Raw genomic sequence first — 57,671 nt, forward strand, 5'->3', positions numbered from 1 at the left:
CCCGGCAGGTTGGTCAGAATCGCAGGGTCAGGCCAGTGACCGGGCCGGACGTAAAGTCCGAAATACTGCTGGTGTAGCGGCCGCCCGCGCTGTCGGCCAAGGGAAAGCGGTGTACCGTCAGCTTCTGCATGCGGTAGCCGAACAGGCCAGAGACGCTGGAGAGCCTGGGGCTGATGCCTGCCAGGTTGTAGGTCAGCCCTACCTCGCTGACAAAGTAGCGGGTACTGAGCGAGCCAGGCAGGCTGCTGGTGCGGGTCTTCAGCGCGCCTATGGCGGCGCCACCGTAGAGGGCCAGGTGGGTGTCCAGCGGCGCTGCGCCGCTGACAGACAGGGTGGGGCCGTCTATGTTTACCGCATCCCACAGCAGGCGCTTGTAACCCACGCCGACATTGAACTGGGGGGCAAAGAAGTAGCCCAGGTTGATGTCCTGTTCCCGGCGGGAGGCATAAAGGGTGCTCAGGTTGTCATTGAAGCGGAACTCTCGCTCCATGGCAGCCGAGCCATTCAGTATCCAGTTGCCATAACGGAGCGACAGTGTCGGTATCGGGACGATCTCTGCATCGGAGCGCATCTTGGCGACCACCTGCCGTTGTGGCTGGCTGCCATTGCCCGGCAGGTAGCTGGCGTAGGGGAAGCTGTTGGCCTCCCACTCATTGGACCAGACCCGGATGCCGGTGCTGATGGACCATGTGGCTTCCTCGGCCTGGGCTGGCAGGGCCAGCAGCAGGATGGCGAGGGCGGGCAGCGAGCAGCTGAGTGGGGTAGGACGTTGCATGTAGAACCTGATGGATACCGATGGGGAGGGACTGTCGCCTTGCGTTGGTGCGCAGGCGATGCTGAGCCTGGGTGCCTGGTCGGCCTGTAAGCGCGGTGGCAGGCCATGGTCCGCCAAGGTGCGGATGGCGTTAAGATGATGGTAACCGAACCGTCTGGATGGAATAAATAGTGCAACCGATCCCGCTGCGCGACATGTTGGCGCGCAACACCCTGTTTGCCGACTTGCATGACGAGGAATTGGATGCACTGGTAGCGCGCATGTCGCTGATGGAGGTCAGGGCGCGGGAGGCCGTGTTCCTGCAAGGCGATGCCGGGGATCGCTTCTATGCCGTGCTGCGTGGCGTGCTCAAGGTGGTGGCCAGCAACGAGGAGGGGCAGGAGACCGTCTTGTCGCTGCTGGATGCCGGTACGACATTTGGCGAAATTGCCCTGCTGGACGGACAGCGCCGCAGCGCCACGGTGATATGCAGCAGCCGTGCCGAGCTGGCCTATATAGACCGGCAGGGTTTTCTGGCCTTTCTGGCGCAGCACCCCGCAGTGCGCGATAAGCTGATGATAGCCCTGTGCCAGCGTATCCGTACCTTGACTGAGCGGGTGGAGCACCTGTCTGTGCTTGACGTGCCTGCGCGTTTGTCGCGTACCTTGCTGTTTTTGGCCTCTGCCCATGGCACCGAACTGCAGGGCAGGCATTATTTGCAACTGCGGGTGTCACAGGGCGAGTTGGGTGGCATGGTAGGCGCCACTCGGGAGAGCGTGAATAAATTGCTGCGCAGCTGGGATGAGGCAGGCCTGATCGCGGTGGTGGACGGGCGCATACAGATACTCAAGCCTGATGACTTGCAGCGACTGGGCCTGACCGGGGCCTAGCGGCAGGCGAAGCAGCATGTAGGGAGGAATAGGCATGAAAAGGTGGGGAATGCGCCGCGCACCAATAGCGGTGGCTGCTGGCCTATGGGCGGTGGCGGGCGTAGGGCATGCGATGACATGCAGCATCGTGATCGATCCCATCTCCAGTGATCGCTACCACAACCAGGCACCCTGCGGTGGCAAGGACAGATTGCGCCTGGAGCAGGGCGAGCTGGTGATTGCACAGCATGGCTTTGTGTCACTGAGCATGGCGGCCCCTGCGGGCAGCAAGCCAGCCAGGTTACGCTGCGATGGCTGGCATGACCGGCCCTTGGTCTTGCGCCTGCAGGCCGGATCGGGTTGGCAGTCGCGGCTGGCAGCGGCGGGGTGCGAGTGGCGCGGCGAACAGTTGCAGTGTGGCAAGGAGGCGGCACAGGTATGCGTGGTGGAGTCCATCGTACCTTTGCGGCAACGTGCCAATGTGGCCGCTACCGTACAACTAAGGTCGGTAGCTGCCAGCATGCCCGCTGACAAGGAGGTACTTGCCGCCTGGGTGCAGGGCCAGGTGGCCGTATTGGATCTGTGCCGGCAAAAACAGGGCCTGCATTGGCCTTTGAGCCTGGACCTTCGTTATCAGGCCAAGCAGGGTTTTGCCGCCACTGCGGAGAATGATGCCGCGCTGGCGAACTGCGTGCTGCAGCGCTTGGCCCTGCAGCAGCCTGCCTTGGCGGGCGAGGCGGAATACGCCATACAATGGCGCGTCGAAGCGCCGTGACGGCGGCAATGCGCCGGGCGCTATACCTGGCGTTGCCTCTGAGCCGGCCGCGCTGGTGGCTGGCCGCGCTATGGCTGGCGGTCCTGGCGGCCGGGGCCAGCCTCGTGCTGGAGTGGCGGTGGCTGGATACGGTTTTCTATGACCGGGTATTGGCCGCCAATCAGCGGCAGGCATCGCCCCTGACGCAGCGGGTGGTGTTTGATGCCGATATCCCACTCTCGGTATCCCGCGAGCAGTCGCTGACCCTGCAGGCGTTGGCGGTGGAGCGGCTGGTTGCCATGGGCGCACGCTCGGTGGTACTGGATGCTCAGATCGCCCTGCGCAATCGTCGCGCCCAGGATTTTGTTGCCTGTCTGCCGACAGGAGAACCGCCCCGATTGTGCACACTGCTGGGGGAGCAGGCCTGCCAGACGCTGGCCGGCCGCAAGCGCACAGCGCCGCTGGATATGGATGCTGCAGCGCGGCGGGCATTGATACTGCCCACCCCACTGTCTGACCGCCAGCCGCCGCCCCATGCCTGGCTGTTGGGTGCTGCCGACGGTGTACGCATGGTGCAACCCACCTTGCCACTGGGGGCCGATGGCCTGATACGCCATATGGGTACGGATGCAGGTAGCCTGCTGGGGGCCTTTGCCATACCGCCCCCTGACACAATTGGCCTGCTGGCCCTGCGTTTTGGTGATGCCGGTAGGGTTGCTCCGCTGCCACTGAGCCAACTGGTCGCTTGCGAGACTAGATCCTGGCAAGCGCTGTCACCCCAGGTGCAGGGGCGCCATGTGGTGCTGCAACTGACCGATGAGCACGGGGTGGAAGACGTACATATGGTGCCCACTGGCCCCGGGGGCAGTGTGGCATTGCGCTCGGGTGGCCGCTTGATTGAGGATGGTCTGGCCACCCTGCTGCAGGGCGATGGCCCCAGGCTGCTGCCCTGGCCATGGTTGCTGCTGCTGGGCCTGCTGACACTGGCGGGCTGGATAGCGGCCTGCTGCTATCTGCGTGCCCGCTGGCTGGGCCTGCTGGCGTTGGTGCTGGGTGGGGCAGCCTGGTTCTTGGCGCCGCTGGCCTACCCCTATGCACTGCTGCCCTGGACAGCCTTGCTGATAGCCCTGCTGGTAGCGACCGGTGTCTGCCATGCCGGGCATCTCTACCTGCGCACGCGCCAGAACAGTGTGCTGGCGCGCTTCCTGCCACCGCAGGTGCGCCATCTGCTGCTGGCGGATACGCCCCTGGCCAAGCAGGGGCAGCAGGTGGAGGCCGTGGTGCTGATGAGTGATCTGGCGGATTACGCCAGCCTGACCCGCCAGCTACCCTCGGCCTTGGCCGTATTCGATTTCATCAACGACTACCTGACCCAGGTAACCGCAGGTATGCAGCTTGAGCATGGCGCCTGGCTGGAGTCCTATATGGGCGATATGGTGTGCTACTACTGGCCAGACTTGGCAGATGGCGAGGCTAGTTGCGATGGCGTGCAGCCGCTACAAGCCGCAGTGATGCTGCTGCGCCGGCAGCAGGCATGGTTGAAAGCCCTGCCGCAACGACTGCCGCCGGATATGCCGCTGGTGCAGCGCGAGCAGTTGGCGGCCCGGCTGTTCGCCGGGGTGGCACTGACACAGGGCAAGGTCTGCATGGGTGAGATCGGGCCGGAGGGGGGCATACGCAAGTTTGGCATCATCGGCGATCCGCTCAACCTGGTGGCACGGCTGGAGGCGCTGACCCGGCATTTCTCGGCCAGATTGATAGTGACGACAGAGATGCTGCCAGCCGCCAGCCATCTGGGCCTGCAGCCGCGCCTGTTGGCCCAGGTGCAACTGAAGGGGCGGCAGGGAAGCCTGGCGGCGTGGGCCCTGCATCTGCAGGACGAAGCGGTGGATCTGGCTGCGGTAGCGGCCTGGGACGTCTGGCGCCGGGATTTCGAGGCCGGTGGCGAACCTGCTCCGCCACCGCCGTTCGAGCAGGATGCCGCCACCCTGCGCCGTTGGCGCCAGGCCGGCTGGTGGGACACCGACCAGGCCTGCTACCTGCTGGAGCAGAAGTAGCGGCAGGCGATCCTGCGGCAGGCGACCCTGCGGCAGGCAGAGAGGGGAGTGGGGTCGTGTTAAAATCCGCAAGGAGAAAATCACCCATTCCCTGTGGGATGTTGCCTGGGGTGTCTATTTGCCTATCTTGTCCCGCTGCCTAGCCTACCTTCTGTTTGCTGCTGCCATGACCTTGGCAAACCTACCGGTCGCTGCCGAGCTTAAGCCGCCACGGCGGCTGGCCCTGGTCATTGGCAATGCCGACTATGTCCACGCCGGCAGCCTGCGCAATCCGCGCCATGATGCGGTGGATATCTGCGAGGCCTTGCGTCAGCAGGGCTTTGCCCCGGTGTGCCTGGAGAATCTGCCGACGGCAGCCGTACTGCAGGCCAGCATACGCGACTATGCCGCCAGCCTGGGGCCGGCTGATGTGGGGGTGTTCTACTACGCTGGCCACGCGGTCCAGATCCATGGCGATAACTACCTGATACCGACCGAGGCCACGTTGCGCTCGCTGGCGGCGCTGGAGAACGAAACCGTCAATCTGCGGGTGTTGATGCAGGCACTGGGCGAGGCACGCAACAGCCTGAACCTGGTGGTGCTGGACGCTTGCCGGGACAACCCGTGGGCAGGGCAATTGACCCGCCAGGGCCTGGCCCGCATGGATTTCGTGCCGGCAGGCACCATGGTGCTGTATGCCACGGGCGCCAATGAGGCCGCCTTTGACGGCAGCGGGCGTAACGGTACGCTCACCCGGCATTTTCTTCAGCACATTGCCACGCCCCGGCTGGGCATAGAGGACATGCTGAAGCGGGTAAGCCAGGGTGTGCAGGGTGAAACCCTGTTGGCTTTGGGGCGCAAACAAGTGCCCTATGTCTATACCTCGTTTACCGGCGAGTTCTGCTTTGCCGGCTGCGCCCCCAAATCGGATCTGGTCGAGCTGCAGCGTCAGCACAGCGACAAGCAGGCGCTGGAAAACCGGCTGGATGCAGAAGTGCTGGCACGTGAAGCGGAGGGCCGTCGGCTGCGTGCTGAACTCGGCCGGCTGGCGGGTAGCGATAGCAGCGACGAGGCGGTATTCAAGCGCAGCCAGCAACTGCAGACACGGCATGAGGCCAACGAGCAGGCGGCAGCCCGCGTGAGGGCGGAGGCGTCGGCGACCCGGGCGATACGGCAGCAGCTGGCGTCGCAGATTGCCGAGCTGCAACGGCAGGCCAGCCAGGCGGATGAAGCCAAGCGCAGCACTCGCTACCTGCCGCCGCCACCACTGTAGTGCTGCGCTATCCCACCGGTCTGTGAGCTGGCTCACAGCGGTCTGGTGGCACGATCCCCATACTGCATGCCATGGATCCAGGCCGGGCAAGGTGCCCCGCCACGATCCGGGTTTGCCCGTGGTCACCCTGGCTAGTCCGGTGTCACCGTCGGTGGGCCTGTTCTGCAGGACTACGCATGCATACTACCTTGCCCCCCAACCTCACCGTGGCTGCGCTGCTGCCTGCCCAGCAGGCACAGTGCGGCGTGCAACCGGCGCAGCAGTTGCATACTCTGCAATGCCTGAGGGGCCTGGCGGCACTGATGGTGCTGGTGTTTCACTGTGCCCTGCTGCTGGCGCCCTTTGCCGGCGCGCCCTTGCTGGGCGGCCTGCTGGCGATAGGCAGCCTGGGGGTGGAGCTGTTCTTTGTGCTCAGCGGTTTCATCATCATGTGGGTACACGCCGACGATATCGGCAGGCCTGAGCGCGCCAGCGCCTACCTGCTCAAACGGCTGTTGCGCATCTACCCGCCATACTGGGTGGTCTTGCTGCTGACGCTGGCCGCGGGTTGGTACCTGGGCACTAGCCGGGGGTGGCTGCGGCCGTTGATGGATATTGTGATACTGCACACGGCCACAGCCGAACCCATGCTGGTTGGCATAGGCTGGACCCTGCGGTTTGAGCTGGCCTTCTACCTGGTGTTTGGCATCCTGATATTGAATCGCAGGCTGGGACTGTTCCTGATGGTGTCCTGGTTGCTGGGTATCGTCTTGCTTGCCTGCAAGCTGGTCAGCATACCCTGGTCGGTGGCGTATCTGTTCTCCAACTATTCCTTGCTGTTCTTCTTTGGCATGTCGAGCGCCTTGTGGGCACGGCATGGCGCGGCGACGCCAGCGGGGCGCTGGCTGATGGAGTACTCCGTGCCGCTGGCCGCCACACTGTGCTTCTGGTTGGTGGTCGCTTTCCAGCAGTCGGGCAAGCCCATTGCCGAGGATAGTCTGGGTATCACGCTTCTAGGGCTGGCCTTTGCTGTGCTGATGCAGGCCAGCTTGTCGCCCTACTGGGAGGCCCGCAGCCGCGCCATGACCTGGCTGGAAAAACTGGGGGATGCTTCCTATTCGATCTATCTCACCCATATGGGTCTGCTGTTGCTGGCGGGATTACCGGCTTTCCGCTGGCTGCTAGACCAGGGTATGCCACAGCAGCAAGGGCCGTGGCTGTTGGTGCTGCTGCTGGCCTGCCTGCTGTGCATAGGCTTTGGCGTGCTGTTCCATCGCTGGCTGGAGCGGCCGCTGCTGCGGTGGGGTAGGCGGTGCTGGGGTGGGTTGGATCAAGGGAAAACCGCTACCTGAGATGCAGGCAAGGTGGGTGTCCTGCTTGCCTGCCAGCCGGAACGCCTGCGGCCATGCGGCGCAGCGAAAGTCCATACAGCTCCCTACCCAAAGGGGCTGGCTTGGCTATAGTTGCCTTGAGCTGTGCCGTTCGTAGGCGCAGCCACGGAGGCGACTTGAACCCCCAGCAGAGATTACCCCGCCAGACGCTGCATCGATACGTGCTCAGCATGATGTTGCTGATCGCGTTGCTGATCGGTGGCCTGGCATGGCTGCTGTGGCGTACGGCTGTGCGCCAGAACGAGGTTGCGGTGGCGGCAGAGCAGGCCCTGGTCATGGCGCTGCTGGATGCCTCCAGGCAGCAGTTGCCGGCCAGTCTGTCGGACTATGCCTTGTGGGACGACATGTATGGCAAGGTGGGCATGCCGGCGCAGCCTGACCTGGCCTGGTTCGACGACAGCACGACCGAGACCATACACACCAAGCTCAAGATAGACCTGATGCTCTTGGCCGAGGGCGACAGCCGCGTATTGCGCCTGATGCTGCGCGGTGAGCTGAGGGATGGCGCCGAGTTCGAACTGGATCGCCTGCCAGCCTGGCGGGCCTTGCTGAGTGACGCCCGGGCGGCTGCCGCCGGCAAGGAAATCAGCCGTGACCTGCGCTGGGGCGACCACGCTTATTGGGTGACAGCCTTGCGGGTGCAGCCGCAGGACAGCACGAAATACGCCAAGCTGCGCTCGGATCGGGTATTGGTCTTTGCCCGCAAGCTGGATGTGGCGCGGGTGGCGGATGTGCTGTCACAGCAACGGCTGGATGGACTGACCGTGAGCAGCGCGCCCTTGGCGGGCGCGGCCCATGTGGCACTGACGCAGGTTGATGGCGTACAGGGGCGCTATGTGGTTTGGTGGCCTAAGCAGAGCGGCAGTGCGTTTATCCATGCCCTGCTGGTGCCCGCCGGTTTGCTGGTGATGTTGATATTGTTGCTGGGGTGGGGGTTGTTGCGTGACGCACGGCTGCGGCAGCGTGCCTTGAACCTGGCGATGGCCAGTCAGGCGCAATTGCGGGCCGCCAATGTCGCCCTGGTTGCGCTGACCTATGCCCACCACCATGGCTCGGACGCCACGGATGCCGACTACTGGCAGCGCTTTGCCATTATTCTGGGCAAGGCCATCCGGGCACAGCGGGTCAGTCTGCTGCGTCATGATGCGCAGGTGGACACGGCACTCGCCGATATCGATGTCGCCAGCCAGTCTGCCTGGTCGGGGCAGGCAGGGCCGCAGCGGACAAACAACCCGAGGCAGCTCGCGCAGGAATACCTGATGCTGGAAGAGACACCGCAGGCACGCGCCCGCGCGGCGGTGATACGTGATGGTCGCCTGGTGGGCGAGGTGCTGGTGGAGCGCGAGGCGGGCACAGCATGGTTGCAGGATGAGGGTAATTTCCTGGTGGCGGCCGCCGCATTGGTGGCCTTGTCTCTGGAGACCTCCAGCCGGCGCGATGTGGAACAGCATCTGCACAAGCAGGTGTATTTCGATCCGCTGACCGGGCTGTCGAGCGCTTTGCGCCTGAGCGAGGAATTGCTGCTGCGGCGACAGGACTGGAGCGGCGTGGTGGTGGTGGCTGTGCTGCGGCTGGAGGAACTGGAAGACATCAACCTGCTGTATGGTCGCGAGGCGGGCGATACGGTACTGGTTGCCATGGCGGCGCGCTTGAGTGCGGTGCTGCAGCCTGGTGAACTGGCGGCCCGTAGCGGTGGCAAGCGTTTCGATCTGCTGCTCTACGCGGGCCAGGCTGCTGCTGGCCATGCCCGCCTCAATAGCCTGATGGTGCAATTGACCGAGCCCGTTATGGTAGGGGCGCAGCATTTCCGGCCGCAGTGCCGGGTGGGCGCGGTGCTGTGCGAGGCTGAGGAGCTGGGCGCAGCACGGTTGCAGGAAGCCTGCCTGGCACTGGATCAGGCCCAACATGGCGGACGCGACAGGCTGGTCTGGTATGACCAGACGCTGCGCGCACTGGCGGAGCGGCGGCTGGCCTTGCTGCAGGCGCTGCGCCGGGCGCTGGTGCAAGGGGGCTTGAGCCTGGCCTACCAGCCTTTTGTCGATGCCGCCAGCCGCCAGCCGGTGGGCGCCGAGGTGTTGCTGCGCTGGCACGATAGCGAGTTCGGCGTGGTGTCGCCCGCCGAGTTCGTGCCGCTGGCGGAAGAGGGCGGGCTGATACTGGACCTGGGTGATTGGGTGATGGAGACCGCTATGGCACAGCTGCAGCAGTGGCAAAGCCAGCTGCCTATCCCGCTACGGCTGGCGATCAATCTCTCACCCCGGCAGTTGGAGGACGAAAAGCTGGTCATCCGGCTGTTTGCCGCCATGGCGCGGCATCAGGTGAGTTGCTCCGCAGTGGAGTTCGAGGTGACCGAAGGGCTGGCGCTGGAGACTTCGACCGCCATCACGGCCAATCTGCAGGCGTTTCAGGCGGCGGACATCGATATCGCCATTGACGACTTTGGTACGGGCTACGCCACATTCAGCTTCCTGCGGCGCTACAAGGTGCAGAAGATCAAGCTGGACAAGCTGTTCATCGATGGCCTGCATGACCACAGCACCCGCCTGCTGGTGCGAAGCATGATCACCATGGCCAGCGGCCTGGGGGCGCGGGTAACGGCCGAGGGTGTAGAGCAGGATGCCCAGTGGCGCATGCTGCAGGATATGGGTTGCGACTATATACAGGGCTATTTCTTTGCCCGCCCCATGCCCGCTGCGGATTTTGCCGCCTGGGTGGCGCATCAACTGGACCAATGAACCGGCCGCCTTCGCCTGGCCAACATACGCCACCGCTGTGAACCCCGGACAGACCGCTTCGAGCGCCAGCGAGGTTCCCCGCCGGCGGGCGGGGTGTAGGGGTGGGAATCAATCAGGGAGAGCCGCTGTTTGAGTTGCTGCCATGGTTAGCACCCGGGTTACCCGGGTGCCTGTACTGCACTTAAACGCACGCCACCGCTGTGAACCCCGGACAGACCGCTTCGAGCGCCAGCGAGGTTCCCCGCCGGAGGGCGGGGTGTAGGGGGGGAATCAATCAGTGAGAGCCGCTGTTTGAGTTGCTGCCATGGTTAGCACCCAGGTTACCCGGGTGCCTGTACTGCACTTAAACACACGTCACCGCTGTGCCCCGGACAGACCGCTTCGAGCGCCAGCGAGGTTCCCCGCCGGCGGGCGGGGCGTAGGGGTGGGAATCTATCAAGGGGGAGCCGCTGTTTGAGTTGCTGCCATGGTTAGCACCCGGGTTACCCGGGTGCCTGTACTGCGCTTAAGTACACACTATCGCCTATCCAATCACGCTAGGCTCTAACAACCACAGGTCGCCAGGAAGCTGCTGGCCGGCCCTACGGCCAGGATGTCAGGGCCGAAGTCCGGGCCGTAGACATAGACGATGCCGTTGGCCAGGCCCAGGTAGTAGCCCTTGGCGTAGGCGCGGGCGGTGTAAATATCGATTTGCTGGCTGGTTGCTGCCGGGCTGAAATACTGCGGGTAGGTGCGCTCGGCCCAGTTCATCAACCGCTCGGCCTCGGAAGGCGTGGGCTTGGTGCCGCCCACTGCGGCGACTTCCAGGCCTGGACCCCAGTCGCCAAAGGCGTTGTACATGCCGGGCCGTACCTGCAACAGTGCCTTACCAATGGCGGGCGGGGTGTAGTTGAAGGCATTGCTGGGGACTGTGGCAGGGCTGCCGGGCAATGAGGCCGCCACGCCGCTGAGGGCGATGTTGTCCACGTACCAGCCCGTGCCCTTGCTGGCCTGCGGATAGAAGCTGCCCACCGAGAAGGCATAGCGGAAGCGCAGCTGTGCAGTACGGCCAGCATATTGGGCCAGTGAGATATCGCGCACCGTGAAGCTGCTCTCGGCCTTGCCGTTGCCGGCCTGTTGATACAGGCTGGTCCAGCTGGCGCCGTCGTCCAGCGAGAGCTCGACCTTGGCGTGCTGGTCGCTGGTTGCCAGGCCCAGGCGGCTGGCAAAGCTGAGGCTGGCGCCGCGCTCTATATAGAACGGCTGCGTCAGCGTCATGGTCTGGTCGGTGGCCTTGATATGGGCCAGGTGAAACGATGCCGCGCCGCCGGCGACCAGATCGCCCTGCACCACGTTGTAGCCGGCCGAGGTGGACAGGCTGAAGTTGCCGCTGCCGGATTCGGCGCCATCGTTCAGGCTGTAGGGGGTGAGCGAGATGGGCCGCCACTGGTAGGCGGTGGCGCCGGGTACGGCCTCGAACTGGTAGGGCGTGGCCTGCCCGACGACGGGTGAGGTGCTGCCCGTGGGTACCGGCGTGATGTCACCCGTGCCGGCCACATCGGGGTCGTAGACGGTGACGGCATAGTTGAAGGTGCGCGTTGCACCACCCACCTTTACATTGTCTATGGTCACGTTGTAGGTGGTATCGGCCGTGGGCTTGGGCAGGTTGACGCCATCGCGGGTGCCGGCAGGGAACCAAACCAGGGTGTTGTCGCCGTAGCCGTTGGCCAGGGCTTCCAGCTTGACCGGCCCCATGGCGCTACCGTTCTGGGTCATGGTCACGGTGGCGGCCGAGAAATCGGCTTTGGGATACGAGAACGACCAGCGCGGGTACACCGTGGTGTAGGGTACGTGTCCTTTGGGCGGCCAGGCCACGAAGTCGTCGCGCACGGCAGGGCGGGCGCCCCACATATTGCCGTCGAACACCCACAGCGTATTGCTGCTGGTGCCGGCTATGCTGCCATCCACATCGCCGGTGCCCATGAACTGGGTTTGTGGATACAGTATCCAGCGGCGGTGGCCTACGGCCGCATTGTTGCCGCCGCCATCGCTGATATAGCCGTTGGCAATGGCGCCGGGGCCGAAGTTGCCCAGGGCGATATTGCCATTGCCGGCTGCATCGGCCCCCCCGCTGGTGTAGCACAGCCAGCTGGTGGGGGGCGAATGACTCAGCGACTTGTTGGCTGCCATCATCAGTGCAGCCTGTTGCGCCTTGGCGTTGAAGCTGGGGTCGAAGGAGACCGCCGCCGGTATGCCGCTCATGGCGCGGAACCAGTTGATACGGCGCAGTATGGCAGCCTTGAAATCGGCCGTGGTATCGCCGGCATTGCAGGCCGCCAGATTGCCGTTCCAGCCGCTGGCCACACCGTTGGACGAGGCAAATACCGTACGGTAGAACAGTCGCGACATCGCCCGGCTGCCGGGGTCGACGCTATAGCCGGTAGCCGCCTGTACCGACTGGGTACGCACGGTATGCTCCATCTCGGCGATGGAGGCAGGAAAGCGCGGAGCGGGGTAATCGGCTGGCGCGGGCTGGACGGCGATCGTAGCGGCATTCGCCGTGCTGAGTAACAGTACGGTGGCAAGCATCAAGGTGGTTCCTGCAATGACAATTGCATGAAATGTATCACCTTGGCTGCTGGCGATACAGTCCGTTTTCGCGTCAGGCTGTGGCGGCGTGACGGGTGGTCGGCGCCAAGCCTTGCTGTAGGCCGGGGCCGGCGAATGTGGGCGGGATGGTGATAAATAACAAAGCGCTGATGTTGCCATCAGCGCTTTGTTGATACCAGTCTCGTCCGGTGCGGGCTGGGTGCGGGCCTAGGCGACTCGCATCCCAATCTTAAGGACTAGCGGCCAGCCTGTTTTGCCTTGACCAAGAGCCTGGCGCGGTGCAGCGCCGGTTCGGTGTAGCCGTTGGGTTGCTTGCAGCCGTCAAACACCAGCTCGCAGGCTGCCTGGTAGGCAATGCTGCCGGCAAAATCCGGCGCCATGGGGTGGTAGAGCGGGTCTGCGGCGTTCTGGCCATCGACCACTGCGGCCATACGCTCCATCGCCTCGCGTACCTGTGCTTCGCTGACGATGCCATGGCGCAGCCAGTTGGCGACATGCTGGCTGGAGATACGCAGGGTGGCACGGTCTTCCATCAGGCCTACGTTATGGATGTCCGGCACCTTGGAACAGCCAACGCCCTGGTCTACCCAGCGCACCACATAGCCCAGTATGCCCTGGCAGTTGTTCTCCAGTTCGCTGCGGATTTCGTCGGCTTGCCAGTCGGTGCTGGGCGCCAGCGGCAGGGTGAGGATATCGTCCACCGAGGCGCGTGGCCGCAGCTTGAGCTCGGCCTGGCGCTGCGCCACATTGATCTTGTGGTAGTGCAGGGCATGCAGGGTGGCGCCTGTGGGCGAAGGCACCCAGGCACAGTTGGCGCCGGCATTGGGGTGTCCCAGCTTGGCAGCCAGCATCTCGGCCATCAGGTCGGGCTTGGGCCACATGCCCTTGCCGATCTGGGCCTTGCCTTGCAGGCCGCAGAGCAGGCCGACATCCACATTGCTGTTCTCGTAGGCGCCTATCCACTTGGTGGCCTTCATGGCTTCCTTGCGCACCATGACACCGGCTTCCATGGCGGTGTGGATTTCATCGCCGGTACGGTCCATGAAGCCAGTGTTGATGAAGATAATGCGCTCGCGGGCAGCGCGTATGCATTCCTTCAGATTGACCGAAGTGCGCCGCTCCTCGTCCATCACGCCTATCTTCAGCGCCAGTGGCTTGAGGCCCAGGGCGGTTTCGACCCGGCTGAACAACTCAACGGCGAAGGCTACTTCGTCGGGGCCGTGCATCTTGGGTTTGACGATATACATGGAACCGGTGCGCGAGTTGCGCAGGCTGCCACGGCCCTCGATATCGTGCTTGGCGATCAGGGCCGTGATGGCGGCGTCCATGATGCCTTCGAACACTTCCTCGCCCTGGTGCAGGATGGCCGGATTGGTCATCAGGTGGCCGACGTTGCGCAGCAACATCAGCGAACGGCCGTGGAGCTTCAGCTCACCACCCTGCGCTGCGGTATAGCTGCGATCGCCGTTCATGCGGCGGGTCACCGGCTTGCCACCCTTGTCGAAGGTGTCTTCCAGCGTACCCAGCATCAGGCCCAGCCAGTTGCGGTAGACCTCGACCTTGTCCTCGGCATCGACAGCTGCGACCGAGTCTTCGCAATCCTGGATAGTGGTGACGGCAGCTTCGAGGCACAGGTCCTTCACATGGGCGGCATCGGTCGCGCCTATGGGGTGGCTTGCGTCGATCTGGATTTCAACGTGCAGGCCGTTGTGCTTGAGCAGCACGCTGGCCGGTGCGGCGGCATCGCCGGTATAGGCCACGAACAGCGAGGGCTGGGCCAGGCCGGTGATCTCACCCCCCTTGAGGGCGACCGCCAGCTTGCCATCCTGTACGCTATACAGCGTGGCATCGTGATGTGAGCCCAGCGCCAGCGGGAAGATCTCATCCAGGAAATTGCGGGCAAAGGCGATCACCTTGGCGCCACGGACGGGGTTGTAGCCCTTGCCCTTCTCGGCGCCGTCGGCTTCGGCAATCACATCGGTGCCATACAAGGCGTCATACAGCGAACCCCAGCGTGCATTGGCGGCATTGAGGGCGTAGCGGGCATTCTTGACCGGCACCACCAGTTGCGGGCCGGCCAGGGTGGCGATCTCTTCGTCTACCCCGCTGGTGCTGATGGCAAAGTCCGGGCCTTCCGGCTGCAGATAGCCGATTTCGGTCAAAAAGCCCTTGTAGCTGGCAAAGTCGGCCTTGGGGTTGGCGCGGTGCCATGCATCGATCTGGGCCTGCAAGGTATCGCGGCGGGCCAACAGGGCGCGATTCCTGGGGGTGAGGTCGGCAACGATCTGCTCGAAGGACGACCAGAAGGCATCCGGTGCAATACCGGTGCCGGGGATGATCTCGTTGTTGACGAGTTCGTGCAGCTCGCGGGCGATGGCGAGGCTGCCGTGCTGGATACGTTCGGTCATGCTGGAGAGTCCTTCCCTGTGGCTTGGAAGCGGTCCTATCGAAGGTTCGATCGTGATGGCTTCACCGGGATGATGCAGTTGTATGGTTTCTATGCATTCCGCCATCCTGGCCTTATCCGCTGGATCGATAGCATCATAGAACCAGTTGAGCGACATGGACGCCGGAATACGTGCCTCTACGGTATCGTCGAGGATGTCTCCGCCCAGCCAGAGCACGCATGGCGTGCCATCGCTGTGTGCAAGCAAGTTGTCCAGGCTCTTGCGGGTGACGATAAAGAAAACCATGGCGTGGTTGCACTGCCTGATTATTGATGGAGATCGTCGATGGCGATTGCCGATGGAAACACGCCGCCCGAACTCGGTGAGCTGGGGCGGCGTTGAACGTGGGGCAATCCACTGGCAAGTGTGAGCAAGGCTCCCCTCCTGCGAGAGGGGCGGAGGAGGCGGGACTGACCAGCTATACAGCGCTGGTCTATCCAGCCCGGCTTTGCCGGGCATGCGCCATGCCCACGCCAGCCTTGCAATCAGCTCAGTGGAACTGCTCTTCTTCCGTCGAGCCAGTCAGCGCTGTCACCGAAGAACGGCCACCCTGGATGACGGTGGTGATGTCATCAAAGTAACCGGTGCCGACTTCCTGCTGGTGGCTGACAAAGGTGTAGCCACGGTCGCGGGCGGCGAATTCGGGCTCCTGCACGCGTTCCACATAGGCCGACATGCCGCGGGCCACGTAGTCCTGGGCCAAGTCGAACATGTTGTACCACATGGAGTGGATACCGGCCAAAGTGATGAACTGGTACTTGTAGCCCATGGCGCCCAGCTCGCGCTGGAACTTGGCGATGGTGGCATCGTCCAGGTTCTTCTTCCAGTTGAAGGAAGGCGAGCAGTTGTAGGCCAGCAGCTTGCCCGGATGCTTGGCGTGGACGGCCTCGGCAAACTTGCGGGCAAACTCCAGGTCAGGCGTACCGGTTTCACACCACACCAGGTCGGCGTACTCGGCGTAGGCCACGGCGCGGCTGATGGCCTGCTCCATGCCCTTCTTGGTCTTGTAGAAGCCTTCGGCAGTGCGCTCGCCAGTCAGGAAGGGCTTGTCGTTCTCGTCGTAGTCGCTGGTCAGCAGGTCAGCGGCTTCTGCATCGGTACGGGCGATCACCAGGGTGGGTACGCCGTAGACGTCAGCCGCCATACGGGCGGCGATCAGCTTTTGCACGGCTTCTTGGGTGGGGACCAGCACCTTGCCACCCATGTGGCCGCACTTCTTCACCGAGGCCAGTTGGTCCTCGAAGTGCACGCCACCGGCGCCAGCGCGGATCATGGACTTCATCAGTTCGTAGGCGTTCAGTACGCCACCGAAACCGGCTTCGGCATCGGCCACGATAGGGGCGTAGTAATCGATAAAGCCCTTGTCGCCACGCTCAACACCCTTGGAGTGCTGAATTTCGTCGGCGCGGCTGAAGGCGTTGTTGATGCGCTCGACGACCTTGGGCACCGAATCCACCGGGTAGAGGGACTGGTCCGGGTACATCGCGGCGTATTCATTGTTGTCGGCAGCCACTTGCCAGCCGGACAGGTAGATGGCCTTGACGCCGGCCTTGACCTGCTGCATGGCTTGGCCGCCGGTCAGGGCGCCCAGGCAATTGATATAGGGTTCGTTATTGACCAGATCCCACAGCTTTTCGGCACCACGGCGGGCCAGGCTGTATTCGTTCTGGACGGAGCCGCGCAGGCGCTCGACGTCGGCAGCAGTGTAGCCGCGCTTGATACCCTTCCAGCGTGGGTTGGTGTCCCAGTCATGTTGAATAGCGGCGATGCGTTGTTCGCGAGTCGACATATCTCTTACCTCGTTGGGCGGCGGCCCCGGCGAGCCGGTGGCGCGCAAATCATTGGGGAGTAGCTCGGGAGGGGCAGACAGATGTTCTGTCTGCCGGCGCCCCGGCTGGATGCTGCTTGGGGCGATATGGACCCGGGTCTGGCATGGGGTGGGCCAGCTAGGGTATTCCGTTACTTGTGTAGTCGATTATAAGGAGTTTCATGTGCAGTGCACCATATTTTTCAAACGAGCGTCTGATTTATATGAAATCACAACAGCAGCGTGGTGGTGAGGAGACAGGTGTGGTGGGTTTGCGCATGCTGCGCAGCCCCCTGGGTGGCTAGCTGGCGTGGTACCTGACAAGGAGTGCTGGGCGGGATGCACCCGGCTTGAACCCGGCTTGCATAAGGGGGGGCTTGAAATCCCAATAACCATCCTCATCTTGTGGGCTATCGCTTCAGGAGATAGCAATATGCAACAGGAAAACCAGACCGAAAACCCCATCGAAAGCCAGCAGGATCAGGCGTTTGAGCAGGATGCTGCAGCGCTTGAGCGCGAAGAGCCCGTCGCTGCCGAGAGCCTGGAGGCCCAGGTGGCAGCGCTGGAGGCCAAGGTGGCTGAACTGCAGACTGCACTGCTGTATGGCAAGGCTGAGACCGAAAATATCCGCCGCCGTGCCCAGGAAGATGTGGCCGCAGCGCATAAATACTCGGTGGGCAAGTTCGCCAGCGAACTGCTGATTGTGAAGGACTGCCTGGAGATGGCGCTGAAGGACAACTCCAGCATAGAGAACATCAAGATGGGCGTGGACATGACGCTGCGCAACCTCTGTGGTGCGTTCGACAAGTTCCAGGTCAAGGAAATCGACCCGCAGGCTGGCGACAAGCTGGATCCGCACAAGCACCAGGCCATGAGCGCTGTGGAGGCGGAGCAGGAAGCCAATACCGTGGTGAGCGTGATGCAGAAGGGCTACGTGATTGCCGATCGCATCCTGCGTCCCGCCATGGTGGTGGTCGCCAAGGCCAAGGCTGAGTAAGGCATGAGCCTGGATGGGGCGGTCGGTGCCAGGTGCGCAGCATGATTCCACTTGAAACCTGTCGCAACATCCCCACTTAGCTAACAAGGTTATACAAATTCCAGCCGGCCCAGCCGGCAAGTTATTGAGAGGACTACAAAATGGGCAAGATCATCGGTATTGACCTGGGCACCACCAACTCCTGCGTGGCCGTGCTGGAAGGCGGCAACGTCAAGGTAATTGAGAACGCAGAGGGTGCACGCACCACGCCGTCCATCATCGGCTACACCAATGACGACGAAATCCTTGTGGGTGCGCCGGCCAAGCGCCAGGCGGTGACCAACCCCCGCAACACGCTGTACGCGGTGAAGCGCCTGATCGGCCGCAAGTTTGAAGAGAAGGAAGTACAGAAGGACATCGATCTGATGCCTTACACCATCTCGCGCGCCGACAATGGCGATGCCTGGGTGGAAGTGAAGGGCAAGAAGATGGCCCCGCCGCAGATCAGCGCGGAAGTGCTGCGCAAGATGAAGAAGACCGCCGAGGATTACCTGGGCGAGGAAGTGACCGAAGCCGTGATCACCGTGCCGGCCTACTTCAATGACAGCCAACGCCAAGCCACCAAGGATGCCGGCCGCATTGCTGGCCTGGATGTGAAGCGCATCATCAACGAGCCTACCGCTGCCGCGCTGGCCTTTGGCCTGGACAAGAAGGAAAAGGGCGACAGCAAGGTTGCTGTCTATGACCTGGGTGGCGGTACTTTCGATATCTCCATCATCGAGATTGCCGATGTGGACGGCGACATGCAGTTCGAAGTGCTGGCGACCAATGGCGACACCTTCCTGGGCGGCGAAGACTTTGACCAGCGTCTGATCGACTACATCGTGACCGAGTTCAAGAAGGAACAAGGTATCGATCTGAAGAACGATGTGATGGCGCTGCAACGCCTGAAGGAAGCGGCCGAAAAGGCCAAGATCGAACTGTCGTCGACCAGCCAGACCGAGATCAACCTGCCCTATGTGACCATGGACGCCACCGGCCCCAAGCACTTGGCCATGAAGATCAGCCGCGCCAAGTTCGAGAGCCTGGTGGAAGACCTGGTCGAGCGTTCGATCGAGCCTTGCCGTATTGCGCTGAAGGATGCCGGCCTCAAGGTGACCGACATTGACGACGTAATCTTGGTTGGCGGTCAGACCCGCATGCCCAAGGTCATCGACAAGGTAAAGGAGTTCTTTGGCAAGGAAGCCCGCCGCGATGTGAACCCGGATGAAGCCGTGGCAGTGGGGGCTGCCATCCAGGGTTCGGTGCTGTCGGGCGACCGCAAGGACGTGCTGCTGCTGGATGTGAGCCCGCTGAGCCTGGGTATCGAAACCCTGGGCGGCGTGATGACCAAGCTGATCCAGAAGAACACCACCATCCCGACCAAGGCGTCGCAGGTGTTCTCTACCGCTGATGACAACCAGAGCGCCGTGACCATTCACGTGCTGCAGGGCGAGCGCGAGAAGGCGGCTGCCAACAAGTCGCTGGGCCAGTTCAATCTGGAGGGTATCCCCAGTGCTGCCCGTGGTGTGCCGCAGATCGAGGTGGAGTTCAACATCGACGCCAACGGCATTCTGCATGTGTCGGCCAAGGACAAGGCGACTGGCAAGGCCAACAACATCACCATCAAGGCCAATTCCGGCCTGAGCGAAGAAGAAATTCAGCGCATGGTGAAGGATGCCGAAGCCAACGCCGAAGAAGACAAGAAGCTGACCGAACTGGTGGGTGCACGCAACCAGCTGGAAAGCCTGATCCACTCGGTGAAGAAGTCCTTGGGCGAATTCGGTGACAAGATCGCCGCCGACGAGAAGGCCGCCATTGAAGCTGCCCTGACCGAAGCCGAAGGCGTCGTGAAGAGTGATGACAAGGCCGCCATCGATGCCAAGTCCGAAGCGCTGATGAGCGCCTCGCACAAGCTGGCTGAGAAGATGTACGCCGCCCAGCAAGGCGCAGAAGGTGCCGAAGCCCCGGCTGGCGAGGCCAAGAAGGACGACAGCAATGTGGTGGATGCCGAGTTCACCGAAGTGAAGGACGACAAGCAATAAGCGTGAAGTGGAAGAGACCGGCGAGGGTGCCGGGCCAGGGGGCAGGCGGTGGTTTGCCGCCTCTAGCCCTGAGCCAGGCTACCGCCGGTACTTTTCCGGGTGAGGCGCAGTTGGCCTTGCCTGCCGGATAAGGCATGCTGCCGTGTCTCGCCGCCCAAGAATCCGGGCTGGTGGACACGGCAAAGTGCCGAAGAGGCGTAGCACTGTCCTGGGTGCGCCGGGTACTGTCAGCCGCAGAGCAGCCGGGATGCTGGCTGTTTCAGTTTCACACTTCACGTTATGCAAATCTGATCATGGCAAAAAAAGACTTTTACGAGATTCTGGGTGTCAACCGGGACGCCAGCGATGAGGACATCAAGAAGTCCTATCGCAAGCTGGCGATGAAGTACCACCCAGATCGCAATCCCGACAGCAAGGATGCTGAAGACAAGTTCAAGGAGGCCAAGGAGGCCTACGAGATACTGTCCGACAGCCAGAAGCGGGCTGCCTATGACCAGTATGGCCACGCCGGGGTAGACCCGCAGGCCGGCATGGGTGGTGGTGGCTTTGGCGGCGGTGGTTTTGCCGATGCCTTTGGCGACATCTTTGGCGATATCTTCGGTGGCGGCGGCCGTGGTGGCCGCTCCAATGTGTATCGTGGCTCCGACTTGCGCTACAACCTTGAAATCAGCCTCGAGGAAGCCGCGCGCGGCACCGAGACCAAGATCAAGATTCCTTCGCACGAGGAATGCGATACCTGCCATGGCTCAGGCGCCAAGCCGGGTACCCAGGCCAAGACCTGCGGTACGTGCGGCGGCCATGGCCAGGTACGGGTGCAGCAGGGCTTTTTCAGCCTGCAGCAGACCTGCCCCACCTGTCACGGTAGCGGTAAGGTCATTCCCGACCCATGCCGTGCCTGTAATGGCCAGGGACGGGTCAAGACCTACAAGACCCTGAACGTGAAGATACAGGCTGGTCTGGATGAGGGCGATCGTATCCGCCTGAGCGGTGAGGGTGAGCCTGGCGTCAACGGCGGCCCACCGGGCGACCTGTATGTGGTCATCCACCTCAAGGCTCACGGCGTATTCGAGCGTGAAGGCAACGATCTGCATTGCGAAATGCCAATCAGCTTTGCGACTGCCGCACTGGGCGGCGAGATCGAGATACCCACGCTGGATGGCGCGGTCAAGCTCAAGATACCGGCCGAGACCCAGACGGGTGCGGTCTTCCGTTTGCGTGGCAAGGGTATCAAGGGCGTGCGCAGCGCCATTACCGGCGACCTGATGTGCCATGTGGTGGTGGAGACCCCGGTCAAGCTGACCGAGCGGCAGCGCGAGCTGCTGCGCGAGTTCGAGAACATCAGCCTGGAAGATGACGCCAAGCACAATCCACGAGCCAACTCCTGGATGGACAAGGTGAAGGACTTCTTCTCCAACTGATCTGCCCGTAAGCGTTCAGTGCCCACAGATAGCCGCAGATTGCGGCTATCTGCTTTTCTGGGAGCAGCCAAGGGTAGCCTCAGGCTGGCTGCGTTTGACTATTTGTTGCAGCGCGATAAAATCGCCGCCCCCGACGGGGCCGGGTTTACGCAATGGTGTAGATGCTGGTTCTCGTCAGGCATCTGCTAATACCTATGCAAACAAGAGGCATAACTGTGAAGAAACAATTTACCCTGATCGCTTTGTCCGCTGCGCTGGCTGCCCCGGCATTCGCCAATGGTTTTTATGTGGGGGCCGACATGGGCCGCACCAAGCTGGCCGTTTCTGATGGCGACTTCGGCGGACACCGCTATGACGATAGCTGGGCGCTGACAGGTGGCTATCAATTCAATGACCATATCGCAGCAGAACTGAGCTATCGCAGCCTGAGCAAGCTCAATCAACAGTACGGCAGTTGGAACGTGAACCATAAGCTGAGTGCCGTGGAAGCAACGGCAGTCGGTTCCTACCCGCTGTCCGACAAATTCGCACTGTTCGGCCGCGTGGGCGTGGTGCATGTCAAGGGCAAGACCACCATACGCGAAGGTTCGTCAGTCGAAGTGGAATCTGACAGCAAAAACCGGGCTATGCTGGGCCTGGGTGTACGCTATGCGGTTACCCAGAACATCGGCCTGCGTAGCGAGTACATCCGTTACGCCAAGCTGGACGATGTGGCCATCTCGACCCTGACCTTCGGCGCGGACTACCGCTTCTGATTTGGGCTGGCGAGGCTAAGAGAAAAGCACCTGCGGGTGCTTTTTTCACGCCTGTTGCAAACAGCATGCTTAGAGCCTGTTCAAAGTCTTTTCGCCGCGTCGTTCGCAACCTTGCCGGATGAAGGGCAAGGCGCAAGCCGCGCAGCGGTACCGGTACCGTCAGCGGCTTGCAACGCCGCCCTTCGCCGGCAAGGCTGCGAACCCGTAGGGCTGATCTGGAAAATGGCCAGGCAAAAGGCGTGGTGCGCAGGCAATAACAAGTTATTGCCAAGCGCCACAACGCAGTGAATGGCCGTTTTCCAGATCAGCGACGCTGCGAAAAGTCTTTGAACAGGCTCTTAGCCCATGCCTTTGTGACATTTGTCAGCTGCAAGTGGTGACAGGGCACACTGGGGCGGGCAAGGTAGCTGCCGAATAATGGCGACGTTGCCTACAAAGAGGAGTCACCGATGTCTGCTTTTCCCCTGGTCGTTGCCAGTGTCCTGGCCCTGTCTGGCGCAGCCCACGCGGCTGAACCGGTATTGATACGCGATGTGGCCGTGTTCGACGGCACCCAGCGCCTGCCCAAACGCAATGTGCTGCTGGCAGACGGCAAGATTGCCGATGCAGATTTCCGGGGGGCTACCCCGGCGGGTGCCACCGAGGTGCGCTGCGACGGCTGTACCCTGCTCCCCGGCTTGATGGACAGCCATGTGCACGCCTATGCCAACCACGAGCTGCCGCTGCTGCTGGGAGTCACTACCCAGCTGGATATGTTTATGCCGCTGGAGATGGCACGCAGCATCAAGGCCCGCATGGCGGCTGGCAAGCTGTTGGATCAGGCCGATCTCTATACCGCCGGTACGCTGGTGACCACGCCGGGCGGCCACGGGACTGAGTACGGCTTTACCATCCCCACGCTGAACCGGGCGGAAGATGCTGATGCGTTTATCGAGGCGCGGCTGGCGGAAGGGTCGGACTTTATCAAGCTGGTCTACGACGACGGCAAGCACTATGGCATCAACTTCACGACCCTGGACCTGCCCACCCTGACGGCGGCGATCAAGGCCACCCATAGCCGCGGCAAACTGGCCGTGGTGCATGTGTCCACCCAGGCTGCGGCCAAGGATGCCGTGGCAGCAGGGGCAGACGGCCTGGTGCACCAGTTTACCGATAGCGAGGTGGACGATGCCTTTGTGCAACTGGCCAGGCAGAAGAAGGTATTCATTATTCCTACCTACGCGGTGAATGAAAGCGTTTATGGACGTGCCGGCGGCTCCAGCCTGCTGGCGCAAGCCGCCATTGCCGACATGCTGGATGCCGGCCAGCAAGGCGTGCTGAAGCAGGTGATGCGGCCGGTTGACCGCAGTGCGCGTCTCGATACCCTGATGCGCGCCAGCCTGGGCAAGCTCAAGGCTGCCGGTGTGCCTATCCTGGCCGGTACCGATGCCGGTAACCCAGGGACCCTGCATGGCGCCAGCCTGCATCGTGAACTGGAACTGCTGACCCAGGCAGGGCTGAGCGCTGGCGAAGCGCTGGCCGCTGCGACTTCGGTGCCTGCCAAGGCTTTCGGCCTGCAGGACAGCGGCCGCATTGCCAAGGGGATGAAGGCCAATCTGCTGCTGGTGAAGGGGGACCCTACCGTGGATATCCGCGCCACCCGCGATATTGTGGAGGTCTGGAAGGCTGGTACGGCGGTCAGCCCCTTGCGGCAGGCGCGCCGGCTAGCGCTGCAGCAGGCTGCGGCGAAAGCGGCTATGCGCCCGCAGATGGCGCTGCCGGCGGATGGCAAGCTGGGCTTGTTCAGCAGTGATGCCGGCAAGCTGGTGATGGCAGCGCCCTTCGGCAGCTGGCAGCAGAACGTCGATAGCGTGATGAGCGGCAAATCGCAGGTAGCGCTCAGTGCGGGCACCGGCCCAACAGGCCAGGTCAGTCTCAAGCTGGATGGCGAACTGAAGCCGGGCTTTGCCTACCCATGGGCGGGTGTGGCGTTCAATCCCGGCAAGCAGCCTTTTGCGCCTACCGATCTTTCTGCTGCCAAGGGCATACGCTTCAAGGTGCGGGGCGATGGTGCGACCTACGCATTGCAGGCCTTCTGGCAAGCTGGCGGCTATCAGCCCGCTGCGGCCACCTTCAAGGCCGAGGCAGACTGGCGCGAGGTGAAACTGGAGTGGGCCAGCCTCAAGGGCTTTGATCCCAAGACCACGACCTGGCTGGGGCTGGTAGCGGCCATGCGCACCGGGCCGTTCCAGTTCGAGCTGGCTGATGTGGGTTTGATCCCCAATTGAAGCGGATGGCACTCAAGGAGGCGAACATGAAGACGAATCCATTGCAGTGCGGGCGAGATAGTGCGACCAGGGAAGACCATGCAGAAGCCGAAGGTTTCTTTGATGGCCCCTGGGGCAGCCTGATCTACCTGGCCTTTCTGTTCCTGCCGCTGCAGCGCATGCAGAGTGAGGGCTGGCTGGCGACGGCGCTGGCGATAGGGGCTTTCCTGCCGCTGCACTTCGGGAGTTTCTACGCCACCGGCCCGCGACTGTGGCTCTGTAGTGCGCTGATCTTCCTGCTGGGGGTGGCGCTGTTTCCCTACAACCCGTTTGCCCATACCTTGTTCATCTATGCCGGTTTCCCCGCTATTAGGGCAAGCATGCGGGAGGCGGCTGCCATGATCATCGTCACGACGGTGGCGTCGTTTGCCTACCTCAGCTGGCATGATATGGGCGGGGTGTATTACGGCGTGCTCTCGGCCGTGTTGCTGGGGGTGGGGTTTGGCACCCTGGGGGCGCGCGCCGGCCGGGCTTCTCGCCGGACCATCGCGCAGAAGGACGAGGAGATAGAGCGGCTGGCACAGCTGGCGGAGCGCGAGCGTATTGCCCGTGACCTGCATGACCTACTGGGCCACACCCTCAGCCTGATCGCCATCAAGGCCGAACTGTCGCACAAGCTGGTGGCAACCGAGCCGGCACGGGCCAGTGGCGAGATGCGGGAGGTGGCGGAAGTAGCCCGTTCGGCACTTTCCGAGGTGCGCCAGGCCATTGTCGGCCTGCGCAGCGTGGGATTGCTGGATGCCACCCAGGCGGCGGATACCATGCTGCGTGCGGCAGGTCTCAAGACCGAGCTGGCCATCGCCAGCCTGCCCAGCCTGAGCCCAGCCAGTGAGCATGCATTGGCGCAGGCAGTGCTGGAAGCCAGTACCAATATCGTGCGCCACGCGGGTGCCAGCAAGGCCAGGATAGCGGTGGCGATCAACGCCAGCCAACTGGTGCTGCAGGTAGAGGACGACGGCAGAAGCCAGCGCGATATCGTGCCTGGCAATGGCTTGGCCGGTATGCGTGAGCGATTGCTGGCGGTGGGCGGGCAGTTGGACTGGTCTATGCTGCAGCCCGGTATGTGCTTGCGGGCCAGTGTGCCGCTGGCAACGACCAGTTGATGATGTGAGAGACCAGTTGGGGGTGGATGTGAGCAAGCTGCGTATCGTGTTGGCTGAAGATCAGGCGCTGGTGCGCGGCGCGTTGGCGGCACTGCTGGGGCTGGAGCCCGACCTGGCGGTGATCGCCGAGGCGGGTGATGGCCGCGCTGCGCTGGCGCTGGTCGAAAGCCTGCAGCCCGATATCCTGCTGACGGATATCGAGATGCCACTGATGACGGGACTGGAACTGGCGCAGCAGGTCAAGACCCTGCGGCTGCCCACCCGGGTGGTGATCGTGACCACCTTTGGCCGGGCCGGCTATCTGCGGCGGGCCATGGCTGCCGGTGTGGGGGGCTACCTGTTGAAGGATGCGCCCAGCGAGCAACTGGCATCCGCCATACGGCGGGTGGCGAGCGGCGGCAGGGCGATAGACCCTGAGCTGGCCATGGCTGGCTGGGATGGCGATGACCCGCTGACCGATCGGGAACGGCAAGTGCTGCGTTGGGCCGGCGAGGGTAAATCATCGGCCGAGATAGCGGGTTTGATCCACCTATCGGAGGGGACGGTGCGCAACTATCTGTCTGAGGCCATAGGCAAGCTGGGGGCGGCCAACCGGGTGGAGGCGGCCAGATTGGCGCGGGACAAGGGGTGGCTCTGAAAGCCTGCTATGGATACAAGGCAGTCTTGGTGACGCGGGACTGGGCAGGTGCCAAGAGGCCCCCGGCGTTACACATCAGTGCAGCCGGAAGCCACCTACTCAGCAACGCCATGCGGGCGCGCTAACTGGCCAGCACCAGGCAGTCGCGGCCATGCTGTTTGGCGCGTAGCAGGGCGGCGTCGGCGCGGTTGATTGTGTCGGAATAGCTCTCACCCGGCAGGTGGGCAGCCAAGCCGGCGCTGACGGTAATGGTGAGTGCTTCAGTACCCTGGCGTATGGCCAGCTTGCGTATGCCCAGGCGCACGCGCTCTACCACCACCTGGGCAGAAGCCAGATCAAGCTCGGGCAGCAAGATCAGAAACTCCTCACCCCCCCAGCGTCCGCAAAGATCGTACTCGCGCACTTCAGCCTGCATGACACGTGCAATCTCGATCAGCACCCGGTCGCCCGTGTCGTGGCCATGCTGGTCGTTGACCTGCTTGAAGTGGTCGATGTCCACCATGGCGACGCAGAATGCGTGCTGCAGGCGGCCTGCGCGCTCCGTCTCGGCCTTGAGCCTTTCCATCAGCAGGCGGCGGTTGGCCAGGGCGGTCAGCACGTCGTGGGTGGAGGCTTCTTCCAGCGCAATATTGAGTTCGCGCATCATCTGCTGGTAGCGGTCGGAGATACGGGCGACTTTCTCCAGTTGCCGCAGCTGCTTGTCGAAGCGTTCTGCCAGGCTCATCTCCCGCTCCCGGGCAATGCTCTGGTAGGCGTCGGAGACATGGGTAATGCGCTCTATGCGGTTGAGCAGCTCACGATGCGCCAGCCATAGCTGGCTAAGTGCATAGTGCATGGGGTGGTCGCTGTTGGCGGGGTCGGCCAGTAGGCGCTTGACCAGCTCGTCCAGATCGCGTTGATCGCGTGTCATCGGATGTGGCCGCCTTAGAATCCTACGATGGCAAAGGGGAAGGTACAGTCTTCCTTGAATTCCTCGGCCAGATCGGCCACCCGCTCGTTGCGCTTGTCGTAATGCCAGTTTACCGCCACCGGTTGGCCGGCATGGTGGGCTACTTCCAGCAGGTCGAAGATATCCATCATGGCCTTGATGCTGCTGGTATTGAGATAGAGCAGGTGCAGTTCCAGCGTCAGGGGGCGGCCGGCATCCTGCAGGAAGCGCTCTACCCACTCGAAAACCTGGTGGAACAGTTCGTAGGAGTTCTCCGGGTAGGAGTCACCCTGCATGGACAGCACACCCTCGCTCCAGTTGCCCTGTATGGCGGGAGTGGACTGGCTGCGTGGGATGGAAAAATCACTCATGGTCTTGGCTCTTGCTGGGTATTCAGATAACGGCGCGCAGGCTGATGAAAGCCCTATCGTCGTTCAATGGCCGCATGGATGCGAGCAGCGGCTCGCTGGCCTTGCGGGCGATGTCGATCAGGCCCAGGCCTGCGCCAGTGGCTGCGCCGCCATCGCGTGGCTTGCGCAATTGTTCCTTGTAAATGGCCTTGAGCTGGATCTTGTCCAGCCCGGCCAGCGACTCCACCTTGGCCAGCAAGCCGGCACCGTCGGCTGCTTCCACCATATTGCCAGCCGACACCACATAACGGCCTGCCTCATCGCGGGCGATGACCACGGTAGCGGCGGCTTCCTGCTCCTGCCAGCCTTTGAGTGTGGCGTAATGGCGGATGTTCTGCGTCATTTCGATATAGACGGCAAACACATCCATGGCGGCGGATGGGTGGGCGTGATCGGCTTCCAGGTAGTTGCGCAATGCGTTGCCTATTTCCTCGATCAGGCTGCGCGAGATGGGGCCGTTGAAGCAGAGCATGATCTGCTGCCGGTTGTAGGCCTCCCGCATGCTGAAGAGATCGAACGGTTCCATTATGGCTCCAGGGTCAGGTAGCGGAATCAGTCAAAACGGAAACACAGCATGGTGATGTCGTCGCGTTGGGCGTGCTCACCTTGATAGGCTGCCAGGGTAGCAGCGAATGCTTCGCCCTGCTCCGCCAGTGGCAGGCGGGCATGGCGGGCCAGCATCTCGGCAAAACGGCTGGTACCAAAGCCAAACCCCAGCTCGCCGCCGGCTTGGTCCAGGAAGCCGTCTGTGCTCAGGTAGAAGGTGCGGCCAGGCAGCAGAGGCACATGCTCGTTGCTGTAATGGCCTACCCGCTTGTCACCGATGGCACGCCGGGCGCCGGGCAGCTCGTCGACTACATCGCCATCGCTGAAATAGAGCGCAATCTTGGCCCCGGCAAACGTCACCTGCCGCTGCTTCAGATCCACATAGGCCAGGCCGACATCCATATTGGTGGCCAGGGCCTGCCGCTCCGGCTCGTCCCGCAACATGCTGCGGATGATCTGGTCGGCCCGGCTCAGTATGCCGGCCGGGTCGTCCAGGCCTGCATCCAGTATGGCCTGGTCTATGGCGGCGTGGCCCAGCATGGTCATCAAGGCACCGGGCACGCCGTGGCCGGCGCAGTCGACCACCCCGAACAGACAGGCATCGTCGGCGGCGCGGTAGACATAGAAATCACCGCCTACCACATCACGCGGGCGCCATAGCACGGCATGGCGTTCACCCAAGGCGCTCACCAGCTGCCGGTTGGGCAGGATGGCACGCTGTATCAGGCTGGCGTAGTCGATGGAGTCGTCTATCTTCTTGTGGGCGGCCACCATTTCCCGGTTGGCCCGCTCCAGTGCCTGGGTACGTTCACGCACCCGGCTCTCCAGCTCGGTGGTATGGCTGCGTACCTTGTCGGCCATGATGCCGAAAGCACGGCTCAGTTCGCCGATCTCGTCCTGGCTGCCATGGGGCAGGGCGACGTCGTATTCGCCAGCTGCAATGGCGCGAGCGGATTGGTGGAGACGCCGCAAGGGCTTGAGCACCAGATGCTCGGCGGCGTAGCCAAAGCCCAGCAGCAGGGCCACCAGCAGCACGCCCAGGGCAATGGCGGCCGGCGCTAGCCAGCCGGCATCCAGCACTTTCGCGGTATGCAGATCGACGGCCGTGGCCACATGCCATTGCAGCTCGGGCAGATAGGCTATGGCCAGCAACTGCTGCTTGCCCGCCAGGCTGACCCAGGTGGTATGTACGCCATTGGGCTGTGCCTCGGCGGCCTGCATGGTCTGGCGGACCGCGTTCTCGTCATCGGGCCTCAGCAGGCGGAACAGGGTGCTGCCGCCGCCGGTTTGCTGGGTGCCGGAATTGAGGGCAATCAGCGTCTCATCGGGGTGGGCCTGGATGGCGCCGCGCCTGTCCAGAATCATGGGCGTAACGCCCTTTTCACCACTGACGATAAAGTCGCGCAGGAAATTGCTCAGGTCCAGGCCTGTACCCGCCAGGCCCAGCTTGCGGTCACCGTCGCTCACCACCACGTTGAACCATACCCGGGTGACTTTGAGTTTATGGTCGTGGTTGATATTGATATTGTAGGGCGCAGTGCTGCGCATGGTATTGAAGAACCAGGCGTCGTTGCTGTCGGCAGGGTCCAGGGTGTAGCGCGGTTCGGTACTGGCGGGCTTGCCGGCCTCGTTGAGGAAGTAGCGGCGGCTGCCATTGCTGATCACGAAATAGGAGTGATCACGAAAATCCCGGCGGTAGCCCTCGGCCTCACGGAAGAACAGGGCGGATTTGGCTGGATCGGTCTCGTCCTGCAGCCATTGGCGGGTGACTTCGGAATCGGCCAGGCGCACAGACAGTGCCAGCTCGCGCGAGACGGGGGCCAGTATCTTCTGCTGGTTCAGCTGGGTGAAGTTGCGGGCATAGGCCAGCCCGAAGTGATTGCGGATATTGTCGACCAGCTGCCAACCGATCAGCACGGCAGGTATCAGGGCGATGAGACAGGCCAGCACGAGTGCCAGCAAGGATTTACCACGTAAGCCCAGCGCTGCCATAGCGATCCCTGTTTTACCCTAGTCCGGGCGTCGGTCTGATTGTGCCGTGCCAAGCTGCGCCGATCAATCGTGACGGCGAGCGCTGTCTGTTTTATATACCGTGTGCGCAAAACAAAGGCGCCCCTGGGGGCGCCTTGTCAGCCAAATGTGGGCTATCAGACCAGATTGCCCAAGTAGCGACGCTCCCACGGCGTGACCTCGTGCCAGAAGCTGGCCATCTCGGTCTCCTTGACTGCAATATAGCTGTCGACAAACTCGGCGCCCAGCCACTCGCGCGCCAGCTTGCTCTGGCCCATGCGCTCCAGCGCACTGTCCAGCGTGCGGGGCAGGCTGGGGCCGGTCTCGCCTTCCTGGTTGAATACCGTGCCTTCGGCTTCGGCGGTGGGCTTGAGCTGCTGCTCTATGCCATGCAGGCCGCAGGCCAGGCTGGCGGCCAGTGCCAGATAGGGGTTGGCGTCGCAGCCGGGAATGCGGTTTTCCACCCGGCGGGCGGCGGCACCGGAGCGGGGAATGCGTATACCCACGGTACGGTTGTCGTAGCCCCAGCTCAGGTTCACCGGTGCAGCCATGTGCTTGGCAAAGCGGCGGTAGCTGTTGACATGCGGGCAGAACAGCGGCATCAGCTCGGGTATGCCTTGCTGCTGGCCGGCGATGAACTGGTAGAACAGCTCGGTGGGCTGGCCATCGGCCGCGCTGAAGATATTGTTGCCATGGGCATCCACCACGCTTTGATGGATATGCATGGAGCTGCCGGGCTCGCCCGCCAGCGGCTTGGCCATGAATACCACCTGCAGGCCGTGCTTGAAGCCGATCTCGCGCAGCGCGTATTTGAACAGCAGGGTCTGGTCGGCCAGCTGCAGGGCATTGCCGTGCAACAGGTTGATTTCGTACTGGGCCGGGCCTAGCTCATGCACAAAGGTGTCGGCAGGAACATCCAGCGTCTCCAGGGCGGCGTAGACCTCATCCCAGAATGCGGCCAGATCATTCAGGCCGCCCAGGGTAAAGCCCTGGTTGCCGATCTCGGCCCGGCCACGCGGGCCGGAAAATGGCTGGAATGGCGCCTCCGGGGTGTTGCCGGCGGCCAGCAGGTAAAACTCCAACTCGGGCGCCACCACGGGCGACCAGCCGTGCTGCTGGTAGCGTGCCAGCACGTTCTTCAATACCGTGCGGGGGGCGATGGGGGTAGGGGTGCCATCGAGGTCGACGCAATCGTGTATGCATAGCGCACGGGGGCGGCTGGCCCAGGGCACAGGCTTGAGGGTGTCCAGCACCGGCTCCAGCTTCATGTCCGGGTCGCCTTCGCCAGAGTACTGGTAGTCCGCCCACTCGCCCGTCACTGTATGTATGGCCACGGCACGACACAGTCGCAGCTCGGCACCGCTGGCAAATGCCTTGGCCGGCAGTCCCTTGCCACGCGGTACGCCGTTGATGTCGGGCACCAGGCACTCCACCTCGCGTATGCCATGCTGGTCGAGAAATTCACTGATCTTGTCGTTTGTGCTCATGGGTATTCCTTGTTTTCTTGCTGGCCGGCCGGTGTGGCCCCGGCCCAGTCTCAATATGCCGCCGTGTGCTCGCCCAGGGTGGGCGGCGGGGTGTCATAGCAGATCGGTGTCTTGGAAAATTTGATGGGATTGGCCACCATCTTGACGCTGCCTGCAGGATGGGGAATCTCCACCACGGCGCCACGGGCCAGCGCCTGTGGCTCGGCCAGTGCCTCGGGTATGGTGTTGATGGGGCCGCCGGGTATGCCCAGGCTTTCCATCCCGCTGATCCAGTGGCTGCGTGGCTGGGTGGCCAGGGCGTCACTGATCATCGGTACCAGTATCTGGCGGTTTTCCACCCGTGCCTTGTTGGTGGCAAAACGGGCGTCTTGCGCCCACTCGGCATGGCCGCACAGCTCGGCAAAGCGGCCGAACTGGCCATCGTTGCCCACGGCGACGATAACGTGGCCGTCACTGGCGGCGAACGCCTGGTAAGGCACGATATTGGCGTGAGCATTGCCGTAGCGGGGGGGCTGTACATTGCCGACCAGATAGTTGCTGGCCACATTGGCCAGCATGGCCAACTGGCAGTCGAACAGCGCCAGGTCGATATGCTGGCCGATGCCAGTGCGGTCACGGTGGGCCAGGGCCGCCAGTATGGCGACGGTGGCATACATGCCGGTGAACAGGTCGGTGACGGCCACGCCCACTTTCTGCGGCTCGCCCTGCGGGTCGCCGGTGATGCTCATCAGCCCGCCCAGGCCCTGGATCATGAAATCGTAGCCAGCCTGGTCTGCGCGCGGCCCCTGCTGGCCGAAGCCAGTGATGGAGCAATACACCAGGTCGGGCTTGATGGCAGCCAGGCTGTCGTAGTCCAGGCCATATTTCTTCAGACCGCCGACCTTGAAGTTCTCCACCACCACATCGCAGTCTTTCACTAGTTCGCGCAGTCGGGCCTGGCCCTCTGGGCTGGCCATGTCGATGGCGACCGATTTTTTGCCCCGGTTGGCGCACAGGTAATAGGCCGACTCGCGGGTAGGCTGGCCTTCGCTGTCCTTGAGGAAAGGTGGCCCCCAGCCGCGGGTGTCGTCGCCGCCGTCGGGCTTTTCTATCTTGATGACCTCGGCGCCCATATCGGCCAGTTGCTGAGTGGCCCAGGGACCAGCCAGGACGCGGGAGAGGTCGAGGATGCGGAGATGCTGTAGTGCAGACATGGCTGCCCTTTATATAACGAGGGCAGGCCGGGCCTATCGTATAAACAGGCCCGCCTGCCCGGCGTCGCACCGGGTAGATGCGATTGCAAACTGATCCCCGGCGCGCTTGCGCAGGCCGGGGAAGGAGGGGACTTAGCTGCCGAAGGCGGCGATGCCGGTCTGGGCACGGCCCAGGATCAGGGCGTGCACATCATGGGTGCCTTCGTAGGTGTTGACGGCCTCCAGGTTCATCACATGGCGGATGACATGGAACTCGTCGCTGATGCCGTTGCCGCCGTGCATGTCACGGCTGATGCGGGCGATTTCCAGCGCCTTGCCGCAGTTGTTGCGCTTGATCAGCGAGATCATCTCGGGTGCTGCGCGGCCTTCGTCCATCAGGCGGCCCACACGCAGGGCGGCTTGCAGGCCCAGGGTGATCTCGGTCTGGAAGTTGGCCAGCTTCAGCTGCATCAGCTGGGTGGCTGCCAGGGGGCGGCCAAACTGCTTGCGATCCAGGGTGTACTGGCGGGAAGCGTGCCAGCAGAACTCGGCGGCACCCATGGCGCCCCAGGCGATGCCGTAACGGGCCTTGTTGAGGCAGCCGAACGGACCCTTGAGGCCACGCACATTGGGCAGCAGGTTGGCTTCCGGCACGAAAACCTCATCCATCACGATTTCGCCGGTGATGGAGGCGCGCAGCGAGAACTTGCCTTCTATCTTGGGGGCGGACAGGCCCTTCATGCCCTTGTCCAGCACAAAGCCACGAATCTCGCCGTCGTCGGTCTTGGCCCACACCACGAACACATCGGCAATGGGCGAGTTGGTGATCCACATCTTGGCGCCAGACAGCGAGTAGCCGCCATCAACCGAGCGGGCGCGGGTAATCATGCTGCCGGGGTCGGAGCCATGGTTGGGTTCGGTCAGGCCAAAGCAGCCCACCCATTCGCCGGTTGCCAGCTTGGGCAGGTACTTCTGCTTCTGTTCTTCGGTGCCGTAGGCATAGATGGGGTACATCACCAGCGAGCTTTGCACGCTCATGGCCGAGCGGTACCCGCTATCGACACGCTCGACTTCACGCGCAACCAGGCCATAGGCCACATGGCTGACGCCGGCGCAGCCGTAACCCTCAATGGTGGAACCCAGGAAACCCAGTTCGCCCAGCTCAGTCATGATCTCGCGGTCGAAACGCTCGTGCCGGTTGGCTTCCAAAACGCGGGGCTGCAAGCGGCCCTGGCAGTAATCGCGTGCTGCGTCGCGAATCATGCGCTCGTCGTCGGTCAGCTGTTCATCCAGCAAGAGTGCGTCGTCCCATTGAAAGTGCGGCTTGGCCATGTCTGTCTCCATCTACTGCGTTGCTGGGTTTGCCCGATACGGTGAGGCGGTCCTGGCAGGCCTGCTGCACCTGAATGCCACCGGCCAGGACGACACCTTGGCCGTATCACGCAAAACTTGAGTTGTTCCGCATTGCGGAACATAATTTCACCATGCGAAACAGAATACCGTTTGCCGGACGGGGTGTAAAGTCGGGCGGCGAGCCGAAATCAGAAAGCACGGATGCAGAAAAGCCTTAAGAATCGCTGGGATGCGCTCAGTGGCAATACCCGTGGGGTGCTGCTGGTGATACTGGGCATGCTGTGCTGGGCCGTACTCGATAGCTGCAACAAGCAGTTGATGAGCCGGGGGCTGGCACCCAAGCAGGTGTTGTTTCTGCAAGCCACCCTGGTGCTGCTGCTATTGCTGCCCTTGGCCATCCTGACGCGTGGGCGCGCCATGGCCACCCGCAATCCACGGCTGCATCTGATACGCGCGCTGTTTATCGTCACCTCGGCCTGGTGTGCTGCCTGGGCGGTCGCGCATCTGCCACTGGCCGAGGCGAGCGCTTATCTGATGACCGGCTCGCTGTTCATGCTGCCGCTGGGTGTGATGCTGCTGGGGGAGAAGCCCCATGGGCTGCGCTGGCTGGGTGTCGGGGTCGGCTTCTGTGGTGTGCTGGTGATACTGCAGCCAGGGGTTGATGCTTTCCGGCTGGCGGCCCTGGTGGCACTGCTGGGGGCATTCATGGAATCCATGCTGGGGGTGGTGCTGAAAAAATACTCGGCCGACGAAAAGGCCATCGCGGTGCTGACCTGGAGCCAGGTGGCCTGCTGGCTGACTTTTGGCCTGTTCACCGGCTTCAGCCTGCCCACGGTGCCGTGGGATCTGTGGTGGTTGCTGCCGCTGGTTGCCCTGTCTGCCTCGGGCATCTATCTGGCGTACTTCCATGCCTACCGCGCGGGCGATGCCTCGGCCGTGGAGGCGGGTAGCTTCTCACTGCTGCTGTTCAGCCCGGCATTGGGCTATGTGTTTTTCAATGAGGTGCCCGCGCTGGTGTTCTGGCTGGGTGCAGGCCTGCTGGTTGCCGGTATTGCGCTGGTGATCATCGAACCCAAGGGTAGAGCGACGTGAACGAGGATCAGGACCGATTGTTTGTCACCGCGCTGGCGCGCGGCCTGGATGTACTGGCGGCCTACCAGGCCGGCGACCGTGCGCTGGGTAATACCGAGCTGGCGCAACGCTGTGGCTTGCCGAAATCGACGGTTTCGCGGCTGACCTACACCCTGTGCAAGCTCGGTTACCTGAGCCAGGACGAATCAGGCAAGTATCGCCCGGCACCCGCCGTGCTGACCCTGGGTTTTGCGGCCTTATCGGGGTTGGACCTGCGAGAACGCGCGCGCGAGCCCATGCGGCGCCTGTCGGAAGAGACCGGCTTGTCCGTCACGCTGGGCGTGCGGCAGGGAACCCGGGTGGTCTATGTCGAAACCTGCCGGGCACTGACCAGGGTGGGGATCAGGCTGGAGGTGGGTTCTACCGTGCCACTGGCGACCACCGCCATAGGCAGGGCGCTATACATGGCGCTGGCGCCGGCGGAGCGGCAGGAAGTGACTTGCCTGCTGGCCGACGAGTACGGTGGTCGCTGGCCTGAGGTGGCGGCGCGGCTGCACGCTGCGCAAACTACTTACGGCGAGACTGGCTTCTGCGCCTCTTACGGTGAGTTTGAGCCCGACATCCATGCCGTGGCCGTGCCCATCGCCGGTAGCGCGCCGGCCATGGCCATCAATTGCAGCGGCCCGGCCTACCGGCTGACGCCGGCACGCTGGGCCGAGGAGATTGCGCCCCAGGTAGTCAGGCTGGCAGCACAGCTTTCTGTCTAGCCTGGACGCCATATGGGCAAAACACCTTGATTGACCTTGGCTGGTGGCGGGGATATGGTCACGCCACTGTTCACTGTGGAGGCCGTACCATGCTGCGTAGACTCACCGCACTCATTGCCCTGCTGGCAGCACCTGCCCTGTATGCAGCCGACTGCCCGGCTTTGCTCAAGCACGAATTCAAGACCCTGCAGGGCAAGCCGCTCGATCTGTGCAGCCTGGCGGGCAAGCCCATCCTGGTGGTGAATACCGCCAGCAAGTGCGGCTACACGCCCCAGTTCGAGAAGCTCGAGGCCATGTATAAGCAGTACAAGGCGCAGGGTTTGACGGTGGTGGGCTTTCCCTCCAACGACTTCAAGCAGGAGCTGGCGGACAACAAGCAGATCGCCGATTTCTGCAAGCTCACCTATTTCATCGAGTTTCCCATGGCGGAGGCCAGCAGCGTGACGGGTGAGACGGCCAACCCTTTCTTCAAGGCATTGGCACAAGCCAGCGGGCAGGCGCCCAAGTGGAACTTCCAGAAATACCTGATTGCGCCGGATGGCAAGACGGTCTACCCCTTCTCCACCCGTACCGAGCCTGATGCCGCTGAGGTGATGGCCAAGCTCAAACCCATGTTGCAGTAGCCAGGGGGCGGGCGCGGGTGGATTGGCGGACCGCAGGCCAAACTGTTTACCATGGCGGCCCTGCCATCCATGCCTGCCCACGCCATGCCCGACTTTATCGAGATATACGACGACGCCCTGAGCGCCGAGTTCTGCGCTGAGCTGATCGAGGCCTTCGAGGCCAGCCCCCATACGGTGGCTGGCCGCACCGGTGCCGGGGTGGATATCAGCAAGAAGCACAGTACTGATCTGCACCTCAACCAGCACCCGCAGTACCAGCGCTTCCTGCAGCAGGTCAGCCAGGTGACCAGCCACTATGCCGCCGAGTATTTCCGTAAATATCATTTTGCCCTGATCGCCCCGGTGGCCTTGACCCTGGCCGATCCGGTCACGGGGGCGCCGGTAGCGCTGACGCACGAGAACTATGCCGAGCTGGCTGCCGGGCAGACCGACGCGTTGATGCGTAGCCTGTACCGCCTGGGGCCAATACAGGCGCAGAAGTACCGGGCTGGCGAGGGTAACTACAACTACTGGCATTGCGAGGTCTATCCGCAACTACCGGCCAATGAGCCGCTACACCGCACCTTGCTGTTTATGTTCTATCTCAACGACGTGACCGAGGGCGGGCAGACCGAGTTCTACTATCAGGACAAGGCCATTGCACCGCGGCGCGGCCGCATGGTGATTGCACCGGCCTATTTCACCCACACCCACCGCGGCTGCACGCCGGTCTCTGGTGACAAATACATTCTGACCAGCTGGATATTGTTCAATCGGGCAGAACAACTATACGGCCAGGGTTGATAGGCTTGCTTACCCGATTTGGCTATATTCATCAAGGGTATGGCGTGCTTGCTTGCGGTGTTTGATCAATTTTTGTGACAAATACACAACGCATTTCGGGCGAAGGGAAATGCCCCGTATCAAGCTGGCGACAGCCTAAGGCCGACTGCTGCATAAGACCGGTATTGCTGGCTGATTGGGGTTATCCCTTATGTCAGAACTGGTAGGTATGACCCATCTTTAAAGTTTTCCCTACACGAAAATCCAACCCCCTTTGCTTGCTTGTTGCGCTGCGCTTCGATCACCATGAACTCGCCGTCACTTGATGGCCAGCCAGTCAGGATCATTGCAGGCGCAGCGCCTTCGGTACCGTCTACCGAGCCCATGCGGATTGCCGTGCCGACCGGCTTCAATCCAAATCTCAATAGGGGAGATTCGCTGTATGGAGAAGTCCTGTTTCAAGATGTCCCGACTCAGCCGCGCTGTCAGCCTGGGTCTTGCTACTGCTGTCGTCGGTATGGCCAGCGCCTCGGCTGCCGAGAATGTCCGCGTTATCGTGGCCTACAAGTCGGGCGTGAATGCCGCACTGCAAGCCGAGACCGCCGTGCTGGCAGCACGGGGTCAGGTTAAGCTGAAGATTGCCGGCACCCGTGCCATGGCAGTTGAAGTCCCTGTCAACGCAGTCGCCGCGCTGCGCAACAACCCCAATGTGGAATATGTCGAAGAAGACCTGCGCCGTCACACGATGGCGCTGTCCTCCCCATCGACTGGCAACCCCTACCTGAGCGGCCAGAAGGTGCCTTACGGCATCAAGCAGGTGCAGGCCGACCTGTTGGCCGGTGGGGACTCGCTGACCAGCAACCGCAAGGTCTGCATCATCGATTCTGGCTATAACCGCGACCACGAAGACCTGACTGGCAACACCGTGGCGGGCGAGTTCGACAACAATACCCGCTGGTGGTACACCGATGAGAACGGCCACGGCACGCATGTCGCCGGTACCATCGCCGCCGTCAACAACAGCGGCAAGGGTGTGGTGGGTGTGAATCCCAACAAGCGCCTGCGCCTGCATATCGTCAAGGTATTTGACGCCGATGGCTGGGCTTACTCCTCCACCCTGATTACGGCCGCCAACAAGTGCAAGACCATGGGCGCCAACGTGATCTCCATGTCGCTGGGCGGCGCTGGCCGTAGCCTCTCCGAAGAACGGGCTTTCGATAAGCTCCATGTTGGCGGCATCCTGCTGGTGGCCGCTGCCGGTAACGATGGCGACACCTCGCTGTCCTATCCGGCCTCCTACCCCAGCGTGATGTCGGTGGCGGCGGTGGACGAGAACAAGGCCTGGGCTCCCTTCTCGCAGTACAACAAGCAGGTTTCCATTGCCGGCCCTGGCGTTGATGTGCTGTCTACGGTGCCTATGGGCACCGGTAGCGAGTCGGTGCTGTCGGTGGCCGATACGGCCTATGCGGCGAATGAGATGACAGGTACACCCAAGATCACCGCTACGGCGGCACTGGCCGATTTTGGCCTGGGCGACAAGGTGGATGCGGCTGTTGCAGGCAAGATCTGCCTGATCGCCCGCGGCAGCGTGAGCTTTGCGGTAAAGGTGGGTAACTGCCAGACCAGCGGCGGCCTGGGTGCCATTGTGTACAACAACGCGCCGGGTAGCTTCAACGGCACCCTGGGTGGGGCGGTCACCACCATTCCTTCGGTATCGACCACCGATGTGGATGGTGCAGCACTGAAGGCGAAACTGGGTCTAAACACGACCGTGGGCGTGGCAGTCACCAACTATGGCACTATGAGCGGTACCTCCATGGCAACACCGCATGTGGCGGCCGTGGCGGCTTTGGTGTGGAGCTACTTCCCCCACTGTACCGCTGCCAAGGTGCGTAGCTCGCTCGAGCGTAGTGCATTGGACCTGGGCACGGCAGGCCGTGATGACAAGTATGGCCATGGCTTGGTGCAAGCCAAGGCAGCTTACGATCGCATCAACAACAAGGGCTGCGGTAACTAAACCCTGGGTGGCTACCCAGGCAACTGGGACCGTGGAAACGGGCAGCTTAGGCTGCCCGTTTTTTTGCTCTCGCTATGAACCCAAGTCATGGTTGGGGAGGGCTGTGCAGGTGCCTATCGCCTGTCGCTACGTGAAAAGCGGATGGGCATGGCGGGTTGCCTGATGGGGCCGGCTTCGGTCTCCACGGTCACGGTCCAGCCTCGGGCCTGGGCCAGTTCGCTGGCCAGGGCTTCGGGCAGGGTCAGCACGGGTTCCACGCAGGCGTCTACCGCAGCAAACACGGCACGCCAGTGGGCAAAGTCCTGTGCCGCAATATGCTGTGCCAAAGCCTGCTTGGCGGCCACGGGCGCCTGGCGGAATCGCACCAGCAAGTCCGGCTCTCCCAGCGCCTGGCACAAGGCTTCCAGAAAGACGGGTTCCAGGCTGCCCACCGCCAGCCAGCGGCCATCGCGGCAACGGTAGTAGTCGTAGTGGCTGCCACCGTTCAGCAGCCCAGCCTCGGCCGGCGTGTCCTCGCCCGCCCCCAACTGGCCGGCAGCGGCTAGGGCGTTGAGATGAAACGCGCAGTCGGTCATGGCGATATCGACATGCTGGCCCTGGCCATCGTGTTCACGCTGGTGCAAGGCTGCCAGGATGCCGATCACGGCATGCAATGAGCCGCCGGCGACGTCGGCCACCTGTATGCCCAGCGGCGGGGGGCCATCGGCTTGGCGGCCTGAGCCTGCGGCAATGCCCGCCAGGGCAAGGTAGTTGATATCGTGGCCCGCCCGGTCACGTAGTGGGCCAGTCTGGCCATAACCGGTAATGGAGCAGTACACCAGCCTGGGGTTCACGGTGGCCAGTGCCTCATAGCCCAGCCCCAGGCGGCTCATGACACCGGGGCGGAACTGCTCGACCAAGACATCGGCGGTAGCGACCAGCGCCAGCACCTGAGCCAGCGCGGCGGGTGATTTCAGATCCAGGCTCAGGCTCTGCTTGTGCCGATTGAGGTAGGCATGGGCGGTGGACACACCATGCACAAAGGGCGGTGTATGCCTGACCAGATCGGGTCGGCTGGGGGATTCGATACGGGTGATCTGGGCGCCCAGGTCGGCCAGCATGCGGGTGGCAAAGGGGCCGGGCAGCAGCGGCGAAAAATCCAGCACGGTCAGGCCGGCGAGGGGTAAGGCCATATGGTATGTCTCCCTAATTGTTGCTGTGGAGCATAGCAAGTGCTTGGTGGAAACGCTTGTTTGCATGCCGGCCAGGGCTGGGCGCAGCTAGCACAGGGCCGTCTGCATCGTGGTGCGGTCTGCTGCGCCCGGCAGGGCGGTACCCCTGCGCCAGATGCTTCTGGCGGCGCTGAGCGGTGCTTACTGCCTGGCGCTGCGGGCTGGATCAGCTTCCGCCATCCAGTCGGCCAGGGTGGCGTCGCCGGCCTTGCCGGTGGCGCGCAGGCCCTGCAGGGTGCCAGCAAAATCAGCCGGCGATCGGTTCTGGCTGAGCTTGAACTTGCCCTCCAGGCTGTCAAGCACGATGTCTATACCCACGATGGCCTTGTGCATCTGTGCCAGGAAGTCGGCCTTTACATCGCTGACCTGCCAGGGCTTGGCTTGGCTGGCCTCGAATTGATCGGTCAGGCGGGTCAGCAGGGCGGTGAGACGGGCGGGATCGCGATAGGTCCGAATACGCCCGCGTGCCTGCACCACGGCAAAGTTCCAGGTAGGTACGGCTTTGCCATGCTGCTGCTTGCTGGGATACCAGTTGGGCGAGATATAGGCGTCAGGGCCATGGAACAATACGGTGGCCGGGAGTCCATCCAGTTGCGCCAGCGGGTTGCCGCTGGCGACATGGCCCAGCAAGGTACCGTGCTCGCCTGCTGCGGCGTCCAGCAACATGGGCAGCAGGTTGATTTCCAGACCGGATTCCAGGTTGACGACCACGGTGGCCAGCGGGTAGCTGGCGATCAACGACTGCAACGGTTCGGCCCGTGTTTCGCGGAAGTGGTTGGGTTGGTACATGGTGGGCTTCCCTGCAAAGTTGGTATCAGGCCAGTGCGGTACTGGCATGGTGGGGGATGGGTTCGCCCAAACGGGTCTCGAGCGGCCACACGCCAGCCCAGACCGGCAGCGACAGATCCGCTTCATCGTCTTCGGGCGGCCCTTGCCGTATCTTGGCGACGGCCTCGATGATGGGCAGTGCCAGCACGGTGGTGGCGGCCAGTTCGTTGGCGTCGGGCATGCGTACCTGGGCTCGGCGGCCGGGCTCCAGCTTGTCCATGAAGGCATCCAGCGAAGCGCTACGCTCTGCTGCCGGCAGGGGCGCAAACCGACCATACACCATGGCGGAGCGATAGTTCATGGAATGGTGGAATGCCGAGCGCGCCAGCACCAGGCCGTCCAGGTGGGTGATGCAGACGCAGGCAGGGATGCCGGTGGCCAGCGCCCTTAACAGGCGGCTGCCATTGCTGCCGTGGATATGGATGGCCTCGTCCACCCGCCAGTGTGCGGTGGGAATGCAGTGCGACTGGCCATCCAGGCTGAAGGCGATGTGGCAGATCCAGGCATGGTCCACGATGGCATGCACAGTGGCTTGGTCATAGCTGGCCCTTTGGGCAATGCGGCGTACGCGGGTCAGGTCGGTTGGCGTGTAATGGCTCATGGCTAGTTCCGTGTCGGCGCGTATCGGTTTCAGTGGGCGGGGCGGGGGATATAGAAGGCATGGCTGGCCTGTTGAAATCCCAGCCTGGGGTAGTAATCCATGGCCGTTGGTGCTGACAGCAGCACCAATTGGCACTCGCTGCCTATCTCTGCCTGCACGGCGGCCACCAGCGCACGCCCCAGGCCCTGGTGCTGCAGGCTGGCATCCACGGCCAGATCGGACAGATAGCAAACCCAGCCGTAGTCGCAGAAACAGCGTGCTGCACCGATCAGCTGCTCACCCTCCCAGGCGGTGACCAGTAGATTGGCATGCTCCAGCATGCGCGCCAGGCGGGCCTGATCGTCGATGGGGCGTGCCAGGCCAGCGCGGCGATAGAGATCAGACAGTTGGTCTGGCCGTACAGGCTGGTTAAGGGCAATGCGCATGGAGTTTCCTTGCTGGCTTTTGGGGTGTTGACGGGATAGCAGCCAAGCGTAAAGCTATATTGGTTCCTTTAAAGGTGCCGATTGATCGATGTTGAATGGAACCAATTTGCCGGCCTTGCTGGACTACCTGGCGGCCAGGCTGGATCGCCAGGGGGCGGAGCCGCTCCATCGCCAGCTCTACCGTGCCTTAAGGCAGGCAATACAGCAGGGGCTACTGCCGGGCGATACCGCTTTGCCGGCCAGCCGTGTACTGGCCCAGGCATTGGCGGTGGCACGCAATACGGTGCTGCACGCCTACGAGCAGCTTTGCGCCGAAGGTTTTTGCCAAGCCAGGGCGGGCGCAGGCACGTTCGTGGCAGCACAGCTGCCCGAGCCCGCGGCTTGGCCGGCCCGCCAGACAGCGATAGGCGAGGCACTGCCGCTATCGCGGCGGGCTGCAGCCTGGTTGGACGTGATGGGCGAGCGGGTGGAGTCGGCTGCGGCTGCATTTGCACCGGGGCGGCCTGACCTGGCGGCTTTTCCCTGGCCTGTCTGGTGGCGTTTGCTGCAGGCACAGCAACGCGGGGCCCAGGCGGATGATTTTGACTACCGCGAGCAGGGTGGCCACCCTGCGCTCAAGCAGGCCTTGGCGGGCTATCTGCAGTTATCTCGCGGTGTGGTGTGCGGGCCGGCGCAGGTGCTGGTCTGCAGCGGCATGCAGCAGGCGCTGGACTTGCTGGGACGCGCGCTGGCGGACACGGGTGATACCGTCTGGATGGAGGAGCCCGGTTATCGGGGAGCGCGCATGGCCTGGTTGGCCACTGGCCTTTCGGTTTGCCCTGTACCAGTGGATGAGGAGGGCCTGGACTGGCAGGGGCGGGCGCTACCGGCGCCGCGGCTGGTCTATGTGACTCCGTCGCACCAGTATCCGCTGGGCAGTGTCATGAGCCTGGCGCGCCGGCAGGCCTTGCTGGCCGAAGCCGCACGGCAGGGGGCTTGGGTGGTGGAGGACGATTACGATGGCGAGTTCCGCCATGCTGGCCGGCCCCTGGCGGCCATGCAGGGGCTGGATAGCAGCGGCAGGGTGATTTACCTGGGCACTTTCAGCAAGGTCATGTTTCCCGCCTTGCGGCTGGCTTACCTGGTGGTGCCGGCGGCGCTGGCAGCGCCATTGCGGCAACTGCAGGCGCGCCTGTATCGCGAGGGAGACTATACGGCCCAGGCGGCCTTGGCCCGCTTTATCGAGGAGGGCCATTTTGGCAGCCATCTGCGCCGCATGCGGGGTGTCTATGCCCGTCGCCAGGCAAAGCTGCGCAAGGTGTTGGAGGATGAGCTGGGAGATGCCTTGCCCCTGCTGGGGGGCGAGGCGGGCATGCATGTGACGGCTCGGCTACCCACAGGCTGGGACGATGCCAAGGTCAGCACTATCCTAGCGCAGCAAGGCATCGCCGCGCCACCGCTGTCAGCCTACTGCGCGGGTGAGCCACCGTTCCCTGGCTTGGTGCTGGGCTATGCCGGGGTGGATGATGCCAGCCTGACGCTGGCAGCCGTCAGGCTGGCCCAGGCCCTGCATGGCATGGGGATCAGATCCAGCCCAACACTCCGATAAACAGAATCAGGGCGCACAGCACGATGGTGGCGAGACCGCCCACCACGGCCAACTGGTGTTTGCGGGAGGGCATGTCGTGCACCCAGTAAGCCACCAGGAAGAACGGTAGATAACCTATCAACCAGATCAGCCATGGCGCCTTGGTGTTCCAGCCGCGCCATTCCCAGGTCAGCGCGCCGATATGGTTGAGGCCATATTCGACCAGCACGCACAGCACTGAGCTCACCACAGCCAGCAACCAGCGGTTGTTGATGCCCAGCAGCTTGAGCGTGCGGTCGGCTGGCAGTGTGCGTACGGCATACAGACCCATGATGGCGAACATCAGGCAGATTTCGATGTTGAGCCCCACCAGGATCACGTAGGCCGAGCCGCCTGGGGTGGCCCAGGCAGGGGCATAGCCGGAGAAGTGCAATAGCAGGCCGTTCCAGATTTCATTGATCCAGTCCATCAGCCAGAAGGCGATACCGCCCAGCACCACGCTCCAGCGCTTCTCGGCTGCCTGCTCGCCATAGGCATGTATGACCAGCAGCAGAAGGGGAATGACGTACCACTGGAAGTGGCTGGGGTCGCGCAGCAGCGCCTGCGCCTGGGCTGCAGATGGGGCAATCATTGCAAGGCTCCGTCTTGAAGTAGGGAGGCCATGCTAGGCCTTGGTGCGAGGTGGGGCTTGACTTGCCGGGCCAGCTTTTTGACACTTCAGGCCATGATCAAGCTGGAAATCGAACGTGCGAATCCGCCACTGCCGGTAACTGGCAGTGTGCCTGGCACTTATGTGCGGCTGCTGTTCGATTATCTGGCAGCGCTGGGGCAGGCTGTAGGCCGCGTGCTGGGTGAGGCAGCCTCGCCACCGGGGCCGGACGGCACGGTTACCGCAGCCCACTGGCGCCAGCTGCTGACCCAGGCTGCACTGCATCTGGCCGACCCTGCCTTGGGCCTGCGCCTGGGGGCAACCATTACACCGGCTCACCTTGGGCCGCTAGGCTATGTGCTGCAGCTCTCGGGTTCATCTGCCACGGCGCTGGAGCGCTATCTTCGATACCAACGGCTGGTGCATGATGTCAGCCCCGTGCGGCACTATCCGGCAGGCGGTGCGGTGGTGCTGGAGTGGGGCGACGATGCCCGCGCCATCGGGCTGCTGGCCAACCAATGCGGGCTGGCGGCCCTGGTCCATTTCGCCCGCTGTATCACAGGGCAGCCATTGCGGCCCCTGATGGTGCATTTTGTGGAGGCCGCACCGGCCGATATGCGCCCCTATGTCGAGCTGTTCGGCTGCCCAGTGCTGTTTGGCCAGACGGCAGCCCGCGTCCACTTGCCGGCTGCTGTCCTGGCCCTGCCTTTACGCCAGCCCGATCCAGCCCTGGCGGCGATGCTGGAGCAACAGGTGGCCGCGCTGTTCGCCGCCATGCCAGCCCGTGAGGCACTGCTGCAGTCGGTCCGCGGCTTTATCTCGCAGCACCTGGTGCAGGGCGAGCCTGCCCTGCAGGCCTGCGCCCAGGCGCTGAACCTGTCGGACCGTACCCTGCGTCGGCGTTTGCAAGCGCTGGGCTGGCACTACCGCGCACTGCTGGAGGATAGCCGCCGCTGCCTGGCAGAAAGCTATCTGCGCGACCGTCGCCTGGCCCTGCCCGAGGTGGCACTGCTGCTGGGCTACTCGGAACAGAGCGCCTTCAATCGGGCATTCCGACGCTGGACGGGGATGTCACCCAGGCGGTGGCGCTTGACCCATACCTGACAGTCACGGGGGGCGAGGGCGGGGGGAGTGGGCTCAATCAAGGGAAAGCCTTCTGGTTCAGGCTGCGTGGAAGCCCAGCGCCAGGGTTTCCCTGGCGCCTGCGCAGTCCGTGACACCCATCAATGCCCTGGGTACAGACGGGCGCTGAAGCCCATTCAAAATGATGATGAGCGCCAGCGAAGCTCCCTCCACGCACCGTGCAACGTGGACTTCCGTCGCGGCGGCGAGGGCGGGGGGAGTGGGCTCAATCAGGGGAGAGCCTATGGGTTCAGGTGGTGCGGAAGCATAGCGCCAGGGTTTCCCTGGCGCCTGCGCTGTCCGTGACACCCATCAATACCCTGGGTACAGACAGGCTCTCAAGGCCAGGCGGCCTCCAGCGACTTGTACTTGCCGTTCTTGCGTATCGCCTCCATGCCCTGGTTGAACTTTTCCACGAACTTGGCGCTGTCCGGGTGCTTCTTGGAGAAGGCGATATACAGGCCTGGCTCGGCAGTCATGCCCACGGCCTTGAACTTGCCGGTGAATTCGGCCTTGTTCTTGCTGAAGATGGCATTGGCTACTTTCTCGTAGGCCACCATGTACTGCACCCGCTTGGCCAGCAGTTTGCGGAAACCCTGCTCATCCTGGTTGCTGACGCTGCGCTTGATCTTGGTGTTGCGATCAAAGTCGTCACCGTATTCATAGTTATTGGTGACCGCCACATCCTTGCCTTCCAGGCTCTTGGGCGTCAGCCCGCTCTCGCTGCTGTCGGCCGGGGCGTAGATATTGATGCGGGCATTGAACATGGGCTTGGCGTGCCACAGGTAGTCGTTTTCCAGCAGGCTGTTACGGGCGGCATTGAAGCAGCCCACCAGCTTGCCTTCCTTGGCTTCGCTCATACAGCGTGCGTAGGGCACCACGGCGAACTTCACCTCCACCCCAGCCGCCTTGTAGGCTTCGCGCACCAAGTCGACAGCAAAGCCCTTGGCGTCATTGCCTACCTTGGAGCAGTACGGCGCCCAATCGTCTTCGGCACCTATGGTCACGGTTTCGGCCCAGGCAGCAGCGCTGCATGCCATGACGGCACTCAGGATAAACAGTTTCATCATTCGCCCTTTTCATAGTTGAGTAGGCTCGGCTAGCGGCAAAATACCGCTGTCGATGCTCTGTCTTCTACTAAAGGTCTTAGCTTATTGGTGCAGGAATTCCATACTCTTACGACGAACAGCTTACCGACAGCTGCTTGGCCCAGTCGGGCGGCAGGCCAGCATAGGTTTCAAAGGCGGGTTGCTCGTCAAACGGCTTTGCCAGCAATTGCTGCAGGCGGGCAATCTCGCTGTCGTTTCCTGCCTGGGCTTGCCGTATGGCTTGCTCGGCCAGATGGTTGCGCAGCACATACTTGGGGTTGGTGGTCTGCATGGCGGCGTGGCGTGCCGCATCTACACTGGCCTCGCGTGCCAGCCTGGCTTTGTAATCTCGGGCCCAACCGTCAAATGCCTCGCGGTCCAGCACCATGTCGCGCACATCGGGGTTGAGTGCGTCCGGGCTACTGTCGAAATGGCTGAGTTGCCGCCAGAACAGGGTCCAGTCGCTGCGGCTGGCCTGCATCAGGTCAAACAGCCGTACCAGCAGGTTCCAGTCATCCTCCTCCTGGGTGGTCAGGCCTAGTTTTCTGCTGAAGCGCGTGGTCAGCTCGGCTTCGAACAGCGGCTGGTACTGCTTGAGGGCGGCGATGGCCTCGTCGCGGTCCAGCAAGGGCAGCAAGGCCTGGGCCAGGCAGTGCAGGTTCCATAGGCCGATCTCGGGCTGGGCGCCATAGGCGTAGCGGCCGCTGTGATCGGAGTGGTTGCAGATATGGCCGGCGTCAAAGCCGTCCAGAAAACCGAAGGGGCCGTAGTCTATGGTCAGGCCCAATAGTGACATATTGTCCGAGTTCATCACGCCGTGGCAGAAGCCAACAGCTTGCCAATCGGCAATCAGGGCGGCGGTGCGGTGTATGACTTCCTGCAACATGGCCTGAGCCGGCCGCGTGGCCTCTTTGCAGTGGGGAAAGTAGCGGCTGACGGCATAATCCACCAACTGCGTTAGCTGGGGCTGTTGATCACGATAGAAGAAATGCTCGAAATGGCCAAAACGCAGAAAGCTGGGTGCCACCCGGGTCAGGACCGCAGCGGTTTCTGGCGTCTCGCGCCAGACTGTCTCGGGCGATGCTACCAGGGCCAGCGCCCGGGTGGTCGGTATCCCCAGGCCGTGCATGGCTTCGGAGCAGAGGTATTCGCGTACGCTGGAACGCAGCACAGCCCGTCCATCACCCATGCGTGAATAGGGTGTGAGCCCGGCTCCCTTGAGTTGTACCTCCTGACCACGGGCCTCACCCAGCAGCAGGGCGCGGCCATCGCCCAATTGGCCGGCCCAGACGCCGAACTGATGGCCTGAATAGACCGTGGCCATGGCGGTGCTATCGGCCGCCGGCAGGTTGCCGGCCAGCATGGCGGCGGCATCAGGCCAGTCATCCGCGCTGGCGGGTAGGCCCAGTTCGGCAGCCAGGCTGGCGTTGTAGGCGGCCAGCCGGGGCTGAGGCAGGGGCGTGGCGGTGACTTCGCTGTAGAAGTCCGGCACTAGCCCGCGAAAACCGGCTTGATCGAGCTTGATGGTAGGCATGGTGATTCCAGAGGGACAGGTGACGATTCTACCCCGGCAGGCCGCATATCGTAGCTGGCTGGCGCAGAGTGGGGCGGGTGGTCTAAGGTCAAGGCAGCATCGCCTGCCGTCGCGATGTCCTTTCTCGTTCTCCGGAGACCACCATGATGCTACGCCGCAGCCTTCTGTGTGCCACCCTGACAGGCTTTGCCGCCTTGCAGGCGCAGGCACTGACCTTCACGACTGAAGACTATCCACCGTTCAATATGTACGAGGAAAAGAAGGTGGTCGGGATCTCCACCGAGATGCTGCAGGAGGCGTTGAAGCGTGCGGGGCTGACGGCCAGTTTTGAGCTGCTGCCATGGGAGCGTGCGCTCAATATGGCCAAGACTAAGCCGGATACCTGTGTCTATTCTGCGGTACGCACACCGGAACGGGAAAAGTTGTTCAAGTGGGTGGGGCCGTTGACGGCCGACCAGATCACGCTGTTTGCCGCCAGCAAGAGCAATATCACCCTGGGCAGTATCAACGACGCCAAGAAGTACAAGGTAGGCGCCTACAACGGCGACGCCTATGGCGACTTTGTAGAGAAGCAGGGGGTGAAGTTGGAGCGGGTGGTGACAGATACCCAGAACCTGCCCAAGCTCAGCTCGGGACGCATAGACCTGTGGGTGGCGGGTGCCAACAGTGGCCCCTACAAGGCAGCACGCGAAGGCCTGAAGGGCGCGATCAAGCCGGTGCTGGCGGTGGGCGATCCCAAGGACAGCCAGATGTACCTGGCGTGTAATCCCGGTGTGCCGGATGACACGGTGAAGAAGCTCAACGACGCGATCCAATCCATTGCCAAGGATGGCACGGCCGCCAAGCTGGGTACCAAATACAAATAGCCGCGCAGCTGGGCGCCCGCCTGAGTGGCCGGGTGCCCGGCGGTGTGGGAGCAGCAGCATGCGTTGCCTGCCCTTGTTCTGCCTGTTGCTGGTCATGCCCGGTGCCAACGCGCTGGTGCTGCTGACTGAGGACTATCCACCGTTCAATATGTTGGAGGACGGGCGGGTCAGTGGCATCTCAACCCAGATATTACGGGAGGCGGTGAACCGGGCTGGCTTGTCTGCACAGTTCGATCTGCTGCCCTGGGCGCGGTCGCTGGCCTTGGCTGCCAGCCGCAGTGATACCTGTGTTTACTCTGCTGTGCGTAGCGCCAAACGAGAGTCGCAGTTCAAGTGGATAGGGCCGTTGGTGGACGACAAGATAGCCCTGTTTGCGCGTACTGGCAGCGCCATACGGCTCGATAGCGTGGCCGATGCCAAACAATACAAAGTGGGCGGCTATCTGGCAGATGCCTATGGCGACTATGTGGAGCGTCAGGGGGTGCCGCTGGACCGGGCGCCAGCCGATAGGCACAACCTGCCCAAGCTGATGGGCGGGCGCATAGACCTATGGGTGGCCGGGGTGATCAGTGGTGCGTACAAGGCCAATCGCGAAGGCTATCAGGGGGAGGTGCGGGTGGTGATCACCATGGGTAACCCCGGCGATACCCAGATGTGGCTGGCCTGCAACCCGGGTATGCCGGATGCCCTGTTCCAGAAACTGGATGGCGCCGTGCAATCGGTATTGCAGGATGGCACCGCAGCCGGGTTTGCCGCCCGCTATCGCTGAGCCTGCCATTCCTCTCGCAGCAGACCAAACACCAGGTCATCCACCCATTGTCCCTTGAGCCACAGGCTACGTTTGAAGTGGCCTTCCTGGCGCATGCCTACGCGGCGTAACAAGCGGGCCGAGGCATGGTTGTCCGGGTCGCAGGCTGCATGCACGCGATGCAGACCTTGCTGGCTGAACAACCAATCTAGCAAGGCCTTGAAGGCTTCGCTGGCGTAGCCACAGCCCTGGTGCTTGGGCGCCAGGGTGATACCCAGCTCTGCCTGCTGACCATCGCCCGACAGGCATACGGCGCAATCGCCCAGCAAGCTGTCGTCCAGGCGGCTGGCAATGGCAATCTGCCGCCAGGTGCGCGGCATCAGCGGCTGGCTGGCATCGCATTCACTGAACAGCGCTTGCGCTTCGTCCAGCGAGTAGGGCAGGGCAAAGCTCTGCCAGTGTGCTACCTCGGGCTCATTGCGATAAGCCAAGAAGCTGGCCATGTCGCGTTCTCTCAGTGGCCGCAGGCGCAGGCGTTCGGTCAGGATCTCCATATGGCAATTATCATGGAAATACCCCGTGCTGCGTGGTTAAAATCGCCCCCATGAGCCAGGAAAAAGCCCCCGTCACCGCCGCCGTGCGTGCCTTGCGCCAGCACAAGGTGGCTTATACCGAACACCTTTACGACTATGTGGAAAAAGGCGGCACGGCCGAGTCATCGCGCCAGTTGGGCGTGCCCGAGCATGCTGTGATCAAGACCCTGGTGATGGAAGATGAGGCCAGGAAACCCCTGATCGTGCTCATGCATGGCGACTGCGAGACGTCTACCCGCAATCTGGCGCGGCAGACAGGCCGCAAGCATATCGAGCCCTGTAGTGCCGAGGTGGCCAATCGCCACACTGGTTACCTGGTGGGCGGCACCTCGCCGTTGGGGACGCGCAAGGCCATGCCGGTATATGTCGAGAAGTCCATCATGGCGCTGGATCGCATCTATCTCAACGGCGGCAAGCGGGGTTTCCTGGTAGGGCTGGACCCCAAGTCCCTGCTGCCCCTGCTGCAGGCCGAACTGGTGGAAGTGGCCAATCCGCATGAGTAGGCGGTGCTGCCGGTGCATCTGCTAAACTGCGCAGATTCAATCGCTTGCTAGGTGGCCTGGACAGCCTGTTCCATCCGCCCCGGCAAGCTGCGCGACCCCGACACAGTAAAGGTTACCGCCATGCATCAAGCCGTCATCACCGGCACCGGTCTCTATACGCCGCCGCAAGTCATCAGCAACGAAGAGCTGGTGGCCAGCTTCAATGAATATGTCCGCCTGCAGAACACGGCCAACGCCGAGCGCATCGCTGCTGGCGAGCTGGAGCCCATGGCAGAGAGCTCGGTGGAGTTCATCGAAAAGGCCTCGGGCATCAAGCAGCGCCACGTGGTGGACAAGGCCGGCATCCTGGACCCGAAGCGGATGTGCCCGCAGATTGCCCCGCGTGGCAACGAGGAACTGTCGGTCATGGCCGAGATGGCAGTGGCCGCCGCGCGCGAAGCCCTGGCCAGGGCAGGCAGGACCGCTGCCGACATTGATGGCGTGATCTGTGCCGCCAGCAATATGCAGCGCGCCTACCCGGCCATGTCGGTCGAGATACAGCAGGCACTGGGCATACAGGGCTGGGCCTTTGACATGAACGTGGCTTGCTCCAGCGCGACCTTTGGGCTGGAACAGGCGGCCAATGCCATCCGTACCGGTAGCGCCCGTGCCGTGCTGATGCTCAACCCGGAAATCTGCTCGGCCCATCTGGAGTGGCGCGACCGTGATTGCCACTTCATCTTTGGCGATGTCTGCACCGCCGTGGTGGTGGAGCGTGCCGAACTGGCCCAGGTAAAGGGCTACGAGATACTGGGCACACGCCTGGCCACGGTGTTCTCCAACAATATCCGCAACAATGCCGGGTTTCTGAATCGGGCCGAGGACAAAACGGGCGACCTGCGCGACAAGCTGTTCGTGCAGGAGGGCCGCAAGGTCTTCAAGGAAGTCTGCCCCATGGTGGCCGAGCATATCGCCAGCCACCTGGGCCAATTGGGGCTGGCACCTGCAGCGGTGCGCCGCTTCTGGCTGCATCAAGCCAATCTGAGCATGAACCTGCTGATTGCCAAACGGCTGCTGGAGCGTGACCCCACGGCCGAGGAGGCGCCGGTGATTCTGGATCGTTATGCCAATACCTCCAGCGCTGGTTCCATTATTGCCTTCCATCTGCATGGCGATCTGCCACCGGGCGAGGTGGGGGTGATATCGAGCTTCGGGGCCGGCTATTCGGTCGGAAGCGTTGTAGTAAGGAAGCAATAGGTACAACAGCGGGCTCGCCCCGCTGTTTTCACGTTTACGGCTGTGTTACCGTCTCGCGCCATGCGGAATCGCCGCATTGCCGGGTTGCTGCTTAGGGAAAACCCTAGGGAGTCTCTGGATAAATCTCTCGTAAGGTGTGCCGGGGATTTATCCAGGGGCTTCCCGACCCGGTCTGCAAAACTCACCCACGAGGATGAACTACATGAAGCGTCTTACCGTGTTGTCGTTCGCACTTGCCGCCACCTTTGCCGCCACTGCCGGCCAAGCGGCTATGCTCAAGTACTGTTCTGAAGGTAGCCCCGAGGGTTTCGACCCCGGTCAGTTCACGTCCGGCACCACGATGGATGCCACTGCACAGGCCATCTACAACCGTCTGGTGCAGTTCGAGCGTGGTGGCACCAAGGTTGTCCCCGCCCTGGCTGAATCCTGGACCATCAGCCCCGATGGCCTGCAGTACACCTTCAAGCTGCGCCGTGGCGTGAAGGTACATACCACCGAATACTTCAAGCCGACGCGCGATTTCAACGCCGACGACATCGTCTTCACCTACGAGCGGATGATCAACAAGGAGCACCCGTTCCGTAAGGCCTATCCCACCGAGTTCCCCTACGCCACCGACATGGGCCTGGATGAGAACATCGCCAAGGTGGAAAAGCTGGACGACCTGACCGTCAAGTTCACCCTGAAGAAGGTGGACGCCCCCTTCCTGCAAAATATCGCCATGGACTTCGCCTCGGTGCTGTCGGCTGAATACGCCAACCAGCTGCTGAAGGAAGGCAAGCCCACCCAGATCAATACCCTGCCTATCGGCACCGGCCCTTTCGTCTTCAAGAGCTACCAGAAAGACGCCGTGATCCGTTATACGGCCAACAAGCAATACTGGAACAAGGCTGATATCAAGCTCGATGGCCTGATCTTCGCCATCACCACCGATGGTGCCGTGCGTGCACAGAAGCTGAAGGCCGGTGAATGCGACCTGATGGCGCACCCCAAGCCGGCCGACCTGGCTGGCCTGAAGGCGGACCCGAAGCTGAAGATGATGAACCAGGCTGGCTTCAATGTCGGCTACCTGGGTTACAACGTTGAACACAAGCCGCTGGACAACGTGGTGGTGCGCCGTGCGTTGGATATGGCCATCAACAAGAAGGCCATCATCGACGCTGTGTACCAGGGCGCAGGCCAGGTTGCCAGCAACCCCATGCCACCTACCCAATGGTCCTACAACAAGAACCTGAAGGATGCCGCCTACAACCCCGAGATGGCCAAGGCCATGCTGGCCAAGGCCGGCGTGAAGGATCTGAGCATCACCCTGTGGGCCATGCCGGTGCAACGTCCCTACAACCCCAACGGCAAGCTGATGGCCGAAATGATCCAGGCTGACTGGGCCAAGATCGGCGTCAAGGGCGTTATCACCAGTTACGAGTGGGGTGAGTACCTCAAGCGCGCCAAGAACGGCGAGCACGACACCGTGCTGGTCGGCTGGACGGGCGACAATGGTGATCCGGACAACTGGCTGGGCACGCTGCTATCCTGTGACGCCGTGGGTGGCAACAACTACTCGCGCTGGTGCAACAAGGAGTTCAACGATGCCGTGGTCAAGGCCAAGCAGGTGAACGACCAGAAGGAGCGCACCAAGCTGTACGAGAAGGCCCAGGAAGTCTTCAAGCGCGAAGTGCCTTGGACTACCGTTGCCCACTCGACCGTGTATGTGCCGATGAACAAGAAGGTTGAAGGCTTCAAGGTCAGCCCCTTCGGCAATTTCGCCTTCTACGGCGTGTCGATCAAGTAAGCCTGCCTCGGCAATCGGGAAAGGACGGGTACGCCCGTCCTTTTTTGCGTAAGACGATGATTACCTGCTGCATACGCATGCACCACGGAGCAAATACGATGAAACTGATCAAATACACGGCTATAGCCCTGGCACTGGCGACTAGCGCCCAGGCCAAGACGCTGGTCTATTGTTCCGAAGCCTCGCCCGAAGGCTTCGATGGCGGCATGTTTACCGCTGCCGCAACCCATGATGCCTCCACCGAGGCCATCTACAACCGCCTGACCGAGTTCGAAAAAGGCGGCACCAAGGTCGTACCCGCCCTGGCCGAGAAGTGGGAGGCCAGCAAGGACGGCCTGGAGTACGTCTTCCATCTGCGCCGTGGCGTGAAGTTCCACACCACCGAGTGGTTCAAGCCCACCCGTGATTTCAATGCCGACGATGTGCTGTGGACCTTCCAGCGCATGATCGACGACAAGCACCCCGGCGCCAAGGCCAGCCTGCAGGGCTGGCCCTATGCCGCCGACATGGGCTTCCCCACCCTGATCAAGAAGATCGAAAAGCTCGACCCCTATAAGGTCAAGTTCACCCTGAGCAAGCCTGAAGCGCCCTTTGTGGCCAACCTGGCCATGGGCTTTGCCGATATCGTGTCGGCCGAGTACGCCATGCAGCTGGACAAGGCTGGCCGTCCCGGCGATATCAGCCTCAAGCCCATTGGCACCGGCCCCTATGTGTTCAAGCGTTACGAGAAGGGCTCGCAGATACGCTACGACGCCAACCCGACCTTCTGGCGCGGCAAGCCCGGCAGCGACAAGCTGATCTTCGCCATCACCGAAGACGGTGCCGTGCGTACCCAGAAGCTCAAGCGCGGCGAGTGCAACTTCATGGTCTACCCCAAGCCGGCCGATATCCCCGGCCTGAAGGCCGACCCCAAGCTGAACGTGCTGCAAACCTCGGCACTGCTGCTGACCTATGTGGCCTTCAATGCCCAGAAGCCCCAGCTCAAGGACAAGCGCGTGCGTCAGGCGCTGGCACTGGCATTGGACAAGAACGCCATGATCAAGGCCGTGTGGGAAGGCAATGCCTCGCCTGCCCACCTGCCGCTGCCTTCGCGCATGTGGGGTTACAACAAGGCGATCCCTGCCTACAAGACCGATATCGAAAAGGCCAAGAAGCTGCTGAAGGAAGCCGGCTACCCCAATGGCTTCGACCTCAATATCCTGGTGCGTAACGGCAGCAGCGGCTCCAACCCCAACCCCAAGCTGGCCGCCGAAATGCTGCAGGCCGACTGGAAAAAGCTGGGCGTCAACGTCAAGGTGACGGTGATGGAGTGGGTGGAACTGCAAAAGCGCACCAAGGCTGGTGAGCACGATGTCACCATCTATGGCTGGGCAGGTGACAACGGCGACCCCGATAACTTCCTGACCCCCAATCTGAGCTGCTCCGCCGCCGAATCGGGCGAGAACCGCTCGCGCTGGTGCAACAAGGAGTTCGATAAGCTGATCGACCAGGCCAAGCGGGTAACCGATCTGAAGGAGCGCACCAAGCTGTACGAAGCCGCCCAGAAGATCTTTATCGAGGAAATGCCCTGGGCCACCCTGGTGGAGCCGCTGACGACCGTGGCTTTCCAGAAGAACGTCGTGGGTTTCAAGCCCAGCCCGTTCACCAATAACAACTTCGAAAACGTCTCCGTCAAGTAGACTGGGGTCTACCACGGCAGATCAAGCGGCGGCCAGTGGCCGCCGTTTTTTATGGGAGCCAGCGCCATGCAAGCCCGTATCAGCTTCATCACCCTGGGGGTAAGCGACCTTGAGCGGGCACGCCGCTTCTATTGCGAGGTCATGGGCTGGCCGCTCTCGCCCAAGAGCCAGGTCGGTGTGGCTTTCTTCCAGCTCAATGGCTTTGTGCTGGCCTTGTTCCCCGCCGATGCCCTGGCACAGGATGCCGGCCTGGCAGGCGAGGGCGGCCATGCCCGTATCGCTCTGGCTTACAACGTGGCGGTGCGGGGCGAGGTCGATAGCTTGCTGCAGGAACTGGCCAGCCGAGGCGCCACCATCACCAAGCCCGCTGAAGATACCTTCTGGGGCGGCCGCAATGGCTATTTCAGCGACCCCGATGGCTATCTGTGGGAGGTGGCGTGGAACCCCGGGGGGTACCTGGATGCGGAGGGGGACTTCTGGTTTGAGGCACCCGCGGGCAAGATAGCCCGTGGCCACGACATCGCCGCCGAGTAGCTAATTACGTAGCCGTAGATTGCCGGTCGATTTGGACATGACAGCAAATCAGGCCTCTGGTGACTGGTGGCTCAGTGAGTGCTTAATCTTCCAGGTCGTGGCGGCTGAACAGGACTTCCCAGTGGGTGCCGTCAAACAGCGCGGCACCATCCGGGCCGGCGGTCAGCATCCACTTCTTGTCGGGGGAGATATCAATGGCACCAGAGACGAGCTGGACGTTGGCGGGGATCTCCGCTCGTATCAAGACCCCACCGCGCAGTTCCCACAGGCCGTAGTCGGATCCACACCAGAGCTTGCCCGCGAACCAGGCGATGTCCTTCCAAGGTACGCTGAAATTGCTGTCAGATAACTTTTTCCAGGTATTGCCTTTGCCAACATAGAGCGAACCCATATTGCCGCCGATATAGACGTTGCCGTCGTCGGCACAGCAGACGTTGTTTAATAGCTCATTGGAGGGGAAACTGCATTGGGTCCAGTGTTGGCCATCATAATGCCAGACATCGCCTAGGCCGCCGACCGCGTAAATATCGGTTTCAGTAAAGCCTGCAATGTCGGACCACATGTATTTAAGGCCATTGCCCGGTGTACCAAAATCGGCAGGAACCGGTAAATCCTTGGTAAGGTCTTCCCAAACATCAATATTTGTATGTTTATGCGTACGGCGTGGGTTGCTAACGGTGTAGATGTTTTGCCCAATACGCGCAACCTGCGTAACGACTGCCGCTAACTCTGAGCCGGGTATATCATCTGGATGCTGATGCTCAACATCGTCACGACTCTGGTCGTAACTGTACACTTGGCCGCGCGTATCGACCGCCACATAATTCGGCACAGGCTGTGTATTGAAAGCTAATCTTGCGAATCTGAAATTGTTGAATTGCCGGAAATAATACCGCTCCTGTGGAATTGCTTCATCATTGTATGTGAATACAAATCGAATTGCGGGCAAGGAGTCTCTGTGTAGGGGTTCTTGTTTCTCATACAAAAGGAAGCATTGACGATCGGCTGATCGAATGGCGCAATCGTAAATTGAATAGCCTTGTATTGTGTTTTTCCATGTTTCTTTGGTGAGAATCAAAATTTAACCCTTCTTGTTGCCGGTCGCAGGGATGGTCGGTCTGCCATTGAGCATGCCGGAGTATGGGATAGCTTTGGCATTTTTGAGGTTCTCGTCGCAAGGCTTATCCTGTGTCGCTATCGATATCTACTTGACGGCAATCGTGGTTGCCTGCGAGTAATTAGTCTTCCAGGTCGTGGCGGTTGAATAGGACTTCCCAAGTGGTGCCGTCAAACAGTGCTGCGCCATCGGGGCCGGCGGTCAGCATCCACTTCTTGTCGGGGGAGATATCAATGGCACCAGAGACGAGCTGGACGTTGGCGGGGATGTCTGCACGTATCAAGTCCTTACCGCACAGTTCCCACAGGCCGTAGTCCGAGCCGCACCAGAGCTTGCCCGCGAACCAGGCGATATCCTTCCAAGGAACGCCGAAATTGCTGTCGCAGAGCTTGGTCCATTGGTTGCCTTTTCCGACGTAGAGCGAACCCATATTGCCGCCGATATAGACATTGCCGTCGTCGGCACTGCAAACGTTGTACAGCCGTTCGTTGGATGGAAAGCTGCATTGAGTCCAGCGTTGGC

The 57,671-nt window shown here is 62.3% G+C and carries 49 protein-coding genes (1 of these 49 running past the window's edge); 28 read left to right on the forward strand and 21 right to left on the reverse strand.

The window, feature by feature from the left end:
- Positions 1-13: 13 nt before the first annotated feature.
- Positions 14-775, reverse strand: a complete 762-nt coding sequence (locus tag V7714_RS18665; RefSeq protein ID WP_335711075.1) for a hypothetical protein — start codon at positions 773-775, stop codon at positions 14-16.
- 170 nt (positions 776-945) lie between these two features.
- Between V7714_RS18665 and V7714_RS18670 the strand changes: the two genes are divergently transcribed.
- The 6 genes from V7714_RS18670 to V7714_RS18695 all read left to right on the forward strand — a co-directional run bounded on the left by V7714_RS18670 (position 946) and on the right by V7714_RS18695 (position 9,791).
- The gene (locus V7714_RS18670) at positions 946-1,644 is read left to right on the forward strand and encodes a Crp/Fnr family transcriptional regulator (RefSeq protein WP_335711076.1); all 699 of its coding nucleotides are present in this window, start codon (positions 946-948) and stop codon (positions 1,642-1,644) included.
- A gap of 34 nt (positions 1,645-1,678) precedes the next feature.
- Positions 1,679-2,398: a hypothetical protein gene (locus V7714_RS18675; protein ID WP_335711077.1), complete on the forward strand. Its 720-nt coding sequence runs from the start codon at positions 1,679-1,681 to the stop codon at positions 2,396-2,398.
- Entirely contained in the window at positions 2,377-4,434 is a 2,058-nt protein-coding gene (locus V7714_RS18680) for an adenylate/guanylate cyclase domain-containing protein (RefSeq protein ID WP_335711078.1), read from the forward strand. Before V7714_RS18675 ends, V7714_RS18680 begins: the two co-directional genes overlap by 22 nt.
- Before the next feature lie 166 nt (positions 4,435-4,600).
- Positions 4,601-5,686 (forward strand): caspase family protein, encoded by a 1,086-nt coding sequence (locus V7714_RS18685; protein WP_335711079.1) that lies wholly within the window; start codon positions 4,601-4,603, stop codon positions 5,684-5,686.
- Positions 5,687-5,862: 176 nt separating this feature from the next.
- Positions 5,863-7,017, forward strand: a complete 1,155-nt coding sequence (locus V7714_RS18690) for an acyltransferase family protein (RefSeq protein ID WP_335711080.1) — start codon at positions 5,863-5,865, stop codon at positions 7,015-7,017.
- Positions 7,018-7,226: 209 nt separating this feature from the next.
- A complete protein-coding gene (locus V7714_RS18695) occupies positions 7,227-9,791 on the forward strand; it encodes a bifunctional diguanylate cyclase/phosphodiesterase (RefSeq protein ID WP_335711081.1) in 2,565 nt (854 codons plus the stop codon).
- A 543-nt stretch (positions 9,792-10,334) separates the two neighbouring features.
- Here V7714_RS18695 and V7714_RS18700 read toward each other — a convergent pair.
- From V7714_RS18700 to aceA, 3 genes are all read right to left on the reverse strand, one after another.
- A complete protein-coding gene (locus V7714_RS18700; RefSeq protein ID WP_335711082.1) occupies positions 10,335-12,359 on the reverse strand; it encodes a CAP domain-containing protein in 2,025 nt (674 codons plus the stop codon).
- Positions 12,360-12,616: 257 nt separating this feature from the next.
- Complete coding sequence (locus tag V7714_RS18705) at positions 12,617-14,788, reverse strand: malate synthase G (RefSeq protein WP_335711129.1); 2,172 nt, start codon at positions 14,786-14,788, stop codon at positions 12,617-12,619.
- A 529-nt stretch (positions 14,789-15,317) separates the two neighbouring features.
- Complete coding sequence (aceA, locus tag V7714_RS18710) at positions 15,318-16,616, reverse strand: isocitrate lyase (protein WP_335711083.1); 1,299 nt, start codon at positions 16,614-16,616, stop codon at positions 15,318-15,320.
- Positions 16,617-17,067: 451 nt separating this feature from the next.
- On the opposite strand from aceA, the gene grpE reads away from it, so the two are divergent.
- The 7 genes from grpE (at position 17,068) to V7714_RS18745 (ending at position 25,913) form a co-directional block, all read left to right on the forward strand.
- A complete protein-coding gene (gene grpE, locus V7714_RS18715) occupies positions 17,068-17,631 on the forward strand; it encodes a nucleotide exchange factor GrpE (protein WP_335711084.1) in 564 nt (187 codons plus the stop codon).
- 140 nt (positions 17,632-17,771) lie between these two features.
- Positions 17,772-19,694 (forward strand): molecular chaperone DnaK, encoded by a 1,923-nt coding sequence (gene dnaK / locus V7714_RS18720; protein ID WP_335711085.1) that lies wholly within the window; start codon positions 17,772-17,774, stop codon positions 19,692-19,694.
- A 293-nt stretch (positions 19,695-19,987) separates the two neighbouring features.
- Positions 19,988-21,112: a molecular chaperone DnaJ gene (gene dnaJ / locus V7714_RS18725; RefSeq protein WP_290333108.1), complete on the forward strand. Its 1,125-nt coding sequence runs from the start codon at positions 19,988-19,990 to the stop codon at positions 21,110-21,112.
- A 215-nt stretch (positions 21,113-21,327) separates the two neighbouring features.
- The gene (locus tag V7714_RS18730; protein WP_335711086.1) at positions 21,328-21,867 is read left to right on the forward strand and encodes an outer membrane beta-barrel protein; all 540 of its coding nucleotides are present in this window, start codon (positions 21,328-21,330) and stop codon (positions 21,865-21,867) included.
- A gap of 449 nt (positions 21,868-22,316) precedes the next feature.
- Positions 22,317-24,134: a CIA30 family protein gene (locus tag V7714_RS18735; RefSeq protein WP_335711087.1), complete on the forward strand. Its 1,818-nt coding sequence runs from the start codon at positions 22,317-22,319 to the stop codon at positions 24,132-24,134.
- Between the two features lie 26 nt (positions 24,135-24,160).
- Positions 24,161-25,276 (forward strand): sensor histidine kinase, encoded by a 1,116-nt coding sequence (locus V7714_RS18740; protein ID WP_335711088.1) that lies wholly within the window; start codon positions 24,161-24,163, stop codon positions 25,274-25,276.
- Positions 25,277-25,280: 4 nt separating this feature from the next.
- Positions 25,281-25,913: a response regulator transcription factor gene (locus V7714_RS18745; protein WP_335711089.1), complete on the forward strand. Its 633-nt coding sequence runs from the start codon at positions 25,281-25,283 to the stop codon at positions 25,911-25,913.
- 121 nt (positions 25,914-26,034) lie between these two features.
- Here the strand turns inward: V7714_RS18745 and siaD are convergent, their stop codons facing one another.
- The 7 genes from siaD to V7714_RS18780 form a co-directional block, all read right to left on the reverse strand.
- Entirely contained in the window at positions 26,035-26,823 is a 789-nt protein-coding gene (gene siaD / locus V7714_RS18750; protein WP_335711090.1) for a biofilm regulation diguanylate cyclase SiaD, read from the reverse strand.
- Positions 26,824-26,837: 14 nt separating this feature from the next.
- Positions 26,838-27,212, reverse strand: a complete 375-nt coding sequence (gene siaC / locus V7714_RS18755) for a biofilm regulation phosphoprotein SiaC (RefSeq protein WP_335711091.1) — start codon at positions 27,210-27,212, stop codon at positions 26,838-26,840.
- A gap of 22 nt (positions 27,213-27,234) precedes the next feature.
- On the reverse strand, positions 27,235-27,777 hold the full coding sequence (siaB, locus tag V7714_RS18760; RefSeq protein ID WP_335711092.1) for a biofilm regulation protein kinase SiaB: 543 nt from the start codon (positions 27,775-27,777) through the stop codon (positions 27,235-27,237).
- A 26-nt stretch (positions 27,778-27,803) separates the two neighbouring features.
- Positions 27,804-29,789, reverse strand: a complete 1,986-nt coding sequence (gene siaA, locus V7714_RS18765; protein ID WP_335711093.1) for a biofilm regulation protein phosphatase SiaA — start codon at positions 29,787-29,789, stop codon at positions 27,804-27,806.
- 155 nt (positions 29,790-29,944) lie between these two features.
- Positions 29,945-31,294 carry a glutamine synthetase family protein gene (locus tag V7714_RS18770; RefSeq protein ID WP_284198311.1) on the reverse strand — a complete coding sequence of 450 codons (1,350 nt, stop codon included), beginning with the start codon at positions 31,292-31,294 and terminating at the stop codon, positions 29,945-29,947.
- Positions 31,295-31,344: 50 nt separating this feature from the next.
- Positions 31,345-32,487 carry a CaiB/BaiF CoA transferase family protein gene (locus V7714_RS18775; protein WP_335711094.1) on the reverse strand — a complete coding sequence of 381 codons (1,143 nt, stop codon included), beginning with the start codon at positions 32,485-32,487 and terminating at the stop codon, positions 31,345-31,347.
- A gap of 132 nt (positions 32,488-32,619) precedes the next feature.
- Positions 32,620-33,798: an acyl-CoA dehydrogenase gene (locus V7714_RS18780; protein ID WP_290333120.1), complete on the reverse strand. Its 1,179-nt coding sequence runs from the start codon at positions 33,796-33,798 to the stop codon at positions 32,620-32,622.
- Between V7714_RS18780 and V7714_RS18785 the strand changes: the two genes are divergently transcribed.
- From V7714_RS18785 to V7714_RS18810, 6 genes are all read left to right on the forward strand, one after another.
- Positions 33,797-33,919 carry a hypothetical protein gene (locus V7714_RS18785; protein ID WP_335711095.1) on the forward strand — a complete coding sequence of 41 codons (123 nt, stop codon included), beginning with the start codon at positions 33,797-33,799 and terminating at the stop codon, positions 33,917-33,919. The two genes, V7714_RS18780 and V7714_RS18785, sit on opposite strands and share 2 nt — an antisense overlap.
- Positions 33,920-34,020: 101 nt before the next feature.
- Positions 34,021-34,911 carry a DMT family transporter gene (locus V7714_RS18790; protein ID WP_335711096.1) on the forward strand — a complete coding sequence of 297 codons (891 nt, stop codon included), beginning with the start codon at positions 34,021-34,023 and terminating at the stop codon, positions 34,909-34,911.
- Complete coding sequence (locus V7714_RS18795; protein ID WP_335711097.1) at positions 34,908-35,657, forward strand: IclR family transcriptional regulator; 750 nt, start codon at positions 34,908-34,910, stop codon at positions 35,655-35,657. Before V7714_RS18790 ends, V7714_RS18795 begins: the two co-directional genes overlap by 4 nt.
- A gap of 89 nt (positions 35,658-35,746) precedes the next feature.
- Complete coding sequence (locus V7714_RS18800; protein WP_335711098.1) at positions 35,747-36,280, forward strand: glutathione peroxidase; 534 nt, start codon at positions 35,747-35,749, stop codon at positions 36,278-36,280.
- Between the two features lie 51 nt (positions 36,281-36,331).
- Positions 36,332-37,063, forward strand: coding sequence for a 2OG-Fe(II) oxygenase (locus V7714_RS18805; RefSeq protein WP_335711099.1), 732 nt, complete (start codon positions 36,332-36,334; stop codon positions 37,061-37,063).
- A gap of 421 nt (positions 37,064-37,484) precedes the next feature.
- Positions 37,485-39,059, forward strand: coding sequence for a S8 family serine peptidase (locus V7714_RS18810; protein ID WP_335711100.1), 1,575 nt, complete (start codon positions 37,485-37,487; stop codon positions 39,057-39,059).
- 113 nt (positions 39,060-39,172) lie between these two features.
- Here V7714_RS18810 and V7714_RS18815 read toward each other — a convergent pair whose 3' ends face one another.
- The 4 genes from V7714_RS18815 to V7714_RS18830 form a co-directional block, all read right to left on the reverse strand.
- The gene (locus V7714_RS18815) at positions 39,173-40,231 is read right to left on the reverse strand and encodes a CaiB/BaiF CoA transferase family protein (RefSeq protein ID WP_335711101.1); all 1,059 of its coding nucleotides are present in this window, start codon (positions 40,229-40,231) and stop codon (positions 39,173-39,175) included.
- A gap of 180 nt (positions 40,232-40,411) precedes the next feature.
- The gene (locus V7714_RS18820; RefSeq protein ID WP_335711102.1) at positions 40,412-41,059 is read right to left on the reverse strand and encodes an FMN-binding negative transcriptional regulator; all 648 of its coding nucleotides are present in this window, start codon (positions 41,057-41,059) and stop codon (positions 40,412-40,414) included.
- A gap of 25 nt (positions 41,060-41,084) precedes the next feature.
- The gene (locus V7714_RS18825; RefSeq protein WP_335711103.1) at positions 41,085-41,699 is read right to left on the reverse strand and encodes a pyridoxamine 5'-phosphate oxidase family protein; all 615 of its coding nucleotides are present in this window, start codon (positions 41,697-41,699) and stop codon (positions 41,085-41,087) included.
- 29 nt (positions 41,700-41,728) lie between these two features.
- Positions 41,729-42,124 (reverse strand): GNAT family N-acetyltransferase, encoded by a 396-nt coding sequence (locus V7714_RS18830; RefSeq protein ID WP_335711104.1) that lies wholly within the window; start codon positions 42,122-42,124, stop codon positions 41,729-41,731.
- A gap of 88 nt (positions 42,125-42,212) precedes the next feature.
- On the opposite strand from V7714_RS18830, the gene pdxR reads away from it, so the two are divergent.
- Entirely contained in the window at positions 42,213-43,712 is a 1,500-nt protein-coding gene (pdxR, locus tag V7714_RS18835; RefSeq protein WP_335711105.1) for a MocR-like pyridoxine biosynthesis transcription factor PdxR, read from the forward strand.
- Here the strand turns inward: pdxR and V7714_RS18840 are convergent.
- Entirely contained in the window at positions 43,687-44,322 is a 636-nt protein-coding gene (locus V7714_RS18840) for a hypothetical protein (protein ID WP_335711106.1), read from the reverse strand. The genes pdxR and V7714_RS18840 overlap by 26 nt on opposite strands.
- A 93-nt stretch (positions 44,323-44,415) precedes the next feature.
- Here V7714_RS18840 and V7714_RS18845 point away from each other — a divergent pair, with 93 nt between their 5' ends.
- Complete coding sequence (locus V7714_RS18845) at positions 44,416-45,444, forward strand: AraC family transcriptional regulator (protein ID WP_335711107.1); 1,029 nt, start codon at positions 44,416-44,418, stop codon at positions 45,442-45,444.
- Positions 45,445-45,800: 356 nt separating this feature from the next.
- Here V7714_RS18845 and V7714_RS18850 read toward each other — a convergent pair whose 3' ends face one another.
- Both V7714_RS18850 and V7714_RS18855 read right to left on the reverse strand, forming a co-directional pair.
- Positions 45,801-46,532 (reverse strand): substrate-binding periplasmic protein, encoded by a 732-nt coding sequence (locus tag V7714_RS18850; RefSeq protein WP_335711108.1) that lies wholly within the window; start codon positions 46,530-46,532, stop codon positions 45,801-45,803.
- 106 nt (positions 46,533-46,638) lie between these two features.
- Complete coding sequence (locus V7714_RS18855; protein WP_335711109.1) at positions 46,639-48,084, reverse strand: protein adenylyltransferase SelO; 1,446 nt, start codon at positions 48,082-48,084, stop codon at positions 46,639-46,641.
- A 143-nt stretch (positions 48,085-48,227) separates the two neighbouring features.
- Here V7714_RS18855 and V7714_RS18860 point away from each other — a divergent pair, with 143 nt between their 5' ends.
- Both V7714_RS18860 and V7714_RS18865 read left to right on the forward strand, forming a co-directional pair.
- Positions 48,228-48,950: a substrate-binding periplasmic protein gene (locus V7714_RS18860; protein ID WP_335711110.1), complete on the forward strand. Its 723-nt coding sequence runs from the start codon at positions 48,228-48,230 to the stop codon at positions 48,948-48,950.
- A gap of 58 nt (positions 48,951-49,008) precedes the next feature.
- On the forward strand, positions 49,009-49,719 hold the full coding sequence (locus V7714_RS18865) for a substrate-binding periplasmic protein (protein ID WP_335711111.1): 711 nt from the start codon (positions 49,009-49,011) through the stop codon (positions 49,717-49,719).
- Here the strand turns inward: V7714_RS18865 and V7714_RS18870 are convergent.
- Complete coding sequence (locus V7714_RS18870; RefSeq protein WP_335711112.1) at positions 49,710-50,252, reverse strand: GNAT family N-acetyltransferase; 543 nt, start codon at positions 50,250-50,252, stop codon at positions 49,710-49,712. The two genes, V7714_RS18865 and V7714_RS18870, sit on opposite strands and share 10 nt — an antisense overlap.
- Before the next feature lie 50 nt (positions 50,253-50,302).
- Here V7714_RS18870 and ybaK point away from each other — a divergent pair, with 50 nt between their 5' ends.
- The 5 genes from ybaK (at position 50,303) to V7714_RS18895 (ending at position 56,032) form a co-directional block, all read left to right on the forward strand.
- Entirely contained in the window at positions 50,303-50,794 is a 492-nt protein-coding gene (gene ybaK, locus V7714_RS18875; protein ID WP_335711113.1) for a Cys-tRNA(Pro) deacylase, read from the forward strand.
- 120 nt (positions 50,795-50,914) lie between these two features.
- Positions 50,915-52,030, forward strand: a complete 1,116-nt coding sequence (locus V7714_RS18880) for a beta-ketoacyl-ACP synthase III (protein ID WP_335711114.1) — start codon at positions 50,915-50,917, stop codon at positions 52,028-52,030.
- Positions 52,031-52,223: 193 nt separating this feature from the next.
- Positions 52,224-53,819 carry an ABC transporter substrate-binding protein gene (locus V7714_RS18885; protein ID WP_442891410.1) on the forward strand — a complete coding sequence of 532 codons (1,596 nt, stop codon included), beginning with the start codon at positions 52,224-52,226 and terminating at the stop codon, positions 53,817-53,819.
- Between the two features lie 98 nt (positions 53,820-53,917).
- Complete coding sequence (locus V7714_RS18890; RefSeq protein ID WP_335711116.1) at positions 53,918-55,498, forward strand: ABC transporter substrate-binding protein; 1,581 nt, start codon at positions 53,918-53,920, stop codon at positions 55,496-55,498.
- Positions 55,499-55,564: 66 nt separating this feature from the next.
- Positions 55,565-56,032 carry a VOC family protein gene (locus tag V7714_RS18895; protein ID WP_335711117.1) on the forward strand — a complete coding sequence of 156 codons (468 nt, stop codon included), beginning with the start codon at positions 55,565-55,567 and terminating at the stop codon, positions 56,030-56,032.
- An 82-nt stretch (positions 56,033-56,114) separates the two neighbouring features.
- Here the strand turns inward: V7714_RS18895 and V7714_RS18900 are convergent, their stop codons facing one another.
- Both V7714_RS18900 and V7714_RS18905 read right to left on the reverse strand, forming a co-directional pair.
- Positions 56,115-56,981 (reverse strand): hypothetical protein, encoded by an 867-nt coding sequence (locus V7714_RS18900; RefSeq protein WP_335711118.1) that lies wholly within the window; start codon positions 56,979-56,981, stop codon positions 56,115-56,117.
- 289 nt (positions 56,982-57,270) lie between these two features.
- Positions 57,271-57,671, reverse strand: the 3' end of a protein-coding gene (locus V7714_RS18905) for a hypothetical protein (RefSeq protein ID WP_335711119.1). 592 nt of this gene lie beyond the right edge of the window; the window shows 401 of its 993 coding nt (coding positions 593-993); the start codon falls outside the window, past its right edge; it ends in the stop codon at positions 57,271-57,273.

This window comes from Chitinimonas sp. JJ19 (assembly GCF_036961565.1).
Lineage (GTDB): Bacteria > Pseudomonadota > Gammaproteobacteria > Burkholderiales > Chitinimonadaceae > Chitinimonas.

Bases quoted from the DNA above. Each gene is read 5' to 3' on its own strand.
- V7714_RS18695 (WP_335711081.1), top strand. From the start codon at position 7,227: ATGATGTTGCTGATCGCGTTGCTGATCGGTGGCCTGGCATGGCTGCTG.
- V7714_RS18685 (WP_335711079.1), top strand. From the start codon at position 4,601: ATGACCTTGGCAAACCTACCGGTCGCTGCCGAGCTTAAGCCGCCACGG.
- V7714_RS18825 (WP_335711103.1), bottom strand. From the start codon at position 41,699: ATGAGCCATTACACGCCAACCGACCTGACCCGCGTACGCCGCATTGCC.
- V7714_RS18895 (WP_335711117.1), top strand. From the start codon at position 55,565: ATGCAAGCCCGTATCAGCTTCATCACCCTGGGGGTAAGCGACCTTGAG.
- V7714_RS18705 (WP_335711129.1), bottom strand. From the start codon at position 14,788: ATGACCGAACGTATCCAGCACGGCAGCCTCGCCATCGCCCGCGAGCTG.
- siaD (WP_335711090.1), bottom strand. From the start codon at position 26,823: ATGACACGCGATCAACGCGATCTGGACGAGCTGGTCAAGCGCCTACTG.
- V7714_RS18785 (WP_335711095.1), top strand. From the start codon at position 33,797: ATGTCTGTCTCCATCTACTGCGTTGCTGGGTTTGCCCGATACGGTGAG.
- ybaK (WP_335711113.1), top strand. From the start codon at position 50,303: ATGAGCCAGGAAAAAGCCCCCGTCACCGCCGCCGTGCGTGCCTTGCGC.
- V7714_RS18800 (WP_335711098.1), top strand. From the start codon at position 35,747: ATGCTGCGTAGACTCACCGCACTCATTGCCCTGCTGGCAGCACCTGCC.
- V7714_RS18870 (WP_335711112.1), bottom strand. From the start codon at position 50,252: ATGGAGATCCTGACCGAACGCCTGCGCCTGCGGCCACTGAGAGAACGC.
- V7714_RS18810 (WP_335711100.1), top strand. From the start codon at position 37,485: ATGGAGAAGTCCTGTTTCAAGATGTCCCGACTCAGCCGCGCTGTCAGC.
- pdxR (WP_335711105.1), top strand. From the start codon at position 42,213: ATGTTGAATGGAACCAATTTGCCGGCCTTGCTGGACTACCTGGCGGCC.
- V7714_RS18805 (WP_335711099.1), top strand. From the start codon at position 36,332: ATGGCGGCCCTGCCATCCATGCCTGCCCACGCCATGCCCGACTTTATC.
- dnaJ (WP_290333108.1), top strand. From the start codon at position 19,988: ATGGCAAAAAAAGACTTTTACGAGATTCTGGGTGTCAACCGGGACGCC.
- V7714_RS18780 (WP_290333120.1), bottom strand. From the start codon at position 33,798: ATGGCCAAGCCGCACTTTCAATGGGACGACGCACTCTTGCTGGATGAA.
- V7714_RS18880 (WP_335711114.1), top strand. From the start codon at position 50,915: ATGCATCAAGCCGTCATCACCGGCACCGGTCTCTATACGCCGCCGCAA.
- grpE (WP_335711084.1), top strand. From the start codon at position 17,068: ATGCAACAGGAAAACCAGACCGAAAACCCCATCGAAAGCCAGCAGGAT.
- V7714_RS18665 (WP_335711075.1), bottom strand. From the start codon at position 775: ATGCAACGTCCTACCCCACTCAGCTGCTCGCTGCCCGCCCTCGCCATC.
- siaB (WP_335711092.1), bottom strand. From the start codon at position 27,777: ATGGAACCGTTCGATCTCTTCAGCATGCGGGAGGCCTACAACCGGCAG.
- siaA (WP_335711093.1), bottom strand. From the start codon at position 29,789: ATGGCAGCGCTGGGCTTACGTGGTAAATCCTTGCTGGCACTCGTGCTG.
- V7714_RS18700 (WP_335711082.1), bottom strand. From the start codon at position 12,359: ATGCTTGCCACCGTACTGTTACTCAGCACGGCGAATGCCGCTACGATC.
- V7714_RS18675 (WP_335711077.1), top strand. From the start codon at position 1,679: ATGAAAAGGTGGGGAATGCGCCGCGCACCAATAGCGGTGGCTGCTGGC.
- V7714_RS18885 (WP_442891410.1), top strand. From the start codon at position 52,224: ATGAACTACATGAAGCGTCTTACCGTGTTGTCGTTCGCACTTGCCGCC.
- V7714_RS18740 (WP_335711088.1), top strand. From the start codon at position 24,161: ATGAAGACGAATCCATTGCAGTGCGGGCGAGATAGTGCGACCAGGGAA.
- V7714_RS18890 (WP_335711116.1), top strand. From the start codon at position 53,918: ATGAAACTGATCAAATACACGGCTATAGCCCTGGCACTGGCGACTAGC.
- V7714_RS18690 (WP_335711080.1), top strand. From the start codon at position 5,863: ATGCATACTACCTTGCCCCCCAACCTCACCGTGGCTGCGCTGCTGCCT.
- V7714_RS18815 (WP_335711101.1), bottom strand. From the start codon at position 40,231: ATGGCCTTACCCCTCGCCGGCCTGACCGTGCTGGATTTTTCGCCGCTG.
- V7714_RS18855 (WP_335711109.1), bottom strand. From the start codon at position 48,084: ATGCCTACCATCAAGCTCGATCAAGCCGGTTTTCGCGGGCTAGTGCCG.
- V7714_RS18865 (WP_335711111.1), top strand. From the start codon at position 49,009: ATGCGTTGCCTGCCCTTGTTCTGCCTGTTGCTGGTCATGCCCGGTGCC.
- V7714_RS18735 (WP_335711087.1), top strand. From the start codon at position 22,317: ATGTCTGCTTTTCCCCTGGTCGTTGCCAGTGTCCTGGCCCTGTCTGGC.
- V7714_RS18770 (WP_284198311.1), bottom strand. From the start codon at position 31,294: ATGAGCACAAACGACAAGATCAGTGAATTTCTCGACCAGCATGGCATA.
- V7714_RS18820 (WP_335711102.1), bottom strand. From the start codon at position 41,059: ATGTACCAACCCAACCACTTCCGCGAAACACGGGCCGAACCGTTGCAG.
- V7714_RS18775 (WP_335711094.1), bottom strand. From the start codon at position 32,487: ATGTCTGCACTACAGCATCTCCGCATCCTCGACCTCTCCCGCGTCCTG.
- V7714_RS18860 (WP_335711110.1), top strand. From the start codon at position 48,228: ATGATGCTACGCCGCAGCCTTCTGTGTGCCACCCTGACAGGCTTTGCC.
- aceA (WP_335711083.1), bottom strand. From the start codon at position 16,616: ATGTCGACTCGCGAACAACGCATCGCCGCTATTCAACATGACTGGGAC.
- V7714_RS18840 (WP_335711106.1), bottom strand. From the start codon at position 44,322: ATGATTGCCCCATCTGCAGCCCAGGCGCAGGCGCTGCTGCGCGACCCC.
- V7714_RS18790 (WP_335711096.1), top strand. From the start codon at position 34,021: ATGCAGAAAAGCCTTAAGAATCGCTGGGATGCGCTCAGTGGCAATACC.
- V7714_RS18830 (WP_335711104.1), bottom strand. From the start codon at position 42,124: ATGCGCATTGCCCTTAACCAGCCTGTACGGCCAGACCAACTGTCTGAT.
- V7714_RS18680 (WP_335711078.1), top strand. From the start codon at position 2,377: ATGGCGCGTCGAAGCGCCGTGACGGCGGCAATGCGCCGGGCGCTATAC.
- V7714_RS18845 (WP_335711107.1), top strand. From the start codon at position 44,416: ATGATCAAGCTGGAAATCGAACGTGCGAATCCGCCACTGCCGGTAACT.
- siaC (WP_335711091.1), bottom strand. From the start codon at position 27,212: ATGAGTGATTTTTCCATCCCACGCAGCCAGTCCACTCCCGCCATACAG.
- dnaK (WP_335711085.1), top strand. From the start codon at position 17,772: ATGGGCAAGATCATCGGTATTGACCTGGGCACCACCAACTCCTGCGTG.
- V7714_RS18850 (WP_335711108.1), bottom strand. From the start codon at position 46,532: ATGATGAAACTGTTTATCCTGAGTGCCGTCATGGCATGCAGCGCTGCT.